This window comes from Streptomyces sp. NPDC050549, from assembly GCF_040655035.1.
Lineage (GTDB): Bacteria > Actinomycetota > Actinomycetes > Streptomycetales > Streptomycetaceae > Streptomyces.
In genome coordinates, this window is sequence record NZ_JBFAJD010000034.1 from 54,829 (window position 1) to 108,360 (window position 53,532).

At 70.7% G+C, this 53,532-nt stretch carries 45 protein-coding genes and 4 pseudogenes (1 of these 49 only partly in view); 20 read left to right on the forward strand and 29 right to left on the reverse strand.

What is annotated here, in order from left to right; translation table 11 throughout:
- A protein-coding gene (locus AB0I51_RS36225; protein ID WP_362982635.1) for a SpoIIE family protein phosphatase crosses the window boundary here: on the forward strand, window positions 1-1,293 show its 3' portion. 1,047 nt of this gene lie to the left of the window's left edge; only the last 1,293 of its 2,340 coding nucleotides appear in the window; its start codon lies off the left edge, out of view; the stop codon is at window positions 1,291-1,293.
- A gap of 9 nt (window positions 1,294-1,302) precedes the next feature.
- Here the strand turns inward: AB0I51_RS36225 and AB0I51_RS36230 are convergent, their stop codons facing one another.
- Together AB0I51_RS36230 and AB0I51_RS36235 are read right to left on the reverse strand one after the other, a co-directional pair.
- Entirely contained in the window at window positions 1,303-1,737 is a 435-nt protein-coding gene (locus AB0I51_RS36230) for a cupin domain-containing protein (protein WP_362982636.1), read from the reverse strand.
- 98 nt (window positions 1,738-1,835) lie between these two features.
- A complete protein-coding gene (locus tag AB0I51_RS36235; protein WP_362982637.1) occupies window positions 1,836-2,666 on the reverse strand; it encodes an aldo/keto reductase in 831 nt (276 codons plus the stop codon).
- 159 nt (window positions 2,667-2,825) lie between these two features.
- On the opposite strand from AB0I51_RS36235, the gene AB0I51_RS36240 reads away from it, so the two are divergent.
- On the forward strand, window positions 2,826-3,800 hold the full coding sequence (locus tag AB0I51_RS36240) for a TauD/TfdA family dioxygenase (protein WP_362982638.1): 975 nt from the start codon (window positions 2,826-2,828) through the stop codon (window positions 3,798-3,800).
- Window positions 3,801-3,808: 8 nt separating this feature from the next.
- Here the strand turns inward: AB0I51_RS36240 and AB0I51_RS36245 are convergent, their stop codons facing one another.
- Together AB0I51_RS36245 and AB0I51_RS36250 are read right to left on the reverse strand one after the other, a co-directional pair.
- Window positions 3,809-4,837: an LLM class flavin-dependent oxidoreductase gene (locus AB0I51_RS36245; RefSeq protein ID WP_362982639.1), complete on the reverse strand. Its 1,029-nt coding sequence runs from the start codon at window positions 4,835-4,837 to the stop codon at window positions 3,809-3,811.
- Between the two features lie 72 nt (window positions 4,838-4,909).
- On the reverse strand, window positions 4,910-6,418 hold the full coding sequence (locus tag AB0I51_RS36250) for a metallophosphoesterase (protein ID WP_362982640.1): 1,509 nt from the start codon (window positions 6,416-6,418) through the stop codon (window positions 4,910-4,912).
- An 89-nt stretch (window positions 6,419-6,507) separates the two neighbouring features.
- On the opposite strand from AB0I51_RS36250, the gene AB0I51_RS36255 reads away from it, so the two are divergent.
- Window positions 6,508-8,802, forward strand: a complete 2,295-nt coding sequence (locus tag AB0I51_RS36255) for a zinc-dependent metalloprotease (protein WP_362982641.1) — start codon at window positions 6,508-6,510, stop codon at window positions 8,800-8,802.
- 7 nt (window positions 8,803-8,809) lie between these two features.
- Here AB0I51_RS36255 and AB0I51_RS36260 read toward each other — a convergent pair whose 3' ends face one another.
- From AB0I51_RS36260 to AB0I51_RS36270, 3 genes and pseudogenes are all read right to left on the reverse strand, one after another.
- Window positions 8,810-9,706 carry an MHYT domain-containing protein gene (locus AB0I51_RS36260; protein ID WP_362982642.1) on the reverse strand — a complete coding sequence of 299 codons (897 nt, stop codon included), beginning with the start codon at window positions 9,704-9,706 and terminating at the stop codon, window positions 8,810-8,812.
- Between the two features lie 161 nt (window positions 9,707-9,867).
- Complete coding sequence (locus AB0I51_RS36265; protein ID WP_362982643.1) at window positions 9,868-10,050, reverse strand: antitoxin; 183 nt, start codon at window positions 10,048-10,050, stop codon at window positions 9,868-9,870.
- 106 nt (window positions 10,051-10,156) lie between these two features.
- Window positions 10,157-10,315 (reverse strand): annotated as a pseudogene (locus AB0I51_RS36270) (MFS transporter); the annotation flags it as partial.
- A gap of 215 nt (window positions 10,316-10,530) precedes the next feature.
- Between AB0I51_RS36270 and AB0I51_RS36275 the strand changes: the two are divergent.
- Window positions 10,531-12,930 carry a M4 family metallopeptidase gene (locus AB0I51_RS36275; protein ID WP_362982644.1) on the forward strand — a complete coding sequence of 800 codons (2,400 nt, stop codon included), beginning with the start codon at window positions 10,531-10,533 and terminating at the stop codon, window positions 12,928-12,930.
- A 76-nt stretch (window positions 12,931-13,006) separates the two neighbouring features.
- Here AB0I51_RS36275 and AB0I51_RS36280 read toward each other — a convergent pair whose 3' ends face one another.
- From AB0I51_RS36280 to AB0I51_RS36320, 9 genes are all read right to left on the reverse strand, one after another.
- Window positions 13,007-14,143 carry a glycoside hydrolase family 64 protein gene (locus tag AB0I51_RS36280; protein ID WP_362982680.1) on the reverse strand — a complete coding sequence of 379 codons (1,137 nt, stop codon included), beginning with the start codon at window positions 14,141-14,143 and terminating at the stop codon, window positions 13,007-13,009.
- A gap of 216 nt (window positions 14,144-14,359) precedes the next feature.
- The gene (locus AB0I51_RS36285; RefSeq protein ID WP_362982645.1) at window positions 14,360-15,115 is read right to left on the reverse strand and encodes a dienelactone hydrolase family protein; all 756 of its coding nucleotides are present in this window, start codon (window positions 15,113-15,115) and stop codon (window positions 14,360-14,362) included.
- A gap of 101 nt (window positions 15,116-15,216) precedes the next feature.
- Window positions 15,217-15,837: an L-threonylcarbamoyladenylate synthase gene (locus AB0I51_RS36290; protein WP_200812248.1), complete on the reverse strand. Its 621-nt coding sequence runs from the start codon at window positions 15,835-15,837 to the stop codon at window positions 15,217-15,219.
- Between the two features lie 220 nt (window positions 15,838-16,057).
- Window positions 16,058-17,284, reverse strand: a complete 1,227-nt coding sequence (locus AB0I51_RS36295) for a cytochrome P450 (RefSeq protein WP_362982646.1) — start codon at window positions 17,282-17,284, stop codon at window positions 16,058-16,060.
- On the reverse strand, window positions 17,281-18,498 hold the full coding sequence (locus AB0I51_RS36300) for a cytochrome P450 (RefSeq protein WP_362982647.1): 1,218 nt from the start codon (window positions 18,496-18,498) through the stop codon (window positions 17,281-17,283). The genes AB0I51_RS36295 and AB0I51_RS36300 overlap by 4 nt, the downstream gene beginning before the upstream one ends.
- The gene (locus AB0I51_RS36305) at window positions 18,495-19,103 is read right to left on the reverse strand and encodes an ATP/GTP-binding protein (protein ID WP_362982648.1); all 609 of its coding nucleotides are present in this window, start codon (window positions 19,101-19,103) and stop codon (window positions 18,495-18,497) included. The genes AB0I51_RS36300 and AB0I51_RS36305 overlap by 4 nt, the downstream gene beginning before the upstream one ends.
- On the reverse strand, window positions 19,075-19,437 hold the full coding sequence (locus AB0I51_RS36310; protein ID WP_362982649.1) for a DUF742 domain-containing protein: 363 nt from the start codon (window positions 19,435-19,437) through the stop codon (window positions 19,075-19,077). The genes AB0I51_RS36305 and AB0I51_RS36310 overlap by 29 nt, the downstream gene beginning before the upstream one ends.
- On the reverse strand, window positions 19,434-19,856 hold the full coding sequence (locus AB0I51_RS36315; protein WP_362982650.1) for a roadblock/LC7 domain-containing protein: 423 nt from the start codon (window positions 19,854-19,856) through the stop codon (window positions 19,434-19,436). The genes AB0I51_RS36310 and AB0I51_RS36315 overlap by 4 nt, the downstream gene beginning before the upstream one ends.
- Window positions 19,853-21,322, reverse strand: a complete 1,470-nt coding sequence (locus tag AB0I51_RS36320; RefSeq protein WP_362982651.1) for an ATP-binding protein — start codon at window positions 21,320-21,322, stop codon at window positions 19,853-19,855. The genes AB0I51_RS36315 and AB0I51_RS36320 overlap by 4 nt, the downstream gene beginning before the upstream one ends.
- 423 nt (window positions 21,323-21,745) lie before the next feature.
- Between AB0I51_RS36320 and AB0I51_RS36325 the strand changes: the two genes are divergently transcribed.
- The 3 genes from AB0I51_RS36325 (at window position 21,746) to AB0I51_RS36335 (ending at window position 25,900) form a co-directional block, all read left to right on the forward strand.
- Window positions 21,746-23,095, forward strand: coding sequence for a transaminase (locus AB0I51_RS36325; protein WP_362982652.1), 1,350 nt, complete (start codon window positions 21,746-21,748; stop codon window positions 23,093-23,095).
- Window positions 23,096-23,119: 24 nt separating this feature from the next.
- Window positions 23,120-23,560 (forward strand): Lrp/AsnC family transcriptional regulator, encoded by a 441-nt coding sequence (locus AB0I51_RS36330; protein ID WP_362982681.1) that lies wholly within the window; start codon window positions 23,120-23,122, stop codon window positions 23,558-23,560.
- Window positions 23,561-23,653: 93 nt separating this feature from the next.
- Window positions 23,654-25,900, forward strand: coding sequence for an MMPL family transporter (locus AB0I51_RS36335; protein ID WP_362982653.1), 2,247 nt, complete (start codon window positions 23,654-23,656; stop codon window positions 25,898-25,900).
- 3 nt (window positions 25,901-25,903) lie between these two features.
- Here the strand turns inward: AB0I51_RS36335 and AB0I51_RS36340 are convergent, their stop codons facing one another.
- Window positions 25,904-26,926 carry a PP2C family protein-serine/threonine phosphatase gene (locus AB0I51_RS36340; RefSeq protein WP_362982682.1) on the reverse strand — a complete coding sequence of 341 codons (1,023 nt, stop codon included), beginning with the start codon at window positions 26,924-26,926 and terminating at the stop codon, window positions 25,904-25,906.
- 254 nt (window positions 26,927-27,180) lie between these two features.
- On the opposite strand from AB0I51_RS36340, the pseudogene AB0I51_RS36345 reads away from it, so the two are divergent.
- Window positions 27,181-28,665: pseudogene (locus AB0I51_RS36345) on the forward strand (DUF4331 domain-containing protein).
- Between the two features lie 50 nt (window positions 28,666-28,715).
- Here the strand turns inward: AB0I51_RS36345 and AB0I51_RS36350 are convergent.
- On the reverse strand, window positions 28,716-29,927 hold the full coding sequence (locus AB0I51_RS36350) for a beta-1,3-glucanase family protein (RefSeq protein ID WP_362982654.1): 1,212 nt from the start codon (window positions 29,925-29,927) through the stop codon (window positions 28,716-28,718).
- A 355-nt stretch (window positions 29,928-30,282) separates the two neighbouring features.
- On the opposite strand from AB0I51_RS36350, the pseudogene AB0I51_RS36355 reads away from it, so the two are divergent.
- A pseudogene (locus tag AB0I51_RS36355) lies at window positions 30,283-32,704 on the forward strand (GH92 family glycosyl hydrolase).
- A gap of 78 nt (window positions 32,705-32,782) precedes the next feature.
- Here the strand turns inward: AB0I51_RS36355 and AB0I51_RS36360 are convergent.
- On the reverse strand, window positions 32,783-34,396 hold the full coding sequence (locus AB0I51_RS36360) for an MFS transporter (RefSeq protein WP_362982655.1): 1,614 nt from the start codon (window positions 34,394-34,396) through the stop codon (window positions 32,783-32,785).
- Between the two features lie 202 nt (window positions 34,397-34,598).
- On the opposite strand from AB0I51_RS36360, the gene AB0I51_RS36365 reads away from it, so the two are divergent.
- From AB0I51_RS36365 to AB0I51_RS36375, 3 genes are all read left to right on the forward strand, one after another.
- Window positions 34,599-34,826, forward strand: a complete 228-nt coding sequence (locus AB0I51_RS36365) for a hypothetical protein (RefSeq protein WP_362982656.1) — start codon at window positions 34,599-34,601, stop codon at window positions 34,824-34,826.
- Window positions 34,823-36,223, forward strand: a complete 1,401-nt coding sequence (locus AB0I51_RS36370) for a DUF2252 domain-containing protein (protein ID WP_362982657.1) — start codon at window positions 34,823-34,825, stop codon at window positions 36,221-36,223. Before AB0I51_RS36365 ends, AB0I51_RS36370 begins: the two co-directional genes overlap by 4 nt.
- Before the next feature lie 120 nt (window positions 36,224-36,343).
- Complete coding sequence (locus AB0I51_RS36375) at window positions 36,344-36,760, forward strand: hypothetical protein (protein ID WP_362982658.1); 417 nt, start codon at window positions 36,344-36,346, stop codon at window positions 36,758-36,760.
- Here the strand turns inward: AB0I51_RS36375 and AB0I51_RS36380 are convergent.
- From AB0I51_RS36380 to AB0I51_RS36390, 3 genes and pseudogenes are all read right to left on the reverse strand, one after another.
- A complete protein-coding gene (locus AB0I51_RS36380; RefSeq protein WP_362982683.1) occupies window positions 36,757-37,467 on the reverse strand; it encodes a DUF2254 family protein in 711 nt (236 codons plus the stop codon). The genes AB0I51_RS36375 and AB0I51_RS36380 overlap by 4 nt on opposite strands.
- Before the next feature lie 50 nt (window positions 37,468-37,517).
- Window positions 37,518-37,967 (reverse strand): annotated as a pseudogene (locus tag AB0I51_RS36385) (DUF2254 family protein); the annotation flags it as partial.
- Window positions 37,968-38,210: 243 nt separating this feature from the next.
- Window positions 38,211-38,489: a hypothetical protein gene (locus tag AB0I51_RS36390; RefSeq protein WP_362982659.1), complete on the reverse strand. Its 279-nt coding sequence runs from the start codon at window positions 38,487-38,489 to the stop codon at window positions 38,211-38,213.
- A 178-nt stretch (window positions 38,490-38,667) separates the two neighbouring features.
- Here AB0I51_RS36390 and AB0I51_RS36395 point away from each other — a divergent pair, with 178 nt between their 5' ends.
- Window positions 38,668-39,072: an SHOCT domain-containing protein gene (locus AB0I51_RS36395; RefSeq protein WP_362982660.1), complete on the forward strand. Its 405-nt coding sequence runs from the start codon at window positions 38,668-38,670 to the stop codon at window positions 39,070-39,072.
- 45 nt (window positions 39,073-39,117) lie between these two features.
- Here AB0I51_RS36395 and AB0I51_RS36400 read toward each other — a convergent pair whose 3' ends face one another.
- Window positions 39,118-39,315, reverse strand: a complete 198-nt coding sequence (locus AB0I51_RS36400) for a hypothetical protein (RefSeq protein WP_362982661.1) — start codon at window positions 39,313-39,315, stop codon at window positions 39,118-39,120.
- Between the two features lie 105 nt (window positions 39,316-39,420).
- The gene (locus AB0I51_RS36405) at window positions 39,421-42,111 is read right to left on the reverse strand and encodes a LuxR C-terminal-related transcriptional regulator (protein ID WP_362982662.1); all 2,691 of its coding nucleotides are present in this window, start codon (window positions 42,109-42,111) and stop codon (window positions 39,421-39,423) included.
- A 277-nt stretch (window positions 42,112-42,388) separates the two neighbouring features.
- On the opposite strand from AB0I51_RS36405, the gene AB0I51_RS36410 reads away from it, so the two are divergent.
- The 4 genes from AB0I51_RS36410 to AB0I51_RS36425 are packed head-to-tail and all read left to right on the forward strand — an operon-like array spanning window position 42,389 to window position 44,388.
- Entirely contained in the window at window positions 42,389-43,165 is a 777-nt protein-coding gene (locus AB0I51_RS36410; RefSeq protein WP_362982663.1) for a sulfatase-like hydrolase/transferase, read from the forward strand.
- A gap of 40 nt (window positions 43,166-43,205) precedes the next feature.
- Complete coding sequence (locus AB0I51_RS36415; RefSeq protein WP_362982664.1) at window positions 43,206-43,613, forward strand: SHOCT domain-containing protein; 408 nt, start codon at window positions 43,206-43,208, stop codon at window positions 43,611-43,613.
- Between the two features lie 25 nt (window positions 43,614-43,638).
- Window positions 43,639-44,058 (forward strand): DUF6325 family protein, encoded by a 420-nt coding sequence (locus AB0I51_RS36420; protein ID WP_362982665.1) that lies wholly within the window; start codon window positions 43,639-43,641, stop codon window positions 44,056-44,058.
- 36 nt (window positions 44,059-44,094) lie between these two features.
- Window positions 44,095-44,388 carry an SHOCT domain-containing protein gene (locus AB0I51_RS36425; protein ID WP_362982666.1) on the forward strand — a complete coding sequence of 98 codons (294 nt, stop codon included), beginning with the start codon at window positions 44,095-44,097 and terminating at the stop codon, window positions 44,386-44,388.
- Window positions 44,389-44,393: 5 nt separating this feature from the next.
- On the opposite strand, the gene AB0I51_RS36430 is transcribed toward AB0I51_RS36425, so the two are convergent.
- On the reverse strand, window positions 44,394-45,236 hold the full coding sequence (locus AB0I51_RS36430) for a YhjD/YihY/BrkB family envelope integrity protein (RefSeq protein ID WP_362982667.1): 843 nt from the start codon (window positions 45,234-45,236) through the stop codon (window positions 44,394-44,396).
- Window positions 45,237-45,453: 217 nt separating this feature from the next.
- Between AB0I51_RS36430 and AB0I51_RS36435 the strand changes: the two genes are divergently transcribed.
- Window positions 45,454-46,308, forward strand: a complete 855-nt coding sequence (locus tag AB0I51_RS36435) for a hypothetical protein (RefSeq protein WP_362982668.1) — start codon at window positions 45,454-45,456, stop codon at window positions 46,306-46,308.
- Here the strand turns inward: AB0I51_RS36435 and AB0I51_RS36440 are convergent.
- Genes AB0I51_RS36440 through AB0I51_RS36450 form a run of 3 tightly spaced genes read right to left on the reverse strand, consistent with a single transcriptional unit; the run spans window position 46,274 to window position 49,831 of the window.
- The gene (locus AB0I51_RS36440; protein ID WP_362982669.1) at window positions 46,274-47,629 is read right to left on the reverse strand and encodes a diacylglycerol kinase family protein; all 1,356 of its coding nucleotides are present in this window, start codon (window positions 47,627-47,629) and stop codon (window positions 46,274-46,276) included. The two genes, AB0I51_RS36435 and AB0I51_RS36440, sit on opposite strands and share 35 nt — an antisense overlap.
- 25 nt (window positions 47,630-47,654) lie before the next feature.
- Entirely contained in the window at window positions 47,655-48,938 is a 1,284-nt protein-coding gene (locus AB0I51_RS36445) for a cation:proton antiporter (RefSeq protein ID WP_362982670.1), read from the reverse strand.
- The gene (locus AB0I51_RS36450; protein WP_362982671.1) at window positions 48,935-49,831 is read right to left on the reverse strand and encodes a formylglycine-generating enzyme family protein; all 897 of its coding nucleotides are present in this window, start codon (window positions 49,829-49,831) and stop codon (window positions 48,935-48,937) included. Before AB0I51_RS36450 ends, AB0I51_RS36445 begins: the two co-directional genes overlap by 4 nt.
- A gap of 276 nt (window positions 49,832-50,107) precedes the next feature.
- Between AB0I51_RS36450 and AB0I51_RS36455 the strand changes: the two genes are divergently transcribed.
- Both AB0I51_RS36455 and AB0I51_RS36460 read left to right on the forward strand, forming a co-directional pair.
- The gene (locus tag AB0I51_RS36455; protein WP_362982672.1) at window positions 50,108-51,391 is read left to right on the forward strand and encodes a hypothetical protein; all 1,284 of its coding nucleotides are present in this window, start codon (window positions 50,108-50,110) and stop codon (window positions 51,389-51,391) included.
- Between the two features lie 126 nt (window positions 51,392-51,517).
- On the forward strand, window positions 51,518-52,618 hold the full coding sequence (locus AB0I51_RS36460) for a helix-turn-helix domain-containing protein (protein ID WP_362982673.1): 1,101 nt from the start codon (window positions 51,518-51,520) through the stop codon (window positions 52,616-52,618).
- A 65-nt stretch (window positions 52,619-52,683) separates the two neighbouring features.
- Here the strand turns inward: AB0I51_RS36460 and AB0I51_RS36465 are convergent, their stop codons facing one another.
- Window positions 52,684-53,433 carry a D-Ala-D-Ala carboxypeptidase family metallohydrolase gene (locus AB0I51_RS36465; protein WP_362982674.1) on the reverse strand — a complete coding sequence of 250 codons (750 nt, stop codon included), beginning with the start codon at window positions 53,431-53,433 and terminating at the stop codon, window positions 52,684-52,686.
- Window positions 53,434-53,532 lie beyond the last annotated feature (99 nt).

Here is a 53,532-nt window from a genome sequence, read left to right on the forward strand (position 1 = left end):
CACCGCAAGGGGGTCCACTCGATGATCGCGGTGCCGCTGCGGGCACGCGGCACGACCCTCGGTGTCGCGGTGGCCGTCCGCATGGCGCACCCGGACGACTACGCGGAGGACGACGCCGTACTCGCCGAGGAGCTGGCCAGCCGGGCCGCCGTCTGCATCGACAACGCCCGCCGCTTCGCCCGCGAACGCAGCACCGCACTGGCGTTGCAGCACACCCTGCTGCCCAGAGGCCTGCCCGGACAGGCAGCGGTCGAGGTGGCGCACCGCTACCGGCCCTCCGGTTCGCTGGCGGGCATCGGCGGCGACTGGTTCGACGTGATCCCGCTGTCCGGCAGCCGGGTCGCCCTCGTCGTCGGCGACGTGGTCGGACACGGCATCGCGTCCTCGGCGACCATGGGCCGCCTCTGCATGGCCGTCCGCACCCTCGCCGACGTGGACCTGCCGCCCGACGAACTTCTCACCCACCTCGACGACCTGGTCACCCATCTCGCGTCCGGCGACACCGGCGACGAGGTCGCCGAACTCGGCGCGACCTGCCTCTACGCCGTCTACGATCCCGTCTCGCGACGCCTCGCCATGGCCGCCGCCGGACATCCACCCCCGGCCCTGGTCCTGCCCGACGGGAGCGCGAGCCTCGTACCCATGACCGCCGGACCACCACTGGGGGTCGGCGGACTCCCTTTCGAGGCCGTCGAGTTGGAACTGCCCGAGGGCGCCGTCGTCGCCCTGTACACGGACGGCCTGATCGAGGACCGGGACCGCGACGTCGACCACTCCACCGCCGAACTGTGCCGCGCGCTCACCGCGTCCGCCGAGTCCCTGGACGCGCTGTGCGACTCGGTGCTGAAGGCCGTGATGCCGGAGGAACCGAGCGACGACGTGGCCCTGTTGCTCGCGCGCACCCGCGCGCTGGGCGGCGACCGGGTCGCCACCTGGGACATCGAACCGGACCCCGCCTGTGTGGCCGGGGCACGGCAGGCCGCCACGGACCAACTCGCCGCCTGGGGACTGGAGGAGGAGGCCTTCGTCACCGAACTCGTGGTCAGCGAACTGGTCACCAACGCCATCCGGTACGGCCAGCCGCCCATCCAACTGCGCCTGATCCGCGACCGTGCCCTCATCTGCGAGGTCTCCGACGGCAGTTCGACCTCACCGCATCTGCGCCGCGCCCACGTCTACGACGAGGGCGGGCGCGGACTTCTCCTCGTCGCACAGCTCACCCAGAGCTGGGGCAGCCGGCAGACCGGCGGCGGCAAGACGATCTGGGCCGAGCAGCCGCTGCCGCCCGACTGACCGGAGCGCTCACTCGAAGGGGCAGCCGGGGTTCGGCGCGTCCTCCGAGAACGGTGATCCGTGCGGCAGGACGTACAGCACGTCCAGGACGAGCGGGGTCTTCCCCAGGTTGCGGCCGATGTGCACGTTGCCCGCCCCGGCCGGCTCCTGGATGGTGCTGCCCTTGCGGTAGACGCCGTCGGAGGCGCAGGTGGAGTCGAAGTGGCTGAGCGTGCCCTCCTTGACGATTCCGTACAGGGGGCCGTCGTGGTAGTGCCAGCCGGTGGCCTGGCCGGGCGGAATGGTGATCTCGCGCACCGTGTAGTCGGTGTCGCCGATCGTGGTCTGGCTGATCACCGTGGCGGTGACGCCGGGCCCGGCGGGGGTCGCCTGGGCGGTGCCACCGGCCAGCAGAGCGGCGGTTGCCACCGCCCCGGTCACGGCGGTACGGAACGCGTTGCGCATACGAGGGCCTTCCGGTGAGATCTTGAGCCTCCGCCGTGAACATAGAGGCAGGGAAGGCGAGTTGGGGGCGGAAACGCGCAACTTCCGCCCCGGGACTCTCAGAATTCCTCGTGCGTTTCCGGGTCCCCGCCCAGGCGCTGCGGGGCGTGGTCGGAGAGGGCGGCCAGCTGGGCCGGGCCGAGTTCGAAGCCGAAGATGTCGAGGTTGGCACGCTGCCGCTGCGGGTCGGCCGACTTGGGGATCGGGACCACCCCGAGCTGGGTGTGCCAGCGCAGCACCACCTGACCGGGCGTGACGCCGAAGGCCTCCGCGACCGTCACGACGGTCGGGTCGTCGAGCAGTTGGGAACCGCGCCCGAGAGGGCTCCAGCTCTCGGTGAGAACGCCCTTCTCGGCGCCGAAGGCGCGCAGTTCGTCCTGCGGGAACAGCGGATGCAGCTCGATCTGGTTGACGGAGGGCAGCACGCCGGTCTCCTTCTCCAGCCGCTCGATGTGCCCGGGCGTGAAGTTGGAGACACCGATCGACCGGACGAGACCTTCCTCGCGGAGCTTGATCATCGCCTTCCAGGAATCGACGTACTTGCCGACGCGGGGCAGCGGCCAGTGGATCAGATACAGGTCCACGTACTCCACGCCGAGCCGCGCCCGGGACTCCTCGAAGGACGCGAGGGTCTCGTCGTAGCCGTGGTGGCGGCCCGGCAGCTTCGTCGTCACGACGATTTCCTCGCGCGGCACACCGCTGCGGGCGATGCCCCGGCCGACGCCGGTCTCGTTGCGGTAGTTCGTCGCCGTGTCCAGCAGGCGATATCCCATGCGCAACGCGCCGTCGACGGCCTCCTCGGCCGTCGCGTCGTCCATCGGCCAGGTGCCCAGGCCGATGGCGGGGAGCTGCGTTCCGTCGTTGAGCGTGTGCGTCGGGATGCTGATCACGGTCGACCTTCCCTTGACTGTGCGGTACAGCCAGTATGGGCGCACGGGAGCCCTGTCGCCTCGTGCGGTGATCGCTGTCACGATCTTCTTGAACCCGGTACGACCTGGGTACGACCCGGTGGGCACGGCCGACCGAACAGGTACGACGACGGAGCGCGCATGACGACGGACAGCGGTACGACGGACGGGGCGGTGCGGGTGGAAGGCATGGAGGTGAAGCCGGCCGCCGGGCACATCGGGGCCGAGATCACCGGTGTCGATCTGGCCGGTGAACTCGACGACGCCGTGGTCGCCGCCGTCCGCGCGGCGGTGTTGCGCTGGAAGGTCGTGTTCTTCAGGGACCAACAGGTCGATCACGCCGGGCATGTGGCGTTCGCGCGACGGTTCGGCCAACCGGTCGTGCTCGGCCGGCGCGGCAGCGCCTCACCGGCCGGCTTCCCCGAGGTCGAAACGACCGCCGACCGGCTGGAGTTGGGCGGCCGGTTCGGCATGGAGCACGAGGAGTGGCTGGAGCGCCGACGGCACACCCTGCTGCGCGGCTGGCACTGCGACCACGGCGCCCGTATCGACCCGCCGGCCGCGACGATCCTGCGCGCGGAGACCGTCCCGCCGTACGGCGGCGACACGACCTGGTCGAACCTGGCCGCCGCCTACGCCGGACTGTCGCAGCCGGTACGGGAGTTCGTGGACGGACTGCGGGCCGAGCACCGGCTCGGCGTCGGCTACCAGCCGCGGCCCGGCGAAGACGCGTACGTCCGCCATCTCCTGGACCACCAGGTCGCCTCGGTGCACCCGCTGGTACGGGTGCACCCCGAGACGGGGGAGCGGGTGCTGTTCGTCAACGGCTACTACCTGGAGCAGATCACCGGAGTCTCGCGCGCGGAGAGCGCGGCGATCCTGGACATGCTCCTCGCGCAGGCGACCAGGCCCGAATACACCGTCCGCTTCCGCTGGGAGCCGGGCAGCGTGGCCTTCTGGGACAATCGGGCCACCATCCATCTCGCCCCCGGCGACAACGCCCACCTCGGCCTCCCCCGGACCATGCACCGGGTCATGCTCACCGGCGACATCCCGGTCGGCGTGGACGGCAGGCCTTCGCAGCCGATCGTCGGCACCGAGCCGGGGCGCTGGTGACACCGGGGTCAGGCGGCGGGCTTCCAGCCGAGCGCCGGTCCGAGCCTGGTCGCCATGTCCGTGAGGATCTGTACGTAGTCCTCGTGTTCGAAGGTGAACGGCAGCGCGAACGCCACCTCGTCGATCTCCCTGAACGCGGCGTGCGTGCCCAGGAGTTCGGCGATCTCCTCCGAGGTGCCGACGATGTCCGGCGCGAACATCAGCCGGGCCGGCCCCTGCGGTGACGTCGTCCGGGGCGTGCGTCTGCGGGCGAACTCCTCGTACTTCGCCCGTTGTTCGGGCGATGCGGAGTCGGTGGGGATCACGACCAGCCCCTGGGAGACGCGGGCGGACTCCCCGTCCGGGTGGTGGGCGCGGAACGTGCGGACGTGGGAGAGCTGGATCTCCGCGAAGTCCCTCGACTCGTCCGGCCCTTCGGCCTTGACGACGCTGCTCGTCAGGAAGTTCATGCCGTGTTCGCCGGCCCACTTCGCCGAACTCGCGCTGCCGCCGCCGTACCAGAGGCGACGGCCCAGGCCGAGGGAGTGCGGCTGGACCCGGTCGGAGAACACCTCGAAGCCCTCGGTGCCGCTGAAGTCGGTGGCCGGTTCGCCGCGCACGAGGTCCACGAGTCGTCGTACCCGCTCGTAACTGAAGTCCTCCACGTCGGACGTGTCGGGGTACAGCGCTTCCTTGACCCGGTCGTAGTGCATCGGCGGGCCGACGCTGACGCCCGGGTTGATGCGGCCCCCGGACAGGATGTCGACGGTCGCCAGGTCCTCCGCCAGCCGCAGCGGGTTCTCCCAGCCGAGCGGGATCACCGCGGTGCCGAGTTCGATACGGCTGGTGCGCTGCGAGGCCGCCGCCATGACCGCGACGGGCGAGGAGATGCCGTACTGGAGGTGGCGGTGGCGCAGCCACGCGCTGTCGAAGCCGAGCCGTTCGCCGAGTTCGATGATCTCCAGCGTCGACTCGTGGCCCCGGCGCGGATCGGCCTCGTCGAACAGGCCGATCGTCAGGAAGCCCAGCTTCCGCAACGGGCGTGAGGTGGGCGGCACGGGCTCCTCCGGCGGTCGTACGTCAGTTCCGTTCTGTCCTGATTGTGGCAGGTGAACATTGCGGGCGTGTGATCAGCGCAGCGGGATGGTGATCTCGTCCTCGACCGGCGGGTCGATCTCCTGGGCACGGTTGCCGGTGGCCGCGAAGCAGCGCAGCCGAATCGCCTCCGGGGTGACGTCCAGCCGCAGGAAGCACTTGAAGAACGGCGGGCTGTACGTCACCGAGCTGGGTGAGAACAACTGGGTGTAGATCTTGCGCACCGGGAGCCGGAAGCGCGAGGCGCGGTCGGGACGGCCGCCCGCGCCCAGCAGGCTCGCGACCAGCCGGATCCGCCGGGTGATACGGACCGGCGGGCCCGGAGTGCGGGTCGGCGGGATGCCCAGGCGCTCGCAGATCACGGCCGACGCCTCGGCCTCGGTGAGGGTGAAGAAGCGCCGCAGGTGCAGTCGGCGCCCGTAGAGCCTGCTGTAGAAGGCCAGGGAGTCGCCGCGCAGCGGATAGCAGCGGAAGTCCTGCTCGGTGACGTTGCCGATGTCGACGCGCGGGACGGTGTGGGTCGCGTGCATGAACGCGCCGCCGCCGCCCGAGACCACGTACTGGACCGTGCGCCCGTCGTCCAACCGCACCGGATAGCGCTGGTAGTTGTGGATGTCGCCGCCGATCGCCGCCACGAAGTGGTGGTCCGGATCGCGGACGATGTCGTCGACCGTGCCGCCGCCCTCGATGGCACAGGGGTCGTACTTGCCGTCCACATACAGGGGCGAGCCGGTGACGAGGATCTTCGGTGTCGGCCCCTTCGCCACCTCCCGCAGCCAGGCGCCCTGTTCGGCGTCGATCGTGCCCAACAGGCCGGTGTCGATACCGATGATCCGCACCGGTCCCGCGTCGATCGCCCAGTACGGGCCCGGCTGGACCGCCTGTTGGAACGGCGAGGAACGCAACTCCCGTTCCTTGTCCAGGCGTTCGCCGTCGGTCGGACGGGGGTGGTGCCACAGCAGCGAGCGCCACCAGGCCCGGGTCAGCGGGCGCGGCTTCGCCCGAGGCGCGGGCAGCGCGGGCGCGTCGTCGCAGAAGACGCGCATGAAGCCGCCGAGGCCCTCGTACCAGTCGTGGTTGCCGGGTATCGCGTAGATGGGCGCCGGATAGTCCTGGTACGGACGGAAGAACTTCGTGCCGTAGTCGTCCGCGGTGCCGACCGGATAGATGACGTCGCTGGCTATGACCGCGAAGTCCGTCCCCTGACTGACCTTCAGGAACCCCGGCACGACGGCGTATTGGGGATCGTCGCCCTCACCCGTGTCGCCGATGACCATGAAGGAGAAGGTGTCCGCGTCGTCGCGCCGGATCACCTTGTCGGCGGGGGCGCCGACGGCAGTGCGCTGTGCGACCCAGCGGCTGCGGGTGTCGCCGGTCGGGTCCCCGAACCAGGAGGCCAGCACACCGTTGCGGGCGGCCCACAGGGTCTTCGGATCGAGCCACGAGACCTTCTCGACGTGGGACGGCATCAGCTGCTGGTACGCGCCGCGCTCCGCGGTGCCCCAACCGGCGCCTTCGGCGGTATCGCGTGAGGATTCAGACACCGGTGCACCGTAACAACCAGCCATCGCGGACCGAGAGGCAGGGGCCTGGCAACATCAACTCGACGACGTACGACCGAAAGGCCCCCCGCATGCCCGGCGAAGCCGACTTCATCGATCTGCTCCCCGACCCCGAACTCCGGTCCGACCGGCTGCTGTTGGGCATCCGTCACTTCGACGAACCCTTCCTCCTCACCGTCTCCCTCTCCCAGGGCCTGGGCTCCAGCGACCTGTGGCTGGACCGGGGCAGGGCGGGCAAGGCACGGCTCGCCGAGTTCCGCCGGATCGGCGACCGGGTGCTGTTCGCCGTACGCAACAAGCACTTCCTCACCTCCGGCGACGAGGCCGCCGTACGGGCCGGGGACGAGTCGTTCGCGCTGTCCGTGGTGTGGAGCGGACCCGTGCTGCGGGAGGAGAACGGGGCGGCGGTCGTCGACGCGACCGGCCTGGTCGTCGCCGACCACGACCGGGTCGCCGAGCATCTGCACGCACACGAGCAGGGCGACTACACGATCGACGAGTCCGCGAGCCTCCCGCTCGTCGCCGACAGCCGCACCGGGCCGCGTGCCGTCCGGCTGCCCGCGCTCCTCACCTTCCGGGGAGCCGGCCGGGGCAGGGCGGTCCAGGCCGTGGCAGCCGACCCGCGCGCCCTCACCGTCGTCCAGCAACTCAACCTGATGCGGCTGCCGGCGACCCCGCTGCCCGTCCGCCGCTACCACCCCGCCTCGGGCGGCTACGGCATCGGCTACGCCGACCACGGTCTCGTCGGCCGGGCGGGCACCGAGGTGAAGTTCCAGCCCCGCTTCCGCGCGGAACCGGGCGGCGACCCGATCGTCTTCCAGGTGGACCCGGCCGTCCCGGAACCCTTCCGCTCGGCGGTCGTCGAGGGCGGCAACTGGTGGCAGCGGGCCTTCGCCCGGATCGGACTCCCGGACGCCTACCGGGTCGAGCCCGGTGGCGCCAGCTTCGACCCCTACGAACCCGGAGTCAACGGCGTCGTCTGGGTGCACCGGGCCGGCCGCGGCTGGTCCCTCGGGCAGGGCCTGACCGACCCGCGCACCGGCGAGATCCTGCACGCCCGGGTACGGCTCGGCTCCCAGCGCGTCGAGCAGGTCCGCGCACTCGGCGAGGCCCTCCTCGCCCCCTACGGACGTCCGGACGAGGCCGAACGGCTCGCCGCCGTCGAGGAGTTGGTGCTCGCCCGGCTGCGCCAACTGGCCGCGCACGAGATCGGTCACGCACTCGGTTTCATGCACAACTTCGCCGGCACGGGCCACCCCGAACCGTCCGTCATGGACTACCCGCACGCCCGCATCCGCGTCACCGAGAAGGGCGATCTCGACCTCTCCGCCGCATACGGCACCGAACTCGGGCCGTGGGACCACTACTTGGTCGCGCACGCCTACGGGCGGTTCGGCGAGGTCGATGGCGAGGAGGACACGGCGCTCGCCGCACTGCGCCGCGAAGCCGCCGAGGCCGGTCTCACCTACGTCTCCGACGAGGACGCGCAGGGCCCGCACGCCGCGCACGCCGACGCCGTGCCGTGGGTGAGCGGGCCGGACGCTCTCCAGGCGCTGGAGACGATGCTGCGGGTCCGCCGGATCGCCCTGGACGGATTCTCCCGAGGGGTGCTGCCGCCCGACCGGCAGACCGGTGAACTGGAGGAGCGCGCCGCGCTGTTGCACCTGCTGCACAGGCACGAGGTGGCGGCCGTGGCCCGGCTGGTGGGCGGGGTGCGCTACACGTACCGCCTCGCGGGCCAGGACGGGCGAGGCGCGGAGGCCGTCGACGCGGCCGGTCAGCACACTGCGCTGACCCGACTCGCCGAACTGTTGCGCGCCGAGCAACTCGCCCTGCCGCACGCAGTGTTGGACACCCTCACCCCGCCCGCGACCCGCTACGGCCGGACGGACCAGTACCTCGACACGGGCGCCGGACGGATCTTCGACCCCTTCGAAGCCGTACGGGCCGCGACCGCCTTGGTCACACAGCAGTTGCTGGACCCGGCCCGGCTCAACCGGGTGGCCTGGCAGCACGCGGCCGACCCCGCCGTGCCCGGTGTCGCCGACGTCGTCGACGCGCTCCTCACCACGACCTGGCGCCGCGTCGACCCCGTACCCGCGGAACTCCCCGGCGGCGCCACCGTGCAGCACGCGGCGGACTGGACCCTCCTGAACCACCTGCTGACCCTGCTCGACGACACCGCGCTGCACACCCCGGTGCGGATGTCGTTGCGCGGTGCCGTGCGGCGGCTCGCGACCGAGCTGCGCTGCCAGGGCGACGAACAGGTCCGTGAGGCAGGGGAGTTGATCCGCGCCTTCCTCGCCGACCCCGGCTCGGTGCGGCTCGACCCGCTGCCCCGGGTGCCGCCGGGCGCGCCCAACTGAGGCGCCGCTATCTGGGTCTGCGGCGACCGGAGGCCGGACTCGGGCCGTCGCGACCGCTGTTGGTCACCACGGCCCGGGGTGCTGAGTCCCGTGCGGTGAGGGCCGGATCCGCTCGCTTGTCAGCGGTTTCCGGGACGACGGGATGCCGGGCGAAGGAACGGTCCCAGTTGCCCTCGCCCATCACCAGCAGCGGGTCGAACATCACGACGACCCCGGCCAGCAGCAGGAAGATGACCGGCCCCAGCAGCATGGGAAGCAGCAGCGAGGTGGCGGAGTCGCCCGTCCACGCCCCGCCGGTGCCGTGCAGATGGACGCTCACGGCGGCCATGGCCGTGTAGTGCATCCCGGACACGGCCACGCCCATCACCAGGCTGGCGCCCAGACTCGCCAGGAAGCCCCGGATGGACACGGCCGCCCACAGGGCCGCCGTCGCGGCGACGATGGCGATCGCGACGGAGAGCACGACCGTGCTGGTCCGGTACTCGATGCTGCCGTTCAACTGCAGGGCGGACATGCCCAGATAGTGCATCGCGGCGACCCCGAGGCCGGTGATCACGCCCGCCGCGGCGAGCGTGCCGGTGGTGGCGCCGCGATACCCCACGGCGAACACCCCGACGGCGACCATGACGATCGCCACGGCGAGACTCAGCACCGTGAGGCCGACGTCGTAGCCGATACGGGTCTCCTCGACCTGGAAGCCGAGCATCGCGATGAAGTGCATCGTCCAGATGCCGCTGCCGATCGAGGTCGCGCCCAGCGCGAGCCAACCCGCCTTCCAGGAACGTTCGTTGTGCAGGGACCGCACTACGCAGCGCAGTCCCAGAGCACCTCCCAGGCAGGCCATCAGATAGGCGGCCACCGGGGTCACCGCACCGTAGCGGAACCCGTCGATCGTGCCTTGCATGAGCCAACTCCCCCCAGAGTCCTGGCTTCCCGTGGGGGGAGTATGTACGAATCAAGGCCCGGCCGCGCACCGCTTTCACATCTGTACCTGACCAAGTCTCCACTTTCATGGACCACTTGAGGCGCATCGAGGGCGATACGCGGACAGATGCGGTCAGGAGATCAGGGCTGTTGCGGCCTATCGCGGTCGATGAACTCGTTGGCCTTGTCCTGCGCCATGTCGACCCGCTTGGCGTGCTTGCCGCCCGTGCGTTCGTCGATCATGTCTCCCGCGCGGTCCACGCCCTGCTTGGCCTTGTCGGGGTGCTGGCCCAGCATTCCCTTGACCTTTTCCATGAACGACATGGGTGTCCTCCTTCGGACGTGCTTTGGCCCTCCCAGCATCTCCCGCCTTCGCGCGTGCCGCATTTCGGTGCCGGGCGGGGTCGGCCGCCACCCGGCACCAGGCGGGCACGAGCGGTTCGTGGTCGTCGGTGGCGCGGGCCTCGCGGGTGCGGGACAGGGCGAGCGCGAGTGCCTGGAGGACCGCTCCGGTCAGCCCCACGGACAGGGCGAAGCGGTAGCCGACGTGGTCGGCGATGAGCCCGCCGAGTGGCGCCCCGATGGCCACCGTTCCCGCGGAGACAGAGGGAAAACCCTTGAGTGCCCCTGTCCTGCGTGACATGGACGGGTCAACGCTGTCATCCTCCACGCAGTTACCCCACGGATCCTCCACGGATCGGTCAAAGTTCGGTCGGCCCCGCACAGCTCAGCTCTCCCGGACAGCAGACCCGGCTGTCCGGTCTGTCACCGGCCGCGTCCGCGGCCGTCGCAGGAGGAGTACGAGTGAGACGCATCCCCCGCAAGCGGACCGCGGTTGGAGCCCTGATCTCCACCGCCGCGCTCCTCGCCGTCGGCATCCAGTCGGTTCCGGCGAGCGCGAAGCCCGCGTCCCCCCACCCCAGCCCGCTGCGCACCGGCAGCCTGGAGGCGAAGCTCGCCCCGGCGCAGCGCACCGCCCTGGTGAAGAGCGCCACCGCGAACAGCACGAAGACCGCCCGCACCCTCGGCCTCGGCGCCAAGGAGAAGCTGGTCGTCAAGGACGTCGTCAAGGACAACGACGGCACCGTCCACACCCGCTACGAGCGCACCTACGCCGGTCTCCCCGTCCTCGGCGGCGACCTCGTCGTGCACACCCCGCCCGCCGCGCAGGCGACCGGCACGGTGAGCGCGACCTTCAACAACAAGCACACCCTCACGGTGCCCTCCACCACCGCGTCCGTCGCCAAGTCGGCCGCCGAGACCAAGGCCCTCACCACGGCGAAGGCCCTCGACGCCAAGGCGCCGAGCACCGACAGCGCCCGGAAGGTCATCTGGGCCGGCGACGGCACGCCGAAGCTCGCCTGGGAGACGGTGATCGGCGGCTTCCAGGACGACGGCACCCCGAGCCAGTTGCACGTCATCACCGACGCCACCACCGGCAAGGAACTCTCCCGCTTCCAGGGCATCGAGACCGGCACCGGCAACACCCAGTACAGCGGCACGGTCTCGCTGAGCACCACGCTGTCGGGTTCGACGTACCAGCTGTACGACACCACGCGCGGCGGTCACAAGACGTACAGCCTGAACAACGCCACGTCCGGCACCGGCACCCTGATGACGGACGCCGACGACGTCTGGGGCACCGGCTCGGGCTCCAACACCCAGACCGCGGGCGCCGACGCGGCCTACGGCGCCCAGGAGACCTGGGACTTCTACAAGAACACCTTCGGCCGCAGCGGCATCAAGAACGACGGCGTCGCCGCCTACTCGCGTGTCCACTACAGCACGGCGTACGTCAACGCCTTCTGGGACGACAGCTGCTTCTGCATGACGTACGGCGACGGCTCGGGCTCCACGCACGCGCTGACCTCGCTGGACGTGGCGGGCCACGAGATGAGCCACGGCGTCACGTCGAACACGGCCGGGCTCAACTACTCCGGTGAGTCGGGCGGGTTGAACGAGGCGACCTCCGACATCTTCGGCACCGGCGTCGAGTTCTACGCCAACAACTCCACCGACGTCGGCGACTACCTCATCGGCGAGAAGATCGACATCAACGGCGACGGCACGCCGCTGCGTTACATGGACAAGCCGAGCAAGGACGGCGGCAGCGCGGACAGTTGGTACTCCGGCGTCGGCAACCTCGACGTCCACTACTCCTCGGGTCCGGCGAACCACATGTTCTACCTGCTCTCCGAGGGCAGCGGCACCAAGGTCATCAACGGCACCACCTACACCAGCACCACCTCCGACGGTGTCGCCGTCGCCGGTATCGGCCGGGCCGCGGCCCTGCAGATCTGGTACAAGGCGCTGACGACCTACATGACGTCCAGCACCGACTACGCCGGGGCCCGCACCGCCGCGCTCAGCGCCGCCGCGGCGCTGTACGGCACAAGTTCCGTGCAGTACGCGGGAGTCGGCAACGCCTTCGCCGGCATCAACGTCGGCAGCCACATCACCGTGCCGACCAGCGGTGTCACGGTCACCAACCCGGGCAGCCAGTCCTCCACCGTCGGTACGGCCGTCAGCCTGCAGATCGCGGCCAGCTCCACCAACAGCGGTTCGCTGACGTACGCGGCGACCGGGCTGCCGACCGGCCTGTCGATCAGCAGCTCCACGGGCGCCATCACCGGCACCCCGACGACGGCGGGCACCTACAGCACCACGGTGACCGTCACCGACAGCACCGGGGCGACCGGTACCGCGTCCTTCACCTGGACCGTGAGTTCCAGTGGCGGGGGCGGCAGTTGCACCTCGTCCCAGCTCCTGGGCAACGCGGGCTTCGAGTCGGGCAGCACGACCTGGACCGCGAGCAGCGGGGTCATCACCAACTCCAGCAGTGAGGCCGCGCACGCGGGCTCGTACTACGCGTGGCTCGACGGCTACGGCTCGACCCACACCGACACCCTGTCCCAGTCGGTGACGATCCCGTCCGGCTGCACCGCCACGACCTTCACCTTCTACCTGCACGTCGACACGGCGGAGACCAGCACCAGCACGGCCTACGACAAGCTGACGGTCACCGCCGGATCGACCACCCTGGCCACCTACTCCAACCTCAACGCGGCGAGCGGATACGTCGCGAAGTCCTTCAGCCTGTCGGCCTTCGCCGGCACCACCGTGACCCTGAAGTTCAGCGGAGTCGAGGACTCCTCCCTCCAGACCAGCTTCGTGATCGACGACACCGCCGTCACGACCAGCTGATCCGCTTCACCCGTTCCGTCCGGCACCCCGCACGCGCCCCCAGGCGTGCGGGGTGTTCCGGTCTGCTCAGCTCAGCTCAGCTCAGCGGGTCGAGTGTGAGATAGGCCTGCTGCGGGTTCCCGTCGTTCACCAGGGACTCCTGGGCGCCGACGTCGTCGAACGCGAACGCGTACGCCTTGCCGTCCGCCATCTGTGCGTGGATCTTGCGCGCGTAGTGGTTGGTCACCGTGTCCTGGTAGAAATTCGCCGTGGTGGTGTCCGGCTGGTTGGGGTTGACCAGGAGCGTGGAGCGGTTGAAGCCCGCGCACAGCGTGCGCGAAATCGGCCCGCGCACCAGGTCGTTGGGCGCGTCGAGATACTTGTAGCAGCCGAAGATGCTGGCCGCGTCCGGCTTCTGGAACGTGGTGACGACCGCGCCGGAGCTGTTGCTGAAGTTCATGACGTTGCCCGACACCCGGCCGTAGTACTTGGTGTTCGGCTGGTCGGCGAACGGCGTCACGGTCAGGGTCGACGACGAGTACTTCGACCAGACGCGGTTGATGTAGTCGTCCATCACGGTGCTCGGCAGGGCGCCCGTCTCGATGCCGTACCCCGGTGAGAGCGCTCGCAGGACCGTGCCGTCGGACCGGGTCTGGATCAGGTTGGCCCAGCCGCCAGGCTGTCCGCGCAGCGCGTTGAAGAACCCGGTGTAGCCACCCGACTTGAGGTGTCCGGCGCTGGCCGTGGTCCCGTCGGAACGCTGCACGCCGACCGCGTACGGCGCGGAGAACATGTCGACCTGGGTGCTGTTGATCCACAGCCCGGAGTCGTTGAGCGTGTACTCGGACCAGTTGAAGAGGATGTCGCGGTTGGGGTCGGTCGGGTTCTGCACGGCCGGCTGCACCAGGCCGCCCGTGGTCAGCTTGAACACGAGCTTCTGGCCGTAGGAGAAGTAGATGCGGCCCGAGAACTTGGGGATCCGGATGGTGGTGGACTGTCCGGCAGCCGGGCCTGCGATCGATGCGTCCGGCGCCGGGGTGGGCGGGTTGCCGCCGGCCGGCCAGGCGTGGAACGTGCCGCTCGCGTCGGCCCAGCCCTGCTGGCCGGTGGCCAGGTTGGTGCCCAGGTCGTAGATGTAGACTGCGTCGCCGCGGCCCGAGTTGTTGGTGATCTTGAGCGGGATCGTGGCGGGTACCGCGGCATCCGCCGTCAGGGGTGTGGCCAGCGCGAGCATCGTGGCCACCGCGGTCGCGGCGCCCAGATGGCGCAGGATTCTGACGAGCACTGCTCACCTCCGTGTGGGGGGTGTACGAACAATTGGTCCGTACCTGTGTGAGAGCGCTCTCAGAGTCGCGCCGGGGCGCGAGCATGTCAATGAGTTGAACGAAAGGTGCCCACGGCAACTCGCGCCGTGGGCACCTGGATTGAATCAGTGAAAGCGGTCTGGCGATCAGAACGTACGGTTCAGCAGATCGAGCAGCGCGACCCAGTGACGCTCGTCGGCCTCCGCGTTGTACGACGAGGTGTCGGCCTGCGTGTAGCCGTGCCGCGCGCCCGGGTAGACCTCGCAGCGGTGTCGGACCCCCGCCGTGGTGAGCGCGTCCTCGAACCGCTTGATCTGGTCCTCGGGCAGCGACGGGTCCTGGTCGGCGTGGCCGAAGTACAGCTCGGCGGTGATGTGTTCGGCGGCCAGGTGCGGGCTGTTCGGGTCGTCGGTGGCCAGCCGACCGCCGTGGAAGCCGCCCACCGCGGCCACCCGGTCCGGGTGGGCGCCGGCGGTGTACAGCGCGAGGCGGGCGCCCATGCAGTACCCGGTGATCGCGACCGGCCCGTCGGCGACCACGGGGGACTCGGCCAGCCAGCGCAGATAGGCGCCGGCGTCCCGCTCGACCAGATCGGGCGTCAGCCCCATGATCAGCGGGCCGACCTTCTGGAAGATCTCCGGCCGCGCCTCGGGATCGATGAACTCGGGCAGCTCGACCACCGGCGCGCGCCCCTGCCGGTAGAACACGTTCGGTACGAGGACCGCGTAACCGGCCTCGGCCAGCCGGTCGGCCATCGACCTGAGGTGGGGACGCAGCCCGAAGGCGTCCTGGTAGAGCAGCACGGCCGGACGGGGGCGCTCGTCACCGGGATGCACCAGATAGGCGTCGGCGATGCCGTCCTCGGTGGGGATGTCCACGGCTGTGCCCTGTACGGCGGTCATGGCGGGGGTGCCTCCCAGCGGATCGGCGCGGGGCCGGCTGCCGGCCCCGCGCGGCGTGTTCGATCATCCTGGCACGCCCGGTCACGGCCCCGCCGCCGGGGTCACTCGAAGCGGGAGACGTCCCCCGCGCCCTTGCGGACGATCTCGGCCTCGCCGCTGGAGAAGTCGATGACCGTCGTCGGTTCCGTGCCGCAGTCCCCGGAGTCGACCACCGCGTCCACCACGTGGTCGAGCCGGTCCTTGATCTCCCAGCCCTGGGTCATCGGCTCCTCCTCGTCGGGCAGCAGCAGGGTGCTGGACAGCAGCGGCTCGCCCAGCTCGGCCAGCAGCGCCTGGGTGACGACATGGTCGGGGATGCGCACGCCCACGGTCTTCTTCTTCGCGTTCAGCAACTGTCGCGGCACCTCCCTCGTCGCCGGGAGGATGAACGTATAACTGCCGGGCGTGGAGGCCTTGATGGCGCGGAACACGTCGTTGTCGATGTGCACGAACTGGCCCAGCTGGGCGAAGTTCTGGCACACCAGCGTGAAGTGGTGCCGGTCGTTCAGATGCCGGATCGTACGGATCCGCTCCATGCCCTCACGGTTGCCGAGCTGGCAGCCCAGCGCGTAGCAGGAGTCGGTCGGGTACGCGATCAGCGCACCCGAGCGCACACTGTCCGCGACCTGCGAGATGGTGCGCGGCTGCGGGTTGTCCGGGTGCACGTCGAAGTACTTGGCCACCCGCCGAGCTTATGCCGTACGGCCACGGGTCGCCGCGCGGCCCCTCATGCCGCCCGATTCGTACGGGCGTACCCCGGCGAAACCGGGGAAGCCGACCAGTGCGCTCGGGGCTCCCCCGAACCCGGGCAGGACGGCTCCGCCGGCGGCTCCCCTCCGAGGCCGCGGCGGAGCCGCTCCGGTGCCGGGTGCGCGAGCGGCCGTGCAGATTCAACGTCGGCGCTCACCCGCGCAGCCGTACCGGGATCTCCTGCCAGCCGAAGGCGATGAAGGACGGCACCTGGCGCAGGGTGTCCGCGTCGACGGCGAGGCGGACGTCCGGGAAGCGGTCGAAGAACGCGGGCAGCGCGGTCAGGGCCTCCACCCGGGCCAGCGGCGCGCCGATGCAGCGGTGCACGCCGATACCGAAGGACAGGTGGTCGTCGGCGCCGCGGGCCGCGTCGAAGACGTCCGCGTCGGGGCCGTAGTGCGCGGGGTCGAGCCCGGCCGCCGCGTATGTCGTGATGATGGCGTCCCCGGCCGGGACGATGATGCCGCCGACGGTGAGGTCGCTGACCGCGAACCGCAGGGGCAGTGAGGCGATGGAGGGGTGGACACGCAGGGTCTCGTCGACGACCGCGTCCCAGCCGGTCTTCCCGGAGCGTACGTCCGCGAGCTGCTCGGGGCGCTTGAGCAGAGCGACGATCGCGTTGCCGATGAGGTTGACCGTCGTCTCGAATCCCGCGCCGATCACCAGCAGCAGTGTGTACAGCAGTTCCTCGTCGCTGAGCCGGTCGCCGTCCTCGTCCCGTACCCGGATCAGCTCCGTGGTCAGGTCGTCGCCGGGGTGCTCGCTGCGGTGGGCGATCAGCGCGGGCAGCACCGTGCCGATCTGCTGCTGCACGAACGCCGCGTGCTCCGGAGAGGGGTCGGAGGTGTCCATGATGGCCGCGATCAGCCGTCCGGTGTCGGCCACCAACTCGTCGGGCACACCGAAGAGTTCGCAGATGATCCGCATCGGCAGGGGGTGGGCGAGGGCGGCCCTGATGTCGACCACCTCGGCGTCGCCGGCCGCCACCGCGTCGAGCAGCTCCGCCGTGATCGCCTCCACCCGGGCCCGCATCGCCTCGGTGCGCCGGTGCGTGAAGCTCGGCGCGACCAGTTTGCGCAGGCGGGCGTGGTCGGTGCCGTACGTGGAGAGCATGTTGACGACGCCGATCCAGCCCAACACCCAGCCCCAGGAGGGGTGTTCGCCCATCTCGGGCCACAGGCGCCAGTGCAGCCGGGGGTCCCTGCTGACCCGCGGGTCGAGGATCAGTTCCTTCAGGGTGTCGTAGCCGGTGGGCGCCCAGGCGGGGATGCCGCCGGGCAGCTCGACGGGCACGATCGGGCCGAGGGCACGCAGCTTGGCGCTCTCGGCGGCCATGTCGGCGCCGAACGGGTCGAGGGCGATACGGTCGGACACGGTCACGACAGGTCTCCTGGCTGGTCGGGGGAGCGGGGGCTGAACCGCACGGGCAGCGACGTGAGCGAGCGATGGAAGGGGCCGGGACGCCAGGTCAACTCCGCGCGCGGTACGACGGGTTCGAGGTCGGGCAGCCACAGGGTGAGCCGCTCGATCGCCTCCGTCGCGATGAGCAGCGTGTGCCGTTTGACCGGGCAGGCGTGCGGGCCCGCCGACCACGACAGGTGCGAGGCGTCCTTGGGATGCCGGCCGCTGACGACCTCCTGCTCCGCGAAGTGCGCGAGCGCGCCGTACGAGACGACGACCGGTGTCGCCGGCCTGATCCACGCGCCGTGGAAGGTGACGGGCGAACGGGCATAGTGGATCCCGTAGTTGGCGAGCGGGGTCTCGTGGTGCAGGACCTCCACCAGGGCGTCCATGACCGGGCGGGCGCCACTGGTCAGCGTGGAGTAGTAGACCGAGGTGCCGAGGATGCGGGACAGGGCGTTGGACACCAGGTTCGCGGTCGGTTCGTGACCCGCGCCCAGGGTGAGGAACACCTGCCAGGCGACCTCCTCCGGACTCAGCCCGGCCGGATGGTCCAGGAGCCAGCTCGGTAGATCGTCACCGCGTGACTCTGCCTTGGTGGCGACGAGTTCGAGGACGTAACCGCCGAACTCGGCCTCGCCCTCGGCCGCTTGGGCGCCACCCTCCATCATCATGCCCAGCGCCCGGTCCAGCCGCTCGCTCCGGCTGTCTGGCAGGCCGAACAGGCTGTTGAAGACCATCGCCATCAGCGGCCGGGCGAACTCGCCCACCAGATCGGCCTGTCCGCGCGGCCCGATCCGGCTCACCAGGACATGGACCGCCCGGTGCACCCGGGCCCGCAGGTCGTGCGGTTCGATCCGGTCGAAGGCGTCGATCAGCGAGGCGCGGTAGCGGACGTGCGCGGCGCCGTCCGCGAACAGGGAGTTGGGCCGCCAGCGCATCATCCCGAGGACCGGCGAGTCCTCGGAGACCGTCGACTCCCACGGCCGCGGATCGTGCGAGAACGTGACGGTGTCGCGCAGCAGCTCCAGCGCGGCCCGCCGCTCGGTGACGACGTACGCCGGTACGCCCGGGGCGAGTTCGGCCCAGCCGACCGGGCCCTGGGCGCGCAGGGCGGCGTAGTAGTCGTAGGGATCCAGCGCGAAGCCGTCCTCCCACAGCCGGACGGGTCGGGTGGGGGACGAAGTGGTCACCGGTGCTCCGGAGGGTCGCGGTCGATCAGGTGCTGGACCAGGGCGAGCAGCGCGTCGATCGACGAGTCCGCGTCCCGGGCGTCGCAGGTCACCAGCGGGGTGCCGGGCGCCAGGTCCAGGGCGGCGCGCAGCTGCTCGTCGGTGTGGTGCCGGGGCACGTCCGGGAAGGTGTTGAGGGCGACGGCGTACGGCAGCCCGCTCTCCTCCACGAGCCCGAGCACGCCGAAGGAGGCGTCGATGCGGCGGCTGTCGACCAGGACCAGCGCCCCGAGCGCACCGTGGGCGATGTCCTCCCACAGCGCGCGGAACCGCTCCTGCCCGGGCGTGCCGAAGAGGTACAGCACGATCCCGCCCGGCAGGCTGAGCCGGCCGAAGTCGATGGCGACGGTCGTCGTCGACTTCTCCCGCACCCCGTCGAGATCGTCCACATGGACGGACGCCTCGGTCAGCCGCTCCTCGGTGTGCAGCGGCCGGATCTCCGACACCGAGTCGATCAGGGTCGTCTTGCCCACCCCGAACGGGCCCGCGATCAGGATCTTGACCAACTCCTGTGCGGTGTCCGGCAGATGGATGCCGCTAGTCGTGCTTGAGGGCGCGTAGGCCATCGGCCACTCTCTTCAGCAGGTCGGGGTCGAAGCATTCGGCGGGTGGGATCGGGGCACGGGCGAGCAACAGGCCCCGGTCGAGGAGACCGGCGGCCAGCACGCGCACAGCGGAGACCGGCAGCTTCAGCAGGGCCGCCGCCTCCAGTACCGTCAGCGAACCGCCCAGCAGGGCGTCCAGCAGGGCGAGTTGGGCCGCGGGCAGCCCGGCCGGGACGGGCCCGCCGCTGCCGGAGAGCACGGTCAGCCGCTCCAACTGCGGGCGGCTGGGCCGGGCCACCCCGCCGGTCGACAGATACGCGGGAACCAGAGGACGGCCGCCGCGGCGGCCCGTCATGCCGACGCGCCGCCGTCAACTCCCCGCGGAGCGGCGGCCATCGCCTTCTGGCCGAGCCGCGCCACCTGCGAGTGCACCCGGTGCGCGAGCAGGTCGAGACGCACCTCGGTGTCGCCGTAGGCCGCCACGCAAGTCCCGTGATCCGTGGGGACGATGAGCACGTACCCGTGGTTCGACTCGATCACCACCTGCCGGATCTCGGCGCCCTCCCGGTCGGCGAAGGCCGCCGCCGCGGTACGGCACGCCCCCTGCACCGTGCTGGTGATCGCGGCGACCCGCTCGCCCGAGGCCTGGGACAGCGCGTCGGTGTATCCCCGCACCAGCCCGTCCCGGGTCAGCAGCACCGCGGCCACCACATGCGGCACCTCCAGGATCGGATCGAGCACCCATGCCGTGTCGCCCCCATCGCGGCTGATCATCTAGCCGCTCCCCCCTCGTAGTCGTTCCCGTGGTTCTTCTGATCGATGGCGCGCACCGCCGGGCGCGGTCCAGGGGACTCGTCGTCCACGACGGTCCGGGCCCCCTCACCCGCGGCGCGCGCGGCGGCGGTGCCGGACTGGAGCGCGCCGAGCGCGGCGGCGGCCTGCTCCGGACGCCACTCCGGCTGTGCCGGACCGGCCTGCGTGTCCTGGGCGGGACGGGCGTTCTGCGCGTTCGCGGCGGCGACCGCCGTGCGTCGGCGCCGTCGCGGGAGGCCGCCGACGTCGGGCACGGCCTGGTGCCCTGGCACCTCGGCCGCGGCCCGTTCGTCGTGCTCGGAGCCGTAGGAGTGGGCCGGGGAGGGTGCGGGCGCGCGGGTGGGAGCGGGGGCCGGGCGGGTGGAGCGCGGGGCGGCCGCCGCGGGCGGCCGCCGCTCGGGGTCTATCCGGCTGAGGAGGTGGCTGTCGATCCGCAGGACGGCGCGGACGCCGCCGTACGGGGAGGGCGAGGACAGGTCGACACCGAGGTCGAACTGCCGGGTGAGGCGGCCGATCGCGGCGAACCCCATGCGCGGCGGGTCGCCCAGGTCGGTGAGCAGGACCGGGTCGGTACCGGCCACCGTCCGCCGGGCGTGCTCGCGCTCGTCCGGGGTCATGCCCACGCCCGCGTCGTCGACGGTGACGCAGACGCCGTGATGGACGTGCTCCAGGTTGACCACGACCTCGGTGTCCGGAGCCGAGTGCCGCAGCGCGTTGTCGAGGAGTTCGGCGACGATGATCGCGACCGGCTCGACGGCATGCGAGACCAGCGCGGTACCGGTTTCGAGGTGGTTGTGCACCCGCACCCGGTGATATCCGGCGAGCCGGGCCTGCCCGCCGGTCACCGCCTCCACGAGGTGCGAGTCCTCACGGGCGAGCCCGGCCCAGGCCCCGCACACGACCGCCGTGACCTGCGCTCGGCGCAGCGACTGCTCGTTCTCGTGGTCCAGCATGAACAGGGTCTGCGTCAACTCCGGGTCGTCGTACCGCTGTTGGAGCGCGCGCAGGGCGTCCTGCAGGCGGTACAGCGCGGCCTGGATCTCCCGGGTGGCCCCGCGCATCCCGGCCTGTGCGGCGGCGTCGATACGGGTGCGCTGCGCGGTGAGCTCCGAACGCGCCGCGCTGAGCACGCTTTCGAGGGCGATCCCGAGGGGCGAACCGATGAACTGCGGCTGCGCCGGTCCCGGCACGGCCACCCGCGGATGCGTCAACTGCCGGGCGACGGCCGGAATCCGCTGAACGGCGAGATGCTCGACCTCGGTCACCAACGCCGTCCGGAGACCGGCCAGTTGGTCCCGCAGATCCGTGATCTCCGCGCGCTGCAGGGCACGTTGACGCCGCGATCGCAGCAGACCGGCGCCGAGCGCCAGTGCGGACAGCGTGCCGGCGGCGAGCGCACCGGTCACCAGGTCCGGTAGTTCGGTCATCGAATCGAGTCCAAGAGAAGTCGGGCAGGGCCGAGTTCGAGCCCCTGAGGCGGGGTGCCCGGAGCACAGTACACACCGTCATCGACCGCTCTCGCACGGTGTAACAGGAGTTCCCTTCGAAACTGACAGGTCTCTGTTCACTTCTGCGTCAAGTGTCTGAAATGGCGTGTGAGGAAAGGGAGTTGAGTCGCCGGGGTCGGTGCGTCAGGCACGGCGACCGGGCGGGACCCGCTTCTCCCCTCGGCCGGGATGAGCGGTTCGGCGGCAGCACCGCACACCCGCCGAACCGACCGGGTCGTGCGGCTAGGGACGGGCGCACGAATCAATCGTTGTGACAGCAGATTCCGCAGCCGTATCTTGCAAGTGCGGCGCTTTCGGTCGTATCGTCCGGACAATCAGTCGTCGACACCACCGGGGTATCCAATGGACCGCACTCGCCTCCAAGATCTGCTTGCCCGGGAGAGCGCCGAGGCCGAGCGGCGCAACCCGCGCTCGAAGGCCGCCTACGCCCGTGCCGAGCACCTCTTCGGACGGGTGCCGATGACCTGGATGAACAAGACCGCCGGAGCCTTCCCCCGCTACCTCGACACCGCACGCGGCGCCCGTGTCACCGACATCGACGGGCACGAGTACATCGACTTCAGCCTGGGTGACACCGGGGCCATGGCCGGCCATTCGCCCGCCGTGGTCGCGGAGGCGGTGCGGCGCCGGTTCGCAGAACAGGGCGGTGCCACGGCGATGCTGCCCACGGAGGACGCCGAGTGGGTCGGCGCGGAACTCGCCCGCCGCTTCGGGCTCGCCCGCTGGAGCTTCTCGCTCACCGCGACCGACGCCAACCGCTGGGCGATCCGGCTCGCCCGGGCCGTCACCGACCGCCCCAAGATCCTGGTGAACAGCTACAGCTACCACGGCAGCGTCGACGAGTCGCTCATCGTCGTCGGACCGGACGGCCAGGGCCAGGCGCGCCCCGGGAACGTCGGCGCCCCCTGCGACGTCACGCTCACCAGTCGCGTCGCCGAGTTCAACGATCCGGCCCAGCTGGAACGGGAGTTGGCGCACGGCGACGTCGCCGCCGTCCTGATGGAACCCGCGCTCACCAACATCGGCATCGTGCTGCCCGAGCCCGGCTATCTGGCCGCCGTACGCGAACTGACCAGACGCCACGGCACGTTGCTCATCATCGACGAGACCCACACCTTCTCCGCGGGCCCGGGCGGCTGCACCGCCGCCTGGGACCTCGAACCCGATCTGCTCACCATCGGCAAGGCGATCGGCGGCGGCATCCCGGCCGGTGCCTACGGCCTGTCCGCCGAACTCGCCGACCGGCTGCTCGGCCGCGCCGATCTCGACCTGGTCGACATGGGCGGGGTCGGCGGCACCCTTGCGGGCAACGCGCTGTCGGTCGCCGCGATGCGCGCCACGCTCGAACACGTCCTGACCGACGAGGCGTTCGCCCACATGGCGAAGCTGTCCGAACGCTTCGCGGCCGGTGTGCAGGAGGGGATCGACGCCCATGCGCTGCCCTGGACGGTGAGCCGCCTCGGCGCCCGCAGCGAGTACCGCTTCGCGTCCCCGGCCCCGCGCAACGGCACCGAGTCCGAGGCGGCCGGCGACCCGGAACTGGAGGACTTCCTGCACCTCTACCTCGCCAACCGGGGGGTCCTGCTCACCCCGTTCCACAGCATGGCGCTGATGTGCCCCGACACCACCGAGCAGGACGTCGACACCCACACCCGGGTCTTCGCCGAAGCCCTCGCCGAACTGGCCGTCTGACAAAGGGAGTTGGAGAACAAGCACGTGGACGACATCGACCGGGCCATCCTGCGCGAGCTCCAGACCGACGGACGTATCGCCTACTCCGACCTCGGACCGAAGGTCGGCCTGTCCGCGTCGGCCGCCCGGCAGCGGCTCCAACGCCTCTTGGATTCCAAGGCCGTTCAGGTCGTCGGGGTGACCGACCCGATGGCCATGGGCGGCCAGGCCATGGCCCTGCTCGGCATCGAGGTTGACGGCGACCCGCGCACGGTCGCCGACGAACTCGCCCTGCGCGACGAGGTGGTGTACTCCGTGCTGACCTCCGGCGGCTTCGACCTGTTCGCGGAAGTGGTCACCCCGGGACCGCGAGACCTGCTGGACTTCGTCAACGACGTCGTGCGGCCGATCGAAGGGGTCGGGCGCGTCCAGTCGTTCCCGTACTTCGGCATCCATACCCACCGGTTCCTGTGGGACGTGGGATGACCGCCGCAGAGCGCGGGCCCGAGATGCCGGAGTGATCCCGCGGGCGTCTAATGGGGGTGTCGGAAATGTCCCCTGGCGGAAAAGGCCGAGGTCATGACGCCCACGGATTCAAGTGCAGGGGACAGCGGGGGCGCAGCCAAGGGGGCGCTGAGAAGGCTGGGGGAGTGGTGCGCCCGGCACTTCGTGATCGTCGTAGTGGCCTGGCTCGTCGCGCTGGCCGCGCTCCAGGTCCTCAACAGGTCCTTCGGGGGCGACTATTCGGACGACTTCTCGCTGTCCGGCGTACAGTCCCAGCACGGTCTGCAGGTCCTGAAAGACCACGATCCGGCGGCCGGGGGCTACAGCAGCCAGATCGTCCTGCACGACAAGGACAAACAGCTCACCTCGCTGAGCTCGCAGATGTCCGAGACGGTCGGCGATCTGCAGAAGCTCCCGCACGTCCTGTCGGTGCAGAACCCGCTGCCGCAGCCCGGAACGCAGCCACCGACGTCCACCGGTCCGAACGTGGGACCCTTGTCGACCGACGCGAAGACCGGCTACATCACCATCCGCTTCGACGTCCAGCCGTCCACCCTCGGTGACGGCTACCTCCACGGCGTCGACAACTCCGTGAAGCCGCTGCGCGCCGCCGGAGCCCAGGTCGAGTACGGCGGACCGCTCGGCGAACTCGCCCGACCCGCCGCCGACGACCGGGTCAGCGAGCTGATCGGATTCGCCGTGGCGATCGTCGTCCTGCTCATCGGCTTCGGCAGTGTGATCGCCGCCGCGATGCCCCTGGTGACCGCGCTGATCAGCGTGATCGGAGGGCTCGCCTGCCTCGGACTGCTGGCGGCGGCCTTCACCTTCGCGACGGTGTCGCCCACCCTGGCGACCATGATCGGACTCGGTGTCGGCATCGACTACGCCCTGTTCCTGATCACCCGTCACCGGCAGAACCTCATGAACGGCAGCGATCCCGTGCGCGCCGCGGGGCAGGCCACGGCCACCAGCGGACGGGCCGTCCTCGTCTCGGGCTGCACCGTGATCATCGCGCTGGCCGGACTGTTCGTGTCCGGAGTGCCCTTCATCGGGAAGCTCGGACTCGCCGCCGCAGTGACGGTCGTGTCTGCGGTCGTCGGCGCGCTCACCCTCGTACCCGCCCTGCTCGGGCTCGCCGGGAAACGGATCGACCGCTACCGGGTGCGCCGCCCGGTCGCCGAGACCGACGCCGAGCCGGGCACCGAACCCACGGGCACCTGGCACCGCTACGCACAGCGCGTGGAACACCGGCCGTGGGCCTTCCTCGCCGCGGGCATCGCGACCGTCGTCGTCCTCGCGATCCCGGTGTTCTCGATCGAGCTCGGCCACATCGGCGACGGCGCCGACCCCACCTCGTTCACCGACCGGCGTGCCTACGACCTGATGACCGACGCCTTCGGGCCCGGCTCCAACGGCCCGCTCACCATCGTCATCGACCAGACGTCCGTCCCGTCCGCCCAGCGCCAGGACCTCACCACCCAGGCGCAGAAGACCCTCGACGGGGTGCGGGGCGCCGCCAAGGTCACCCCGCTGACCGCCACCAAGGACGGGGACGTCCTGGTCGGCACGGTCTACTCCAAGGAGTCCCCGCAGAGCGCCACGACCACCGACCTCACCAACCGCCTCGTCCACGACACCCTCCCGGACTCGGTCTCCGGCACCTCCGCCAAGGGCTATGTCACCGGCACCACGGCCGCGCAGGTCGACTTCCGCGACATCGTGTCCAGCCGGCTGCCCCTGATCATCGGCGTGGTCGTCGCCCTGGCCTTCCTGATCATCCTCGCGGTGTTCCGCGGCCTCCTCGTCGCCCTCAAGGCCGCCGTCCTCAACGTGCTCTCGATCGCCGCCTCCTACGGCGTCGTCGTCGCCGTCTTCCAGTGGGGCTGGGGCGGCCCCGCACTGGGCGTCTCCGGCAAGGTCCCCATCGAGAGCTACGTCCCGATGATGATGTTCGCGATCATCTTCGGACTGAGCATGGACTACGAGATCTTCCTGCTCTCCCGCGTCCACGAGGCCTGGCTGCGCACCGGCGACGCCGAGGCGTCCGTCGCCCACGCCCTGGAGATCACCGCGCGCGTCATCACCTGCGCAGCGCTGATCATGGTCAGCGTCTTCGCGGCGTTCATCGTCAGCGACAACATCGTGGTCAAGATGCTCGGCCTCGGCCTGGCCGTGAGTGTGCTGATCGACGCGACGGTCGTACGCCTGCTGATGGTGCCCGCCGTCATGACCCTGCTGGGCCGGCACGCGTGGTGGACGCCCCGGTTCCTGGACCGGATCCTGCCCCACATCGACGCGGAGGGTGAGCACGAGGGGGCGTGAGCCTCAGGCGTCGGGCGTCAGGACGAGCATGGTGACGTCGTCCCGGATCTCCTCCGAGTACCGCAGCACATCGGCCCACACCCGCTCCGCCAGGTCGGCCGCGTCCCCGTCGGCGAGCGCCGCCAGCCGTCCCGTGAACGGATAGAAGGCACCGGAGGCGTCCCGTGCCTCCCACACTCCGTCGGACGCCAGGAACAGCCGGTCCCCGGCCAGCAGCGGCACGGTGACGGCGCCGAGCGGGCCCGAGTCGGCCAGACCGAGACCCAGCGGCGTCCACGGCACGATGCCGATCTCCGTGACCCGCCCCTCCCGCAGCACCACCGGAGCCGGATGCCCGCACGCCACGATCCGCACCGCCCGCGCGTCCGCCGAGAACTCCAGCAGTACGGCCGTGGCGAACAACTCCGCGTGCGGCGAACGCGCGGAGTCCACCATGAGCCTGCGGTCGAGCCGCGCGGCGACCGACTCCAGGTCCGGCCGGTCGAGCACCGCCTCCCGGAACGCCCCCAGCAGCGAAGCCACCGTCGCCACGGCCGACAGCCCGTGCCCCTGCACATCCCCCATCACCGCCCGCACCCCGAACGGCCCGTCCCGTACGTCGAAGAAGTCGCCCCCCACCAGCGTCCCGCGCTGCGCCGCCCGGTACAGCCCCGCACACCGCACCCGCCCCACCCGCTCCGGCAACGGCGGCGCCACGGCCCGCTGCGCGGCCTCGGCGACCGTGCGCTCCAGATCGAGCTGGGCGTCGCGCCGACTCCGTACGAACGAGATGAACACGCTCAGCAACGCGACGAAGCAGATGGTCAACAGGTCCGTACTGCCCGGATCGTTGAGGTGGAAGGCCGGCACGGTCAGCAGCGCGACGCTGAGACCGCCGAAGAGGACGGTCGTCACCGGGCCGTACGACAGACCGGCCAGCGGCGGAATGGCACCCAGCACGAAGCCGATGTCCAGCCGATTCGGACTGACCAGCGTCGCCACGCCCACACCGACCACCAGCACACCCGGCAGCACCCGCACCCACATGGGAGCCGGAGCACCCCGCAGCCAGCCACGCCGGTCCGGCTCCCGGTTCCGGCGCGCCACCAGACCCCGCACCTTTCCCACACCACCACGCTCCTACGACGGGACCGGCCCCGCACGCCGAGCGGCAAATCGATGGTATCCGCGAGCAGTGGCCGTTCCGAATCCTCGAGCGTCAGGAAAGTTGGCATGGAGGACGGACGGTATGACACCAAATCGCCAGGAGCGGTGCGGGACGCAGGAGCCTCGCGACCCTCATGGCAGGTGCGCTGGCCGCCGGGGGACTCCCAGCCGCCGGCATGACCACGCTGGAACCGGGGGCGGCTTCCGCCTCCAGTCACCGGGAGGCCCCGCTGATCTCGGGGCACCCCAAGTGCGACAACACGGACGTGTACGCCTTCGTCAGTCCGGACGATCCGGAGACGACCACGATCATCGCCAACTGGATCCCGTTCGAGGACCCGGCGGGCGGCCCGAACTTCTACACGTTCGCGCACGACGCCCAGTACGACATCCACATCGACAACAACGGTGACGCGCACGGTGAATTGCTGCTGCGCCACACCTTCAAGACGCACACGAAGAACAAGAAGACGTTCCTGTACAACACGGGCCCCGTCACCAGCCCGGACGACCCGGACCTGAACGTCACGCAGACCTACGACATCGACCTGCCCAAGCTGCACACCCAGAGTCCCGTGTCGAAGACGAAGCTCGCCGACGACGTATCGGTGGCTCCGTCGAACGTCGGCAAGGCGTCGATGCCGGACTACGGCACGCTGCGCAGGCAGGCGGTCCGTCAACTCGCCCACGGAGGGCGGACGTTCGCCGGTCAGGCGGACGACCCGTTCTTCCTGGACCCGCGCGTCTTCGACCTGCTGTACGGCGGCAACCTCTCCGAGGTCGGCAACGACACCCTCAAGGGCTACAACGTCAACTCGATCGCGCTGCAACTGCCCACCGACATGATCACCGAGTCGAAGCAGCAGCTGGCCGTCGGCATCTGGTCGACCGCCCGGAGGAAGAACGCCCAGGGCGACTACGAGCAGATCTCGCGGCTGGGCAACCCGCTCGTCAATGAGGTCGCCAACCCGCTGAAGGACAAGGACAGGTTCAACGCGTCCTCGCCGTGGAACGACAGCCGGTTCCTGAAGAACGTGACCAATCCCGAGCTGCCGAAACTCCTCCAGGCCATCTACCGGATCAAGGCGCCCGCCGAAGCGCGCACCGGTCTCGTCGATGTCTACCTGAAGGGCGTCAAGGGCCTCAACCATCCGCCGAACGTGCGACCGGCGGAGATGCTGCGACTGAACACCTCGATCAAGCCGACCGCGCACCCGAAGCGACTCGGCGTGCTCGACGACGACAACGCGGGCTTCCCGAACGGACGCCGGCTCACCGACGACGTGGTGGACATCTCGCTGCAGGCCGTCGAGGGTGAACTGGTCGGTTCCAACAACGACTTGGGCGACGCGGTCGACGCCAACGACCAGAAGTTCGGCGATTCCTTCCCGTACGTGGCCGAACCCGTCGCCGGTTCGCGAGGCCCGCTCGCCTAAGGCACGTCCGGCGGCAACAGCGTCCGCGACCAGGTGGGCAACGCCCTGCGGCCGGCCGACTCCGTCGACGGCAGGAGCAGCACCGGCCTGATCGCCGGGTCGGTGGCGCCGGGCGCCGCGGGCATCCTGCTGATCGGCGCGGGCCTGGCGTGGTGGCGTCGGTGCATGCGACGGCCGAACTGAGCGACACGGAACGGGAGAGGGCGGGGACCGCGCTCCCGCCCTCTCCGGCCTCAGAACGGCGTGAGCGTCAGCCGTATCCCCGTCGGTGCCGTGTCCTGGACGTACGACGCGAAGTCCGCCACGTCGTCGAAGGCGAAGCCGTAGGCCCGGCCGTCGGCGGTGGCCGCGTGCACCGACTTCGCGTAGTGGTTCGTGAGGTCGGTGCGGTAGAACGCCGAGGCGTCGGCGGTCGGTTGGGCGGGGTCCGACAGGAGCGTGGTGCGGTTGAAGCCCGCGCCGAGCACGGCCGCGACCGGGCCCGTGGTGCCGTCGTTCGGGGCGGCCAGGTTGCCGTCGCAGAACAGTACGTCCCTGGTCGACGGTTTCGCGAAGGAGACCGGGGCGGGTCCGCTGAAGGCGAAGCGGTCGGCGCGCACCCGCCCGGTGAAGGCGCCCGCGTTGGTGGTGACGGTGAGGTCCTTGCCGGTGTAGGTGCTCCACACCTCGTCGATGTACGGCGCGAAGTAGTCCGCCGCGAACAGGCCCGCGTCCAGCCCGTGCCCGGGTGCGATGACCCGGGTGTCGCCCACGACCAGCGGGGCGAACGCCTCGACCTGCCGCACCGCGTCGAACACCGAGGCCCGCCCGCCGTCGCGCAGCGTGCCCGTCGTCCGGTCCTGCGCGCCGGTCAGCCGGATGCTCAACGGCACGCTGAACATGTCGACCATCGTCGTGTTGCAGAACATGCCCGACGCGTTGTGCGTGAACTCTGCGCAGTCGTGCAGGACTTGGTAGTTGGGGTCGGAGGCGACCCAGCCGGCCGGGTACTGGAGCGCCGGATTGCCGTTGCCGTCCGCCACGGCCCTGAACCTGAGCTTCGCGCCGAGGGAGACGTAGATGCGGCCCGACAGGTAGGGGAGTGAAATCGTCGTCTCCGAAACGGAGTTGAGACTGATCGCGTAGTCCGTGAAACCGTCGGCACCGTTGTCCGAGAGCGCTATCGGCACCAGTGTCCCGTCGGGAGCGACCCGCACCTGAGTGCCGTCGACATTGCCGACGATGTAGACGTGCATGCTCGCGTTGTCGAACGAACCGCTGTTGTTGACCAGCGTCAACGGCAGCCCGCCCGCCTGATCGGCCTCCGTCTCCATGGACTTGGTGTCCGCGAGAGCGTGCGGTGCCAGCGCGGCGAGTGCGGGAGCGGCCACCGCCGCGCCACCGAGCGCGAAGAGCAGCTTGCGACGGCCGAGCGTGCGCTGATGGCGGGGAGCCGGGGGAGTCATGTGGGGGGCCTCCGAGCGAGTCGGGCTGTGCGGAACGGACGGTGCCGACGCATTGAGAGCGCTCTCACAGCGAGCGTCGGCACCGCCGCCGGGCCCGATGTTACGCAGGACCGCTGCCTCGGCCAACGGGTCGGGGAGAAGTCACCACCGCGCTGACCTGCGAGAACACAACAATGCGGACGGCTTAACCCGTGCTTAAGGGCCACTTAAGCGCACGGCGAAGCGTTCACCCGCACTTCATCACCCGTACCCGGGTGCCCCTTCCCTCCCGTCGTGCGGCCTCCTAGCCTCGCGACGGCCTCCTTCGGCCTTTCACTTCGGTCCCATGTCCCTTCCCCGAAAGGCGACTTGACGCATGCGTCACCAACTACTGGGCACGGCAAGGCGGTTCGGCGTCGGAGTCGCGGCCGCGGCGGTCACGACCGCGCTCGCCGCAGCCGCCCCCTTCCCCGTCCTCGCCGAGGCGACCGGCACCTCCGGCGAATTGTCCTCCCTCGTCGACCCGCTGATCGGATCCTCCAACGGCGGCAACACCTACCCCGGCGCCACCCTCCCGGGCGGCATGATCGCCTGGTCCCCGACCAGCACCACCGGCGACCAGACGAGCACGGGCGCCGCCAACGGCTACGAGTACGGCGCCACCCGCATCCGCGGCCTGAGCCTCACCCACGTCAACGGCGCCGGGTGCAACCCCGGCGCGGCGGGCGACGTACCGATCATGCCGTTCGTCGGCGACGTCACCTCGTCACCGTCCGCGGACACCAAGGACGCCGTCTACGCGTCCGACTTCTCGCACGCCGACGAGAAGGCCACCCCCGGCCGCTACACCCTCGGCCTCGCCTCCGGCGCCACCGCCGACCTGGCCGTCGGCAAGCGCGCCGGAGTTGCCGACTTCGCCTTCCCCGCCGACCGACCGGCGAGCCTGCTCTTCCGCGTCTCCAAACTCCCTCAACGGCAGCGCGGACGCCCACGTCGACATCGACACCGCCCACCGCAAGGTGACCGGCTGGGTCCTCACCGGCGCCTTCTGCGGACGCCGCGCCAACGGTGGCGTCAACAACCGCAAGAGCTACTACCGGCTCTACTTCAGCGCCTCCTTCGACCGCGCCTTCTCCTCGGTCGGCACCTGGCACGACAGCACGGTGTCACCCGGCTCGACGACCGCCTCCGGAGGCGAGGGATACGCCACCGGCGCCGACCGTGCGGGACGCGGTTCCGGCGGTTGGGTCGGCTTCGACACGGCCTCTGACAACGATATCCGGATGCGGATCGGCATCTCCTACGTCAGCCTCGCCGGGGCCGAGACCAACCTCCGCCAGGAAATCGCCCCGCACGCGCGCGTGGCCGACGTCGCCGAGGCGGGCGCCCGCGCGTGGGACCGCGAGTTGAGCACCGTACGCGTCGACGGCGGCACCCCCGCCCGCCGCCAGACCTTCTACACGGCGCTCTGTCACGCCCTGATGCAACCCAACCTGATCAGCGACACCGACGGCCGCTACTGGGGCATGGACCAGGCCGTCCACCGGCTGGCACGCGGGCAGCGGGCGCAGTACAGCAACTTCTCCGGCTGGGACCAGTACCGCGCCCAGATCCAGCTGCTGGCCCTCCTGGAGCCCACCGTCGCGGGCGACTTCGCTCAATCGCTGTACAACTTCGCCCGGCAGAACGGCGGAGTCTGGGACCGCTGGGTGCACATCAGCGGCGCCACGCACGTCATGACCGGAGACCCGTCCGCCGCGACCCTGGCCACCTTCTACGCCATGGGCGTACGCAACTTCGACTACCGGGGCGCCTTCGACTCCCTCGTCCACCAGGCCGCCGTGCCCAACCCGGACGAACTCTCGGACGCCGGCTGCCCCGGCCAGTGCGTGGGCCAACGGCCCAACCTGGCCCAGTACATGACCTCCCACTACGCCGCCCAGGACGCCTGCCACTGCTGGGGAGGCGCCGCCGAGACCCTGGAGGACGCGGTCGCCGACTCCGCCCTCGCGCAGTGGGCGAAACTGCTGGGGCGCGCGGAGGAGGCGAAGGACTTCGCAGCGCGAGGTGCCTACTGGCGCAACGTCTTCAACCCCGCCACCGGCTACATCCAGGCCCGCAGTCTCGACGGCTCCTGGGTGACCCCCTTCAACCCGGGGAGCGACCTCGGCTTCGCACAGGGCTCGGCCGCCGCCTACGTGTGGATGGTCCCGCAGGACGTGCAGGGCCTCGCCGAAGCGATGGGCGGACGCGGGACGGCGGTCTCCCGCCTCGACGGCTTCTTCCACACGGCCGACGGGGCATGGTCGGTCCGGGGCGGCGACGCGCTGCGCTACGACCCGACCAACGAACCCGACATCCACGCCCCGTGGCTGTACAACTCCCTCGGCCAACCCTGGAAGGCACAGGCGACGGTCCGCCAGATCCTCGACACCGCGTACGGCACCGGCCCCAAGGGCCTGCCCGGCAACGATGACCTCGGCACCATGTCCGCCTGGTACGTCCTCTCGGCTCTCGGCATCTATCCGCGCACCCCGGGCAGCGCCGACCTGCTGCTCGGTGCGCCGCTCTTCCCGAAGGCGGTCGTGGACCGTCCGGGGCGCACGGACATCGTCATCACCGCACCCGAAGCGGACGACACCCACGCGTACGTCGACGCCGTACGTCTCGACGGCCGCACTCTCACCCGCTCATGGACCGGCGCGGCCCTGACCCTGAAGGGCGGGAGGCTGGACTTCCGGCTGGCCACCGACCCGAACACGACCTGGGCAACGGATCCGGAGGGCCTCCCGAACTGACGCGAACCGGCCGGTGGACCCGTCGTCCGCCGGCCGCGGAGGCCCGCCCGGACGACCGGAGGGGTGTCCGGCGGCCTGTTACGACTTCGAGCGGGGCTGGGTCGTCGGGATCCGGTGGGTGAAGAACATCGCGAGCAGCGAGGTGAGGGCGAGGATCGCCAGTGCGGCGCGCAGGCCGTCGAGCCTCGCGGCGGAGTTCGCGTCGAGCGCCGCCTGCGTGACGTCCGCGCTCGTGCCCTCCTTGTCCAGAGCCGCCTTGAGCTGGGCGTCCGACAGGAAGGGCACGCCGCTTTGGAGTTCGACACTCGCCGTGCTCTTCACGCGCTCCGGGACATCCGGGTTCTGCTCGATGCTGCTGATGAAGGAACTCGTCAGCGCGGCGATCAGGATCGACCCGGCGAGTGCGGTGCCGATCGAGGAGCCGAGGTTGGTGACCGCGTTCTGGACGCCGCCGACCTCCGCGCTCCGCTCGTCCGGAACCGCGGACACGGTGACCGAGCCGAGCTGGGACGCCAGCGCGCCCATGCCGAGCCCGATCAGCAGGAGGGGAACGGTGACGACCTCCGCGCCCGCGTCCGCGTCGAGCGCGGCCATCAGGACCACCGCCCCGGCGAACAGGGACAGGATCCCGAGCCGCACCACCCGCCGCGGTGAGACATGCGGAAGGAAACGCGGGATGAGGATCGCGGCGGCCAGCAGGGTCAGCGAGAGCGGCAGGATGCGCGCGCCGGTCTTGAGCGCGGACAGGCCGAGGGCCACCGACAGATAGAGAGGTACGACGAAGAACACGCCCATCTGGACGAGGTACTGGAAGAAGAACATCGTCAGCCCGCCGGTGAGCTGCCGGTTCCGCAGGAGTGCCGGATCCACGAGTGGTTCCCTGCGCCGCTCCACGAGCCGCGCCTCCCAGCGGAGGAACAGCCAGATCAGGATCAGCCCGAGCAGCATCAGCCAGACGACCAGTGAGACCCCCAGCCAGGAGGGTGCGTCGGGCTTCGGCTGGAACCAGCCCCACTCGTCCGAGCGGAGTACGCCGTAGACGAAGATCCCGAGTCCGAGAGCGGAGAGTGCCGCGCCGACGAGGTCGATGCGGGGGTGGCTTTCGGCCGGTGCGTCGGCGATACGGCGGCCGAGGGCCAGGATGCCGAGCACGATCACGACTTCGCCGGCGAACACCCAGCGCCAGGAGAAGTACGTGGTCGCGACACCTCCGATGAGCGGCCCGAGGGCGATCGCCACGGCTCCCGCGGCCGTGACGAGTCCGTATGCGGCGGGCCGGCGTTCGACGCCGAAGTTGGCGGCGACGAGCGCCACGATCGCGGGCAGGATGAGCGCCGCCCCGAGGCCCTCCAGGAGTGCCCAGCCGAACAGGAGGACCGGCAGGTTCGGGGCCAGCGCCGTGGTCAGGGAGCCGCACCCGTACACGGCGCAGCCGATCATGAACGCGCGTTTGTGGCCGATCAGCGCGCCGACCTTACCGCCCGGGATCATGAACATCGCCATGATCAGGGTGTAGGCGGTGATCGCGCCCTGGATTCCCGTCACCGTCGTGTTCACGTCGTCGGCCACCGTCGCGATGGAGACGTTCATGACGGAGCTGTCGAGGGCCATCAGGAATTGGCCGGCCGCGAGCGTCAGCAGGACCGGTCGTGCGGTCGCCGGACTTTCAGGGCTGTGGTCCCGGGATGCCATGGGCGCATCGTTTCAGCGACCGCGGCGATCGAGCCGCGACCCGCCACCGAGGTCAACCGGTTGGCGGTGGGTCGGCCTGACGCCGGGTCCGGGCCCGCGGAAAGTCGTGCAGTCACCTCGGGCGGGTGATCCGGCACGGCCGTACGGCGGGCAGCATGCCAGGAAGAGTGTCCCCAGCGCGGTGGGTGAGGGTGGTGCCGGCATGCGTTACGAGTTCCGTGTCGACGGTCGCGTCTCCATGGCACTGGCCGAGGCGTTCCCGGAGCTGGCGACGGAGACCGGTTCCGAACAGACGGTCTTCATCGGCTCGGTGACGGACGAGGCGCATCTGTACGGACTGCTCCTGCGTTTCCGGAACCTGGGACTGCGCGTCGACGAGATGCGCCGCCTGCCGGATGTGGAGACGCGTGCGACAGGGAGGTCGCGATGACAACGACATATCAGGTCAGCGGCCGCCTCACCGTGGCCGATCGCGTGGCGCGGGGCAGGGCGGCCCGTTCCGCCGCACCCCGGTCGAGCCACGCCGGGTTCGTCCCGGCCGGGCGGCGGCCCGATCCCGTCGGCGTTCTGGAGCAGCAGGCCGCCACACGGGTGCCCGAGCTGGTGCCGATCCGGTACGGCCGGATGGTGGAGTCGCCCTTCCGGTTCTTCCGGGGGGCCGCCGCGATCATGGCCGCCGACCTCGGCCAGGCGCCTCACACAGGCATCACGACCCAGCTGTGCGGCGACGCCCACCTGCTGAACTTCGGCCTGTTCGCCTCGCCCGAACGGCACCTGGTCTTCGACATCAACGACTTCGACGAGACACTGCCGGGCCCCTTCGAATGGGACGTCAAGCGGCTGACCGCCAGCTTCGCCGTCGCCGGCCGCGCCAACGGCCTGGACTACGACCAGCGCGCCGCCGTCGTCACCGAGGCGGTGCGGACGTACCGGGAGCGGATGCAGCGGTTCTCCGGCATGCGCACGCTGGACATCTGGTACGCCCAGGACGACGCCGACCGGCTTCACGTACTGCTGCCGGACAAGAAGACACGCCGACGGACGTCCCGGGCCCTGGCCAAGGCCCGTACCCGGGACAGCCTCCAGGCGTTCGACAAGCTCACCCGCGTGGTCGACGGCGAGCTCCGGATCGTCGCCGACCCACCCCTCATCACCCCGCTCGGCGATCTGACTCCGGGCACCGAGTACGAGGAGCTCGGAGGGCCCGTGCGCGCGCTGATCGCCAACTACGGGCGCAGCCTGTCCTCCGAGCGTCGATACCTGCTGGAACGCTTCCGCCTTGTCGACGTGGCGCGCAAGGTGGTGGGGGTCGGCAGCGTGGGGACCCGTTGCTGGATCGTCCTCATGTTGGGCAGGGACGAAGACGATCCACTGCTGCTGCAGGCCAAGGAGGCCGGAGAGTCGGTCCTAGCTCCGTACTGCGGCCCGGGCCGGTACGACAACCAGGGCAAGCGGGTCGTCGCCGGGCAGCGGCTGATGCAGGCGAACAGCGACATCTTCCTGGGCTGGGAGCGCGTCACGGGCATGGACGGCAGGCTGCGCGACTTCTACGTCAGGCAGCTGCGTGACTGGAAGGGCACGCCACGGCCCGAGACCATGACGCCCGCCATGCTGCGCCTGTACGCGGGCCTGTGCGGCGGCTCGCTGGCCCGCGCCCACGCCCGTTCGGGCGATCCGGTCGCCATCGCCGCCTACCTCGGAACCGGCGGTGCCTTCGACCGCGCCATGGTCGAGTTCGCGGAGGCGTACGCCGACCAGAACGAGCGCGACTACGAGGTCTTCGCCGAGGCGGTGCAGGCCGACCGGGTCACCGCCATGGCCGCCTGAGTCCCGGTCGCCCCCCAGCACCGGTCACCCTTCCCGGGTGACGACGCACCGGCCGACCGGGTGGAGGCTCTGAAACGAGCGGCTGCGGGCTGCAGCCGTACGAGGAACGGAGGTCCCGCAATGGCCACCACCATCCACCACCGCTCACCGGGGGTTCAGACCGCCGCCACCGGACTCACACTGTTCGCCGCAGTGATGCTGTTCGTCGCCGGCACCCTGGACCTGTTCCGGGGCATCATGGCGATCGCCCAGGACGAGGTCTTCGTCAACACCCCCAACTACGTCTTCAAGTTCGACCTGACGAGCTGGGGCTGGATCCAGCTGTCGCTCGGCGTGATCGCCATGGTCGTGGGCCTCGGCCTGTTCGCGTCGGCCACCTGGGCGAGAGTCGTCGGGGTGGGCATCGCGGCGCTGCTGATCATCGCCAACTTCCTCTCCATCCCCTACTACCCCGTCTGGTCGCTCACCCTGATCGCCTTGTACGGGTTCGTCATCTGGGCGCTGTGCGTGGTCCAGCGGAAGGACCAGAACGGCTAGCGAGGGTTCGACGGGGCCCCGGCTCCGCCGAGTCCCTGCCGGTCCGCACCCTCCGCCACCGCGACGAGCAGCGGATCCCGGAAGGTGCGGGCGAGGCGGTTCATCAGCGCGAGGCGTTCGGCCAGCGGGGCTCGCCGGTGGTCCGGGGCGACCGCGGCGACGGTGTCGAGCAGCACGCGTACCCGCCGTACGACCTGCAACGACGCCGACCCGTAGTCGAGGATCTCGTCCAGCGCCAGGCTCACCAGCCCGAGCCATCCCGGGGCCGACCGGCGCAGACGGGGTGTCCCGTCGGCGTCGGTCACCAAGGTCACGCCGAGCGGACGCGTGACGAGGCGTAGGAGGGTCTCCTCGATCTGGTCCAGTGCCTGCACGGCGGTCGTGGGGTCGTTGACGGCCGGTGAGAGCGCGCGGATCGCGATGTCGGCCAGGAGCCGGAGGCCGTACGCCGGGTCCTGGCCGATGGTGCGGACACGGTCCACGCGTACGCAGGACGCCAGGCGGCGCAGGGGGACGGGACGCGGTCCGTGCGAGGCCGCCGGCCCGTGCACATACCCCAGGACCGCGCCTTCACCGACGTGGTCCCCGGGACCGACAGTGAGCGAGACACGAGCGTCCCGGTCCGTCGCGATGCGCAGCAGCCGACGCTCCGGACGAAACCCGGCCGCCCGGTGTGCACCAACGGAACCCCCGATCCGGAGGCCCAGCCGTCCGCCGCGCCCGAAGCCACCGCCGTGCCGCCGGGCGGGTGCGCGGCGTCGATCGACGCGGCCATGAGCTCGCCCACCGCCCGGGCGAGCCCACCGCCGGTCACCAGGTGCCGGAGCCCGGTGAGGCTCTGCAGCAGTACGGCCGTGTCGACGACCACCAGGGCGACGGCCACCGTCACGGACAGCCGAGGTGTCTCGTCGGGCCGGATCTGGGCCAGTACGACCAGTGCGTACACCGCGGTGCCGGTCACCAGCCCCACGACGGCCAGCGACCGGCGGAAGTGGCCGATGACCCCGATCAGCCGGGGAGACATGTTCTGCACGGTCTGGATGACCAGGGTGACCGCGGTGATGACGAACCCGGACAGGGTGATCATGCCGCCCGCGATGGCGGCCAGGGTCGTCGCAGCGGTTCCCGGGTCGTAGGCCAGACCGACTTGGGGGAGGGAGTCCTCCCAGCGCGGCAGTCCCAGGCCGAGTCCGACCGCCGCCGCCATCGTCGCCACCGCCACGGCCGGGCTCAGGAACGCGGCCAGGCGCCTGACGCGGGGCGTGGTGACGGGACCTCGCGTGTGCCACGGCTCAAGCTCCACGCGATCACCGTATGAGCCCGGCGCCGTTCGCGCGCGCCGTGTCACACCGCCTCGGCGTTCCCGGTGGGTGCCAGGGCCGGGGTGGACCACGCGTGACGGGCGATGCGTGATCGAGGCAGGAGAACCCCCTGCGGGGCCGTCGACACCTCAGTGGCAGTGCCGCATGATCCAGTGCGCCCCGTGATCCGCCGCGACGTAGCGGTGACGCAGCCGCTCCGGCAGGTTCCACGGCTCGTCGAGCCGGATCGCTCCGGGACGGTGCCCGTGCCGGGCGGTCGCCTCGGCCAGTTTCTCGGCGCAGTGGTGGAGTCGCTCCAGGGATCGCTCATCGGCGCCGTCGCCGGCGTTCAGCTCACCGTAGGCGGCCTCCACGGCCGCCAGGGCATCCGCGAGGTCCGCAGTCCCGGGAACGAGATCCGTTGCCATGGCTCTGCCTCCTGGCCGCATGCCGACCACGTGGTGCGCGGGTCGAACGGGCTCCTGCTGTGAGGATGCGGCCACCGTGCCGTCCGTGAGGCCACCCGTACCGGGTGATCCGCCGTCCGCCGTCCCGGTGGAACGTGGTGCCGTCAACACCACCCGGCTGTGGCCATCGGAGGTCAACATGTCCGACTACCCCCTGCTCGACGCGTTCCTCACCATGATGTGGTTCTTCCTGTGGGTGCTGTGGTTCATGCTCCTGTTCAGGGTCATCGGCGACATCTTCCGCGACGACAAGCTCGGCGGGTGGGGCAAGGCGGGCTGGACCCTCCTCGTCTGTGTACTGCCCTACCTGGGCGTCTTCGTCTATCTGATCGCCCGGGGCAAGGGCATGGGCAGGCGGGACGTGCAGCAGGCGCAGGCCCGGGAACAGCGGTTCCGTTCCTATGTGCAGCAGGCGGCGGGCGAGACCGCGGCGCCCCGGGCCAACAAGGCGGACGAACTGGCCAAGCTCGCCGGCCTGCACGACCACGGCGACATCACCGACGCCGAGTACGAGAAGGCCAAGTCCAAGGTGCTCGCCGCGTGAGCGAGTCCGTCCCCGTGATCCGGTCCGCCGCACGCCCGGGCCGGATCACTCATGAAGGCGGCGCATCTCCACCACGTGCAACCCCAGCGACTGGAAACGCGTCAGCAGGCCGTACAGCTGCACCTCGTCGGCGATCTGTCCGGACAGCACGGTCTGCCCGGCCGCGACGACGCTTTCGAGCTCGGGGAACGCCTCGGTCATCGTGTGGGACATCTCCCCGTCGACGCGGATCTCGTATCGCATGAGCGTGCTTCTCTCCCAGTCGTACGGCGGCTCCGGGCCACACGTTCCATGCTGGGGCCGCCGGACGGTGTGCGGCATCACCCGTCCCAGGTGACCGGCTCCTTCTCACAGAAGGTGCAGCTCCCGGGCGCGCCGCACGGCTTCGCTCCGCCGGGTCGCGGCGAGCTTGCGATAGATGTTCTTGAGGTGGGTCTTGACGGTGTTGACCGACAGATGGAGGTCCGCGGCGATGTCCTCCGTCGACATCGTCTGCGCCAGCCGTTCCAGCACCTCGTGCTCGCGCCCGCTGAGCGGCTCGGTCAGGAGGGCCGGGCCCCTGCCGTGCGCGTGATGCTCCCGAGCGTGTCCCACGAGGGTCGGCGGCAACCAGTCGTGCCCGCGGGTCAGTTCCGGTCGGCGGTGCACCAGGCGCCGCAGCCACGGTCCGGCCTCGACGAACGGCCGCCTCAGCCGCGCAGGGCGCGCCGTGGACAGGGCTCTCGCCGTCAGACGCTCCGCAGCGGAACCGTTGCCCAGCGCGTCGGCGGCCTGCGCCCGTGCCAGCAGCACCCTGGTCGTGACGGCGGGGCCGTCGTCCGGTCCGCCCGCAAGTGTGCCGAGCAGGTCCAGCGCCTCTTCGACGCGGTCGACGGCAAGCCGGGCGCGGGCCGCGGCCACCACGCTCTCCGGCCCGGCGGCCGGGTCCTTCTCCAGGATCTCCATGGCCACCTCCGGCCGGCCTGCCGCGAGGTGCGCGCCGGCCATTGTGAGGGCTGTGCGGTCGCACACCCATGGCGAGGCCTCGGTGACGGCGTGCGGCTCTTCGAGCTCGTCGAGTACGTGGAGTGCTGCTTCGGGGTTGCCCTTGGCGAGCAGGAGGCGGGACCGCAGGAGGGCCAGGCCGGCGAGCACGATGGGATCGTGCGCGGCCGCCGTGGAGGCGGCGGCCTGATCGAGGTTGGCGTGTGCGGCGGTGAGCTCGTTCCGGTCGAGGGCGACGGCGGCCAGCACCAGCTGGGCGACTCCGGCACGGGTGGCGGGAGGCAGGCCGCCGCGCTCGGCCTCGGCGACCGCCTCCCGGGCATGTCTCTCGGCATGGTCGGGCCAGCCGCGCAGGAAGTCGATCAGCGCCAACCGGCTCAGACACTCTTGCCGGGGGAGCGCGGTGTGCGGACCGTCGTGCAGACGCACGGCGGCGGACAGCGTCGACCGGGCGGCGTCGAAGCGTCCCGCCCACAGCTGGGCCGATCCCAGGTCGGTGAGCATCAGTGCGCGCAGTTCGGGGTGGGCCTCCAAGCGCTCGGCGGGTACGGCGCGCCGCGCGGCCTCCACATCCTGTGCGGCGGCCTCGGCCAGATCGGCCGCGCCGGTCATCCGGGCGGCGAGGACCCGCAACTCGGCGCAGCTGAGCCGTAGTGCCGGGGACGGGGGACCGTCGTTGTGGAGGTTGTCCTCGGCGCGGCGCAGATGGTCGAGCCCGCGGTCGACGTCGTGGCGGGTCAGATGGCGGGCGGTGCGCACCAGGTCCGCGGCGGGACCGGGCGTGGCCGGGGGCATCCGGGCGAAGAGCCGGTCGAGGCGTTCGGCATCCAGCCCAGTGAGGAGCTGCCCGATCGCCAGCTCCTCGACGAACTGGTGCGACGTGCGTTCCCAGTCTCCGCCGGCCGCGGCATGGGGCAGCGCCTCCGCGAACCTCCCCGCCTCGCTGAGCCAGCGTGCCGCCCTCCGGTGCAACTCGGGTTCGAGCCCCGGGCACCGGACCCGCAGATGAACCCGGAGGATCTCGGCGAAGAGCGGGTGGAGCCGGTACCAGGAGTGGCCGACGGGTCCGACGAAGGCGTTCGCGCGCTGCAGCCCGGCGAGGATCGGGTCCGCGTCGTGGCGGCCCGTGAGGGCGTTGGCCAGGTCGGGGTGGATCTGTTCGAGGATGCTGCTGCGCAGCATCAGGTCCTGGGTCTCGGGCGGTTGGGTGTCGAGCACCTCGGCGAGCAGGAAGTCGGCGAGCGTGCTCTGGCCCGCTTCGAAGTTCTTCAGGAAGATGTCGGGATCCTCGGCCTGCTGCGCCGCCAGGATGCAGAGCCGCAGCCCGGCCGCCCAGCCCCCGGTCCGCTCGGTCAGTGCCCGCACGCCCCGGTCCGACAGCTGCATGCCGTGCCTGTTCAGCAGCTCGGCCGTCTCCTGAGGCAGGAACGCCAGGTCGGCGCCGCGGATGTCGGCGACCTGGCCCGCGGCGCGGTAGCGGTGCAACGGCAGCAGCGGTTCCGTACGGCTGATGAGGATCAGGCGCAGCCCGTCGCCCACGTGGCGGAGTACGAACTCGAGCTCGTCGGCGATCTCCGTCGAGCCCGCCACGCGGTCGAACTCGTCGAGCACCAGGACGACGGGCTCCGTCAGCCCACTGAGATGGGCCGCGAGCCTGGCCAGCAGAGAGTGGTCCACCTCGCCGGGGCGGGCCGGGCTGCCGACGGCGTCCGGCGGACCCAGGCCGAGGCGCCGCATGGCCTCCAGCACGTAGGTCCAGAACACGCCGGGGGCGTTGTCCTCGGCCTCCACCGTCAGCCAGGCGGGACGGCTCGGTGCACCCTCCGTGGCGATCCAGTCGGCCACCAACAGTGTCTTGCCCGCGCCCGCGGGTCCGTTGACAAGGGTTACGGGCACCTGCCCGCCCAGAGTCAGCCGCTCGACGAGCCGCGGCCTGCGCACGAACGTGTCCGCAGGAGTCGGCACACTGAACCGCGCTGCCAGCAGGGGATCACCGCTCGGCGCAAGGCGTTCGGCAGCAGCGTCCCGGTGTCCGCCGGAGGTCGGATCGGGCATGGCACTCACCGCAACACCGCAGTTCGCATTCCGGGAATAACGCCTACTGATTGATCATCGCCCCGGGCCCGGAATGCCGCAATGGATGCTGGTCAGCCCCCCGGCCCAGGCGACCTGCGGCCGGCCGCGCCGCCGCGCCGCTCTTCACCCGGGACGGGTGAGGCGCGAGGGCGCGGCGTCGGCGCACCGTGGGGGCAGGGAAAGCGTGGCCCCACCGGGACGATGGGAGCAGGGAAGCGTGGCCCCACCGGGACGACCTGGAAGGAAGGCGCGGCCCATGTCCGAGACCCACCGCCAGATCCTCCCGATCCCCGACGTGCGTCGCCTGGGACCGATCACGTACGAGGCCAAGGACCCGGACACCTCGTTCCCGCCCATCCGCCCGCTGCTGCCGCCCGAGCAGGCACCGAACGTCATGCTGATCATGCTCGACGACGTCGGCCTCGGCGCCCCCGGCACCTTCGGCGGCCCGTGCGAGACCCGCGTCTTCGACCGCCTGGCACACAACGGCCTGCGCTGCATCCGCTTCCACACCACCGCCCTGTGTTCGCCGAGCCGCGCGGCGCTGCTGTCCGGCCGCAACCACCACTCCGTGGGCATGGGCGGCGTCACCGAGATCGCCACCTCCGCCCCCGGTTGCAACTCGACGCGCCCGAACACGAAGGCGCCTCTCGCGGAGATCCTCGAGCTCAACGGCTATTCCACCGCCCAGTTCGGCAAGTGTCACGAGGTTCCGGTGTGGCAGACGAGCCCGGTCGGCCCCTTCGACGCCTGGCCCACGGGTGGCGGCGGTTTCGAGTACTTCTACGGCTTCATCGGCGGCGAGACCAACCAGTACGAACCCGCGCTGTACGAGGGCACCTTCCTCTTCTCCGCCGACGAGACCGCCGACGTGGGCCTTGACACCGGCACTCCGGTCGCCCCCGACTACGTGAGCCCCGACGGCGTGTTCACCGGAGACATCCACTGGGTCCAGGTCGACACCGGGCCCAACGACGCGGACCACTTCATCCGGCCCGAGGACCGGATCCATATCGCCATGGGACGCCAGTGATCAAGCCAGTGCCCATGACGTCCTACCAAGGAGAAGGATCATGGACTATCCGCTGCTGAACGCCTTCCTGACCATCATGTGGGTCTTCCTCTGGGTCCTGTGGTTCATGCTGCTCTTCCGCATCTTCGGCGACATCTTCCGGGACGACTCGCTGAGCGGCTGGGGCAAGGCCGGATGGTCGGTCTTCTGCGTCGTCCTGCCGTTCCTCGGCTGCTTCGTGTACCTCATCGCCCGTGGCAAGGGCATGGGCGAGCGCGAGATGCGCAGGGCCCGCAGGAACGAACAGGAATTCCAGGCCTACGTCCGAGAGGCCGCCGGTACCGGCGGTGCCACGCCCACTCCCGGCGGCCACGTCGAGGAGCTCTCGAAGCTCGCCGGCCTGCACGACCACGGGGACATCACCGACGCCGAGTACGAGCAGGCCAAGGAGAAGGTGCTCGCCGGCTGACGGTGGGTGAGGAAGGGGCACAGTCATGGACGTGGGACCTGTCGAATACGTGGTCGTCGCCTTTCCCGGGAACCGTTTCCGGGGCGAGATCGCACCGGAGCTGAGGGCTCTCGTGGCGAGCGGCACCGTGCGGATCCTCGACCTGACCTTCGTCAAGAAGAATCCGGACGGCGCGGTCTCCTACATCGAACTCGACGCCCTCGACCCCACGGAGGCATCGGTGTTCGACGACATCGACGGCGAGGTCGGCGGGCTGTTCACCCGGGAGGACCTCGCCCTGGTCGCCGGGGAACTCCCGCCGGACTCGTCGGCGGCCCTCCTCCTGTGGGAGGACACATGGGCAGCCGGGATGGCGGGCGCGGTCCGCCGTGCCGGGGGCCGGCTCGTCGCCCATGAGCGCATCCCTGCCGAAGTGGTGGAGCGGGCGTACGAGGACGCCGTCTGAGGCGGCAACACGGACCGGAAGGGGAAGGTGAGTACCATGCTGGGTCGCCGTTTGGCGCGTCGCGATCGTCCTGGCCTCGTCGGCGTGGCCGCCCGTACGGCGGTGGCCGCCGGCACCGCGAGCGCGGTCTCCGGCAGGGTCGCCCGGCACCGGGCCGAGCGTGTCGCCGCACAGCAGACCGTGCCCGACGCGGAAGCCTCCGCGCAGGCGTCTTCGGGCCTGACGGACGAGGAGATCTCGAACCTGGAACGCCTGGGCAAGCTCCATGAGCAGGGCGTGCTGTCGGACGAGGAGTTCGCCGTCCAGAAGGACCGCATCCTCAGGGGCTGACGGACCTACGACTCCTCGCTCTCCCCAGGAGTGCCCAGCCACCGCGGGAACGGCCCCGAAACCGCGGTGACCTGGCCCAGCGCGACTCCGGCGACGACCACGCAACTGCACCCGATCAGCCACGAGAGCAGCGTGAACACATAGCCGAGAGACCCGAACTGGGAGATGCTCCGCTTCATGGTCGCCGGCATGAACAGGCCCGACGCATAGACGAACACCACCATGCCGACGCCCGTCAGAACGGCTCCGGGCAGCAGCGGCAGCCAGCCGATGCGCGCCGCGAGCAGCAGATGCTGCGTCCACCACCACAGCAATACGGAGATCGCCAGCGAGAGCAGGACACCGAGCCAGGTGCCGCCTCCGAAGCCGTGGCGCAGCGGAGCCTGCAACAGCACCGTGGCCAGCCAGCCCAGCAGCCACGCCAGCCACCGCCATGCGGCCATTCGGGTGCCGGCCTTGGGCAGATCCCAGCAGCGTTCGCAGACTCTCTGCAGGGCGCGGCTGAGGGCGGTCGCCGAAATGAGCGTGACGACGATGCCGACAGCTCCGTACGTCTCCTTGGTGTTGCCCTGCGCGCCGAACGTCTTCTCGATGTCGTCGACCGGCGCGTCATTGCCGAGCATGGCGTGGACGGAGTCGACCAGCACGTCCTTCACGGCCTTCGGCGCGAACGCGGCCACCACGATGAGCAGTGGTAGTGCCGCGAGGAACGTCTGGGCCGCCAGCCGGGCGCTGGCGTCCATCCAGTTCACGCTGATCAGCCGGCCGAGCATCCGCCCGATCACCGGTGTCCGCCGGGGCATGTCCTGAGCCGCCCTCGCCCAGTCCCCGAGCTGCTTACGATTCACAGTCCATTCCTCGCACAGAGAGGCCGCCACCGCCTTCAGGGGCTCGCGTCATGTGCGCTTCATCCGGGTGAATCAGCCGGTGAGACGGATCGACGAAGCGGAAAGACGCGCCGGGTTGGCTAGCGTGCGGCAGGTGAAGGACGGCGAGTCAGCGGGGCGTCATACTCCCGGCGCGGCCAGGGAACTGCTGCGTACGGTCCGAGCGGATCCGCGGCACATGCCGGAGCGCATGGCCGAGTTCGCGGTGGACCTCCTCGGCCCGCCGGCCGCGGAGCGGATGGCCCGGCGACAGCCCGGGGGACCGGAACACCAGGCGGACACCGCGGAACGCGCACACCAGGTGGTGCGCCGGGGAGTTCGCACATCCGTAGTGGAAGGCTCTTTCCTGGGCGGCCCGTTCATGGCGCTGCTGCCGATCGCGTTCTGCGGTGCGCTGCTCGCCCAGGTGCGGATGGTGCTCGAACTCGCGGTCCTGTCCGGCCGCGACCCAGCGGACGAAACGGTCGTGGCCGACTTGCTCGTGATCCAGGGCGTCCATCCGACCGTCGTGCAGGCCGAGGAGGCGCTGCGGCAGGCAGGTCCTGCGGCCGGGGGCAGTGAGGCGAAGGCCGGCTGGTGGAGCACCGTCAGGAGACTGGCGTACCTCATCGGTCTGGTCACGCCGCAGGAACATCCGCGCGGAAGGCTGCGCAGTGCCACGCTGTGGGTGGGCACGATCGCGCTGGTCCTCGTCGGCTTCGTGGTGCCGTTCGTCTGGGTTCCGGTCTGCGCCGGGACGTACCGGCGCGCGACCAACGAACTCGCTGTTGTCGCCGCCCGGCACTTCGCGCTGCACGGCGGGACCGGTGTGCTGCCTCAGGGCGGTCCTGCGGGGCGACGGGCCACACTGCGCCCTGGGCTTCTCCTGGTGACGGTGCGGGTCCTGCTGGCGTGCCTGGTGCCGGTCGTGATCGTGGGAGTCGTGCTGGCCGCCGACCTTCGCTTCGGTGACCAGCACTGGAGCGTGATGGTGCTCGCGGTCTTCGGCGTCGCCGCGATCACCGCGCTGGTGTGGTACTTGCGCCGCCGGTGACTCGGCCGTGCGCCAGCGCCAGATCACGCAGTCGCCGCCAGTCCAGACGGGGCCGCGTCCGGGGGACGCCGGGGCGGCTGCGGGGGACACGTACGCGCAGGGCCCGAGGTTGGATCGCGCAGCGGACGGGGGTCGGAAAGGAGAGCGCCTCGCCGTCGACTCCGACCTCCACCTCGGGCGCGTCGGCATGGACGACGACGGCGGGCGCGGTCGCGACGGTGAGCCCGGGCGAGCGTCTGCCACGGATCAGTTCGGCCGCCTGGGCCGCGTTGTCGACGTTGACGCCCAGTACTCCGAGGACGCCCGTGTCCAGCCGCTCCCGGTGTCCCAGACCCACCGGGTCCTCCGTGCTGTACGGGTTGTTGCTCACGAGCACGGCCTGGGGGGAGTCGATGCTGACGCCCGCGCCCCGGACCATGAGCCGGGAGCCGGTGTGATGGGTGAGGATGTCCGGCAGCATCCGGAGGATGGTGCCGATCTTGTCGTCCCGGTAGGCAGGGCTCTGTACGACCTCGGCGTAGGCGCCGAACGACACGTTGTTGACGAAGGTGTGCTCTCCGACGCGCCCGAGGTCGACGCGGAGTTCGACACCGTCGGTTAGTGCGTCGAGGCACGTGGTGGGGTTCTCGCGGTCGAGCCCGAGGTCGAGGGCGAAGTGATTGCGGGTACCGGCCGAGATCACCATGAAGGGGACGTCGTGCTCCGCCGCCACGCCTGCGACGAGGGCCTGCGTGCCGTCTCCGCCCGCCACGCCGAGAAGGTCCGCACCGTTCGCCAGCGCGTCCCGGGCGAGCGCGGCGACGTCCCGGGGGTGCGCGGGGTCGAGCAGCACGACCTGGGCGCCCAGGGCCTCGGCCTTCTCCTTCAGGCCGAACCTCCCGACCTTCCCGCCGCCCGAGCGCGGATTCATGATGAGGAACGGGCGCTCGGGCGCGGGAGTGCGGTATTCGACCGGAGCGACACGTCCGCCGTCCTCCGCGAGCGCGGCCCAGCCCTCGAAACAGACCACGGCCCACAACACGAGAACGACGATCACGAGCCAGAACAGGCCGACAGTCACGAAAAGCGCGATCACCGCCCCCTGTACGGCCACGGCGAATGCGACCGCGAGCCACCTGACCAGACGCTTCCGACTGAGGGCCCACCACAGCCCGGCCGCGCTCAGGGCGAGCCCGGCCAGCGCGACGGCGGCGAGCCCCAGACTCCTGAAACCCGCCACCACGAGAGGCAGAGCCACCGCGACCACGGCCGCCGCGATCGCCAGTCGGGCCGCCCACCGCTGCGTCCTGCTGCCGCGATGCCCTGTTTCGTCGTCATCCATGATTCCTCCGTAGCTCGTCCCTGCCCTACCGCGTGCCGGAGTTCCCCTCCGGCGTCCCCTCACGCAAGTGCGGCCGCGCGGCGGCGGCCCTCCGATGCCAGGCGCCGTACCGGTTCGCGAGGAACACGGCGGACATCCCGTGCAGCAGGATGCTCAGCGCGACGGTGACCGCGACGACCCGGCCGATGAGCCGAACCCCCGGGACGTTCTCCTCCACCACCAGCAGCCCGAAGACGACGGACGCGAGTCCACGAGGTCCGAACCACCCGATGTAGCCGACCGTGGGAAGGGCCAGCCGACTCCCGATCAGGGAAACGGCGACGGGCACCATGCGCACCACCGTGAGGCTCAGCACGGCGTAGGTGACGATCCGCCAGTCGAGGTGCTCCAGAGCCGGCCCGAGCAGCACGGCACCGAACACCAGAAAGCTCAACGACGCCAGGAACTCGGCCAGTTGCCCGGCGAGCCGCGCCGTGTCCGCGCGATTGTCCACAGGCTCCGCCGCCGTGGAGCGCCGCTGGGAGACACCGAGGGCGAAGCCCGCCACCCAGGCCGCGATGAACCCGCTCCCGTCGACGACGACCGCCAGCGTGTACGAGCCCGCCGCCAGGGCAAGGACGAACAGCTGACGCCAGGTCCCGCCGACCCACCCCCGCCGGTGCGACCGGGACAACAACCATCCGCCGAAGCCTCCGACGGCCAGCCCCAGCAGGGTGCTGACCACGAGCGCACGCCAGAAGACCCCGGCAACGCCCTCCTCCGAGGCGTGGGTTCCCGGCAGAGCCGCGAGGAACAGCAGGAAGAAGGGCAGCGCCATCCCGTCGTTGAGGCCGCTCTCGACGTTCAGACCGCTGCGCACGAGCGGCGGGACCCGCGGACTGGAGACCGCGGTCCTGCCCAGCGCCGCGTCCGTCGGCGCCAGGATCGTCCCGACCAGCGCCAGCTCCCACACGCTCAGCCCCGGCAGCAGCGGCCAGGCCAGGAGCCAGCCCGCCCCGATGGTCAACAGCAGCCCGATCCCGAGCAGCCGGCCGGGGAGGAAGCCGCCTACCCGCAGATCACTGCGCCGTACGGACATCGCGTCGGTCAGCAGGACCAGTGTCAGGGCCGCTTCCACCAGGGTGAGCAACGGTCCCGCGTCGTGCTCCAGGTCGATGAGGCCGAGCCCGACCGGGCCGATGGCCACCCCGAAGCCGGCGAACACCATCGGCCCCGACACGGCGGTCGTGGAGAGCCGCCGGGAGACGAGTGCGTACCCCGCCGTGACGGTGGCCATGGCCGCCGCCGCCCACGTGCTGCCACCGCTCACCGGGACCTCACCAGCGTGGCGTCGCGGGCGCAGCGGAACCCCTGGTTGCCGGTGCTGCTGTCGGGGGTGCTGGAGCTGCGGGCGGCGACGCGGTAGCTGCGGCAGTAGGAGGCGTGGCACAGGTAGGACCCGCCTCGGATCACCCGCTGCACGCCGAACGGCGGGCCGGGCGGATCGTCCGGCGCGCAGCGCGCGTAGTAGGCCGGCGAGTACCAGTCCGCGCACCACTCCCGTACGTTGCCGCACATGTTGTGCGGGCCGTGTCCGTTCGGCGGGTACGTGGTGACGGGTGCCGTCCCGTACCAGCCGTCCGCGCGGGTGTCGCGGTCGGGAAAGATGCCCTGCCACACGTTCATCCGGTGCTCGCCGCCGGGCTCCAGCTCGTCGCCCCAGGGGAACACCATCTGTTCGAGACCGCCGCGGGCGGCGTACTCCCACTCCGCTTCGGTCGGCAGCCGCTTTCCCGCCCACGCGGCGTAGGCGGTGGCGTCGTTCCACGAGACGTGGACGACCGGGTGTTCGGCGCGTTCGTCTACCTCGGAGCCTGGGCCTTCGGGGCGGCGCCAGTACGCCCCGTACACCTGTCGCCAGCAGGGGGCCCCGGCGACCGAGCGGGTGTCCGGAAAGTCGTCGGGCAGCAGCCCGGCGAAGACGAACGACCAGCCGTGGTGTTCGGCGTCCGTGATGTGCCCGGTCGTGTCGGCGAATTCCCCGAACTCCGCGTTGGTGACGGCACAGCGGTCGATCGAGAAGGGGGCGGGGCGAACCCGATGAACGGGTCCCTCCCCGTCCTCGGGAGCGACCCGGTCGTCCTCCGCGCCCATCAGGAACGGACCGCCCGGCAGGTGCACCATGCCGACCGCCCAGGCGTCGGCCGGGGCTGCGGACGGCACGGTCGCGGTCACCTGCTGCGGCGACTCGCCCCGCGACGGAGCGCAGCCCCGTCCGTCTGATCCATTTTCCGACATTGAGCACCAATCGGGATCGAACGTACCGACCTGTGCATGATCCGACCTGGCACCCGCGTGCCCGGTATCGACACGACGAACGGGTGCCGTGCCCCTGTGGGCACTCCGGATGGCGCACCCCGGATGCCGCATGCTCCGGGATCGGGAGCAATGGATACCAACGGCAGCCACAACAGGCCGCGCCCCACGCCTGGAGGACGGATGACCAGCCCGCGGGAACCATCACAGGCCCCTGCCCCGGAGGGCCCGCCGCCGGCCGGCCGGATCGTACGGAAGGTCGCCTCGGCGGTTCTGATCGTCCTCACCTGCGTTCTGGTCCCCGTGTCGGTGCTGACCGTCTGGGTGCACGACATCGTCCTCGACACGGACCGCTACGTCGCCACGGTGAAGCCCCTCGCCTCCGACCCCGCGATCGAGGATGCCGCGCGCAACCGGATCGTCCAGGCCGTCGACGTACGGGTCGACGGCAAGCGTGCCACCGCCGAACTCGCGGCCTGGCTGCAGTCGCAGGGCCTGCCGCCCACCGCGGCGCGGGCGGTGCGGGGGCTGGCCCCGCAACTGGACGCGGCCGTGACCGGCGCGGCGGACAAAGTGGCCACGCGCTTCGTACGGAGCGACAGGTTCGAGAAGGTGTGGACCTCGGCCAACCGTGCCGCCCACGCGGCCGTGGTGCACGCCCTGACCGGGAAGGGACGCGGCGCGGTAGGCGTCGAGGAAGGCACCGTGACACTGGACGTCGGCACCGCCGTCGACCGGGTGAAGCAGGAGCTCGTCGACGCCGGTGTGTCGCCGGCCGCGAACATCCCGGACGTCGACAAGCAGATGGTTCTCTTCAAGTCCGATCAGCTCAAGCGCATGCAGAACGCCGCGCACGCCCTCGACGTGGCCGGCACCTGGATGCCGGTGCTGACGGTGGTCCTCGGGGCGGCGGGAGTGTTCCTCGCGTACGGGCGCCGACGCGCCCTGGCGAAGACCGCCCTGGGCGCCGCCGGGGCCGCCCTGATCGTCGCGATCGGCCTGGTCGTCGCCCGCCACTACTACCTGGACCATCTGCCCCCGCAGGTGCAGTCGGAGGCGGCTGCCGCAGCCGTCTTCGACCACCTCCTGCACTTCCTGCGGGTCACGCTGCGCACCGTGATCGTGCTCGGCGTGGTCGTCGCCCTCGGCGCGTATTTCGTGGGGCCGGGCCGAGGGGCACGGGCCGTACGGACCGGCTCCGAGCGCACCGCCGACTCCGTGGCCCGCTGGGCGGACGCCCACGACATCCGGACCGGTCGGGTGGGGACGTGGACGGCGGACAACCGGCGTCGGCTCACGATCGGCTTCCTGCTGCTACTGGCCCTGCTGTTCGCCCTGTGGAATCACCCCACCGTCCTGACGGTGCTGCTCCTGGTACTCGTCTTCCTGGCGGTGCTGGCGGTGATCGCCCTGGTGGCGGCGAGCGGTCGCAGGGGGCGGACGTCAGGAGCTCCCGCCACTGATTGACACACTGTCAAATACCGTCACAGGCAAGAAGGTTGGCGCCCCGGCGCGGCGACGAAGGGGGCGCACGCACTCCTGCGCGCGGTGTAGTTTCTACCCGTCAGTAGAGGCTTGAGCAAGGGGGGACGTGTGGCTGCCTCGCCGCATACCGAAAAGTTCGCCGCCCACCTTCGGATGCTGAAGGACCGCAGTGGCCGGGGTTACGACCGCCTCGGCAAGGAGGCGGGCGTCAGCGGGTCCAGTCTGCACCGGTACTGCTCCGGCCTCGGCGTCCCGACGGACTACCGGGTGGTGCACTCCTTCGCCAAGGTGTGCGGCGCCAGCCCGGAGGAACTCCGCGAACTCCACCGGTTGTGGGCGCTGGCGGACACCGACCGGGACGCACCGGCCGCGACCGCCAAGGAGAACCCGGACCCGGAACCGGAGTCGGAACGGGAACCGGTCGCATCCGCCGTGCCCGCGCAGGCGAGCCCCGGGGGAGAGGACCCCGGACCGGAAGACGTCACCCCGCCCGAGAACAAGAACACCCCGGACAAGGCGGGGATGCAGCGCCGGTCCCGGGTGCCCGAGAAGCTGTCCTCCCGGTTCGCGATACTCGCCGCCGTGGTTGCGGTCCTGCTGGTGGCCGGCTTCGTGTGGCTGCCCGGGAGTTCCACCGACGACTCGTCGACGGCCGACGGTGAGTTGCTGTACTCACCTGCGTGCAGGACGGTGAGCATGGGGCAGCACGACGAGTGTGTGCGCGAGGTACAGACCCTGCTGGCGCGGGCCAAGGGCAAACTCGCCATCGACGGGGACTTCGGGCCGGAGACCCTGCGCAGAGTGACCGCGTTCCAGGTGCTGGCGGGTCTGCCCGCCACGAACGTGGTCGACGACGCCACCAAGAAGGCGCTCTACGCCCAGAAGGTGAGCATGACGACCCGGCCCCCGGCGAAGGTGGCGAAGCTGATCCGCGAGGTGTTCACCGAGGATCCCGACACCGCCGTGGCCGTCGCCCGCTGTGCGTCGTTCCTCGACCCGCTGTACGTACTGCCCAACACCAACGGCAGCCGCAACTGGGGCGTGTTCCAGATCTCCGACCGCCGCCTGCAGGAACTCGGCGGCACACCACTGCGGGCGTTCGACCCGGAGTGGAACATCAAGGCGGCCCACCGGCTGTGGAGCGCCGAGCACGACTTCCACGACTGGCCCTCCTGCGAGGCGGCGTTGAAGAGCACACCGAAGAGCTGAGGCCGGCCCGGAGTTCCGGGCACCGCCGCCGCGGCACCCGGAACTCCGCTCCCCCGAGAGCGGCGTCAGACGGTGCCGTCCTCCCACCACCAGTCACGGCCGAGGTCGGCCCTGCTGTCGACGTGCTGGTGGTCGACGGTGTACGTCTCAAGGCCGGAGAACCCGCAGGTCTCCGCCTTCTGGTAGACGGTCTTCGTGGCCACCCCGGACACGTCGAGGTCGGCCGCCGTGCCGTACAGGTGCATGCTGTCGCTGGCCCCGCCGACGTCGGCGTTGTGCGCGATGCTGCGGAAGCCGGAGTTGACCGTGATCGGCTTGTCGCCCAGCTTCTTGCGCAGCGCCTCCAGCTTGTACATGCAGCGGCGGACGTTCTCCTTCACCTGCGACGCGCTCAGCTTGCCGCCGTTGAAGGTGCCGTCCGTCTGGTTGTAGAACTCGCTCCAGTTGAAGTGGAGCGTGGAACCGTCCGACTGCTCCAGCGCGTTCAGCTTCGCCTGGGTGTTGGGCCCGACGCTGGCGTCGGCGGTGAGGCCGTACGCCGTCTGGAACCGCTTCACGGCCGCCGCCGTACCGGGGCCGAAGTCCCCGTCGATGCTCACCCGGCTGTGGCTGGCGCTGTCCGCCGCCCAGCCCGCGATCCGGATCTGCAGTTCGGTCACGTCGGCGCCGGTGGCGCCCTGTTCCAGGGTGCGCGACCAGGAATAGGCCTGCGCGGTGCCCGAGAACAGCAGTTGGCCGAAGGCGACGCCGACGCCGGCGGCCAGCGTGCCGCGCAGCATGGTGCGGCGGTCGACGGGACGGAAGGAGGAGGTCATGGTCGTCCTACCTTTCAAGGGTGGTTGCTCTGGTCATTCGTAAGATCGGAGGGCCCAGGGGTTCTGGGTATGGCTGTCATGGCGGCGCCGTTGGCAAGG

Coding starts and splice junctions, on each gene's coding strand:
- AB0I51_RS36265 (WP_362982643.1), bottom strand. CDS start 10,050: ATGTCGTTCATGGAAAAGGTCAAGGGAATGCTGGGCCAGCACCCCGAC.
- AB0I51_RS36255 (WP_362982641.1), top strand. CDS start 6,508: ATGCCCGGCGAAGCCGACTTCATCGATCTGCTCCCCGACCCCGAACTC.
- AB0I51_RS36325 (WP_362982652.1), top strand. CDS start 21,746: ATGGACCGCACTCGCCTCCAAGATCTGCTTGCCCGGGAGAGCGCCGAG.
- AB0I51_RS36420 (WP_362982665.1), top strand. CDS start 43,639: ATGGACGTGGGACCTGTCGAATACGTGGTCGTCGCCTTTCCCGGGAAC.
- AB0I51_RS36280 (WP_362982680.1), bottom strand. CDS start 14,143: ATGCTCGCGCTGGCCACACCCCTGACGGCGGATGCCGCGGTACCCGCC.
- AB0I51_RS36400 (WP_362982661.1), bottom strand. CDS start 39,315: ATGCGATACGAGATCCGCGTCGACGGGGAGATGTCCCACACGATGACC.
- AB0I51_RS36390 (WP_362982659.1), bottom strand. CDS start 38,489: ATGGCAACGGATCTCGTTCCCGGGACTGCGGACCTCGCGGATGCCCTG.
- AB0I51_RS36435 (WP_362982668.1), top strand. CDS start 45,454: ATGCCGGAGCGCATGGCCGAGTTCGCGGTGGACCTCCTCGGCCCGCCG.
- AB0I51_RS36465 (WP_362982674.1), bottom strand. CDS start 53,433: ATGACCTCCTCCTTCCGTCCCGTCGACCGCCGCACCATGCTGCGCGGC.
- AB0I51_RS36375 (WP_362982658.1), top strand. CDS start 36,344: ATGGCCACCACCATCCACCACCGCTCACCGGGGGTTCAGACCGCCGCC.
- AB0I51_RS36305 (WP_362982648.1), bottom strand. CDS start 19,103: ATGGCCTACGCGCCCTCAAGCACGACTAGCGGCATCCATCTGCCGGAC.
- AB0I51_RS36315 (WP_362982650.1), bottom strand. CDS start 19,856: ATGATCAGCCGCGATGGGGGCGACACGGCATGGGTGCTCGATCCGATC.
- AB0I51_RS36370 (WP_362982657.1), top strand. CDS start 34,823: ATGACAACGACATATCAGGTCAGCGGCCGCCTCACCGTGGCCGATCGC.
- AB0I51_RS36410 (WP_362982663.1), top strand. CDS start 42,389: ATGTCCGAGACCCACCGCCAGATCCTCCCGATCCCCGACGTGCGTCGC.
- AB0I51_RS36455 (WP_362982672.1), top strand. CDS start 50,108: ATGACCAGCCCGCGGGAACCATCACAGGCCCCTGCCCCGGAGGGCCCG.
- AB0I51_RS36310 (WP_362982649.1), bottom strand. CDS start 19,437: ATGACGGGCCGCCGCGGCGGCCGTCCTCTGGTTCCCGCGTATCTGTCG.
- AB0I51_RS36230 (WP_362982636.1), bottom strand. CDS start 1,737: ATGCGCAACGCGTTCCGTACCGCCGTGACCGGGGCGGTGGCAACCGCC.
- AB0I51_RS36415 (WP_362982664.1), top strand. CDS start 43,206: ATGGACTATCCGCTGCTGAACGCCTTCCTGACCATCATGTGGGTCTTC.
- AB0I51_RS36260 (WP_362982642.1), bottom strand. CDS start 9,706: ATGCAAGGCACGATCGACGGGTTCCGCTACGGTGCGGTGACCCCGGTG.
- AB0I51_RS36365 (WP_362982656.1), top strand. CDS start 34,599: ATGCGTTACGAGTTCCGTGTCGACGGTCGCGTCTCCATGGCACTGGCC.
- AB0I51_RS36350 (WP_362982654.1), bottom strand. CDS start 29,927: ATGACTCCCCCGGCTCCCCGCCATCAGCGCACGCTCGGCCGTCGCAAG.
- AB0I51_RS36335 (WP_362982653.1), top strand. CDS start 23,654: ATGACGCCCACGGATTCAAGTGCAGGGGACAGCGGGGGCGCAGCCAAG.
- AB0I51_RS36395 (WP_362982660.1), top strand. CDS start 38,668: ATGTCCGACTACCCCCTGCTCGACGCGTTCCTCACCATGATGTGGTTC.
- AB0I51_RS36320 (WP_362982651.1), bottom strand. CDS start 21,322: ATGACCGAACTACCGGACCTGGTGACCGGTGCGCTCGCCGCCGGCACG.
- AB0I51_RS36425 (WP_362982666.1), top strand. CDS start 44,095: ATGCTGGGTCGCCGTTTGGCGCGTCGCGATCGTCCTGGCCTCGTCGGC.
- AB0I51_RS36340 (WP_362982682.1), bottom strand. CDS start 26,926: ATGTGGGTGCGGGTGCTGCCGGGTGTGCTGGTGGTCGGTGTGGGCGTG.
- AB0I51_RS36240 (WP_362982638.1), top strand. CDS start 2,826: ATGACGACGGACAGCGGTACGACGGACGGGGCGGTGCGGGTGGAAGGC.
- AB0I51_RS36405 (WP_362982662.1), bottom strand. CDS start 42,111: ATGCCCGATCCGACCTCCGGCGGACACCGGGACGCTGCTGCCGAACGC.
- AB0I51_RS36440 (WP_362982669.1), bottom strand. CDS start 47,629: ATGGATGACGACGAAACAGGGCATCGCGGCAGCAGGACGCAGCGGTGG.
- AB0I51_RS36360 (WP_362982655.1), bottom strand. CDS start 34,396: ATGGCATCCCGGGACCACAGCCCTGAAAGTCCGGCGACCGCACGACCG.
- AB0I51_RS36285 (WP_362982645.1), bottom strand. CDS start 15,115: ATGACCGCCGTACAGGGCACAGCCGTGGACATCCCCACCGAGGACGGC.